At 51.2% G+C, this 57,671-nt stretch carries 55 protein-coding genes, 1 tRNA gene and 4 pseudogenes (2 of these 60 running past the window's edge); 50 read left to right on the top strand and 10 right to left on the bottom strand.

Annotation, left to right across the window (positions count from 1 at the left end; all coding sequences use genetic code 11):
* The 4 genes from ACYQ01_RS11635 to ACYQ01_RS11620 form a co-directional block, all read right to left on the bottom strand.
* Window positions 1-78 carry the beginning of a hypothetical protein gene (locus tag ACYQ01_RS11635; protein WP_459934029.1) on the bottom strand. It extends 468 nt beyond the left edge of the window, so the window shows 78 of its 546 coding nt (coding positions 1-78); it begins with the start codon at window positions 76-78; the stop codon falls past the left edge of the window.
* 403 nt (window positions 79-481) lie between these two features.
* The gene (locus ACYQ01_RS11630; protein ID WP_459934028.1) at window positions 482-2,107 is read right to left on the bottom strand and encodes a DNA repair protein RecN; all 1,626 of its coding nucleotides are present in this window, start codon (window positions 2,105-2,107) and stop codon (window positions 482-484) included.
* A gap of 22 nt (window positions 2,108-2,129) precedes the next feature.
* Window positions 2,130-2,963 carry an ABC transporter permease gene (locus ACYQ01_RS11625; protein ID WP_459934027.1) on the bottom strand — a complete coding sequence of 278 codons (834 nt, stop codon included), beginning with the start codon at window positions 2,961-2,963 and terminating at the stop codon, window positions 2,130-2,132.
* On the bottom strand, window positions 2,956-3,951 hold the full coding sequence (locus ACYQ01_RS11620) for an ABC transporter permease (RefSeq protein WP_459934026.1): 996 nt from the start codon (window positions 3,949-3,951) through the stop codon (window positions 2,956-2,958). Before ACYQ01_RS11620 ends, ACYQ01_RS11625 begins: the two co-directional genes overlap by 8 nt.
* A gap of 131 nt (window positions 3,952-4,082) precedes the next feature.
* Between ACYQ01_RS11620 and ACYQ01_RS11615 the strand changes: the two genes are divergently transcribed.
* Window positions 4,083-4,158, top strand: a tRNA-Ala gene (locus tag ACYQ01_RS11615).
* Window positions 4,159-5,445: 1,287 nt separating this feature from the next.
* Here ACYQ01_RS11615 and ACYQ01_RS11610 read toward each other — a convergent pair.
* Complete coding sequence (locus ACYQ01_RS11610) at window positions 5,446-5,742, bottom strand: RNA recognition motif domain-containing protein (protein WP_459934025.1); 297 nt, start codon at window positions 5,740-5,742, stop codon at window positions 5,446-5,448.
* A gap of 963 nt (window positions 5,743-6,705) precedes the next feature.
* Between ACYQ01_RS11610 and ACYQ01_RS11605 the strand changes: the two genes are divergently transcribed.
* The 4 genes from ACYQ01_RS11605 to ACYQ01_RS11590 all read left to right on the top strand — a co-directional run bounded on the left by ACYQ01_RS11605 (window position 6,706) and on the right by ACYQ01_RS11590 (window position 9,855).
* A complete protein-coding gene (locus ACYQ01_RS11605) occupies window positions 6,706-7,671 on the top strand; it encodes a sensor histidine kinase (protein ID WP_459934024.1) in 966 nt (321 codons plus the stop codon).
* Window positions 7,672-7,925: 254 nt separating this feature from the next.
* Complete coding sequence (locus tag ACYQ01_RS11600) at window positions 7,926-9,005, top strand: ATP-binding protein (protein WP_459934023.1); 1,080 nt, start codon at window positions 7,926-7,928, stop codon at window positions 9,003-9,005.
* A 212-nt stretch (window positions 9,006-9,217) separates the two neighbouring features.
* Complete coding sequence (locus tag ACYQ01_RS11595) at window positions 9,218-9,604, top strand: DUF6573 family protein (RefSeq protein WP_459934022.1); 387 nt, start codon at window positions 9,218-9,220, stop codon at window positions 9,602-9,604.
* A complete protein-coding gene (locus ACYQ01_RS11590) occupies window positions 9,604-9,855 on the top strand; it encodes a hypothetical protein (protein ID WP_459934021.1) in 252 nt (83 codons plus the stop codon). The genes ACYQ01_RS11595 and ACYQ01_RS11590 overlap by 1 nt, the downstream gene beginning before the upstream one ends.
* 28 nt (window positions 9,856-9,883) lie before the next feature.
* Here ACYQ01_RS11590 and ACYQ01_RS11585 read toward each other — a convergent pair whose 3' ends face one another.
* A complete protein-coding gene (locus ACYQ01_RS11585) occupies window positions 9,884-10,210 on the bottom strand; it encodes a helix-turn-helix domain-containing protein (RefSeq protein WP_459934020.1) in 327 nt (108 codons plus the stop codon).
* Between the two features lie 216 nt (window positions 10,211-10,426).
* Here ACYQ01_RS11585 and ACYQ01_RS11580 point away from each other — a divergent pair.
* The 20 genes and pseudogenes from ACYQ01_RS11580 to ACYQ01_RS11485 all read left to right on the top strand — a co-directional run.
* Window positions 10,427-10,855, top strand: a pseudogene (locus ACYQ01_RS11580) (flagellin N-terminal helical domain-containing protein); the annotation flags it as partial.
* Between the two features lie 33 nt (window positions 10,856-10,888).
* Window positions 10,889-11,488, top strand: a pseudogene (locus ACYQ01_RS11575) (LamG-like jellyroll fold domain-containing protein); the annotation flags it as partial.
* A 438-nt stretch (window positions 11,489-11,926) separates the two neighbouring features.
* A pseudogene (locus ACYQ01_RS11570) lies at window positions 11,927-12,226 on the top strand (flagellin); the annotation flags it as partial.
* A gap of 429 nt (window positions 12,227-12,655) precedes the next feature.
* Window positions 12,656-13,705, top strand: a complete 1,050-nt coding sequence (locus tag ACYQ01_RS11565; protein ID WP_459934019.1) for a hypothetical protein — start codon at window positions 12,656-12,658, stop codon at window positions 13,703-13,705.
* A 247-nt stretch (window positions 13,706-13,952) separates the two neighbouring features.
* Window positions 13,953-15,197, top strand: coding sequence for a hypothetical protein (locus tag ACYQ01_RS11560; RefSeq protein WP_459934018.1), 1,245 nt, complete (start codon window positions 13,953-13,955; stop codon window positions 15,195-15,197).
* A 61-nt stretch (window positions 15,198-15,258) separates the two neighbouring features.
* Window positions 15,259-16,179 carry a hypothetical protein gene (locus ACYQ01_RS11555; RefSeq protein WP_459934017.1) on the top strand — a complete coding sequence of 307 codons (921 nt, stop codon included), beginning with the start codon at window positions 15,259-15,261 and terminating at the stop codon, window positions 16,177-16,179.
* Between the two features lie 761 nt (window positions 16,180-16,940).
* A complete protein-coding gene (locus ACYQ01_RS11550) occupies window positions 16,941-17,708 on the top strand; it encodes a radical SAM family protein (RefSeq protein WP_459934016.1) in 768 nt (255 codons plus the stop codon).
* A 55-nt stretch (window positions 17,709-17,763) separates the two neighbouring features.
* Window positions 17,764-19,638 (top strand): DUF927 domain-containing protein, encoded by a 1,875-nt coding sequence (locus ACYQ01_RS11545; RefSeq protein ID WP_459934015.1) that lies wholly within the window; start codon window positions 17,764-17,766, stop codon window positions 19,636-19,638.
* A 264-nt stretch (window positions 19,639-19,902) separates the two neighbouring features.
* A complete protein-coding gene (locus tag ACYQ01_RS11540) occupies window positions 19,903-20,316 on the top strand; it encodes a hypothetical protein (protein WP_459934014.1) in 414 nt (137 codons plus the stop codon).
* A 1,292-nt stretch (window positions 20,317-21,608) separates the two neighbouring features.
* Window positions 21,609-21,992: a hypothetical protein gene (locus tag ACYQ01_RS11535; protein WP_459934013.1), complete on the top strand. Its 384-nt coding sequence runs from the start codon at window positions 21,609-21,611 to the stop codon at window positions 21,990-21,992.
* 355 nt (window positions 21,993-22,347) lie between these two features.
* Window positions 22,348-22,905, top strand: a complete 558-nt coding sequence (locus ACYQ01_RS11530; protein ID WP_459934012.1) for a tyrosine-type recombinase/integrase — start codon at window positions 22,348-22,350, stop codon at window positions 22,903-22,905.
* Window positions 22,906-22,959: 54 nt separating this feature from the next.
* Window positions 22,960-23,175 carry a hypothetical protein gene (locus ACYQ01_RS11525; RefSeq protein WP_459934011.1) on the top strand — a complete coding sequence of 72 codons (216 nt, stop codon included), beginning with the start codon at window positions 22,960-22,962 and terminating at the stop codon, window positions 23,173-23,175.
* A 90-nt stretch (window positions 23,176-23,265) separates the two neighbouring features.
* Window positions 23,266-24,441, top strand: coding sequence for a tyrosine-type recombinase/integrase (locus tag ACYQ01_RS11520; protein ID WP_459934010.1), 1,176 nt, complete (start codon window positions 23,266-23,268; stop codon window positions 24,439-24,441).
* Window positions 24,442-25,258: 817 nt separating this feature from the next.
* The gene (locus ACYQ01_RS11515; RefSeq protein ID WP_459934009.1) at window positions 25,259-27,400 is read left to right on the top strand and encodes a methyl-accepting chemotaxis protein; all 2,142 of its coding nucleotides are present in this window, start codon (window positions 25,259-25,261) and stop codon (window positions 27,398-27,400) included.
* 11 nt (window positions 27,401-27,411) lie between these two features.
* Complete coding sequence (locus ACYQ01_RS11510; protein WP_459934008.1) at window positions 27,412-27,888, top strand: chemotaxis protein CheW; 477 nt, start codon at window positions 27,412-27,414, stop codon at window positions 27,886-27,888.
* Between the two features lie 3 nt (window positions 27,889-27,891).
* Window positions 27,892-28,377 (top strand): type 2 periplasmic-binding domain-containing protein, encoded by a 486-nt coding sequence (locus ACYQ01_RS11505; protein ID WP_459934007.1) that lies wholly within the window; start codon window positions 27,892-27,894, stop codon window positions 28,375-28,377.
* Between the two features lie 29 nt (window positions 28,378-28,406).
* Entirely contained in the window at window positions 28,407-28,631 is a 225-nt protein-coding gene (locus ACYQ01_RS11500; protein ID WP_459934006.1) for a hypothetical protein, read from the top strand.
* Between the two features lie 426 nt (window positions 28,632-29,057).
* The gene (locus tag ACYQ01_RS11495; RefSeq protein ID WP_459934005.1) at window positions 29,058-29,957 is read left to right on the top strand and encodes a GGDEF domain-containing protein; all 900 of its coding nucleotides are present in this window, start codon (window positions 29,058-29,060) and stop codon (window positions 29,955-29,957) included.
* 108 nt (window positions 29,958-30,065) lie between these two features.
* Window positions 30,066-31,655 (top strand): diguanylate cyclase, encoded by a 1,590-nt coding sequence (locus ACYQ01_RS11490; RefSeq protein ID WP_459934004.1) that lies wholly within the window; start codon window positions 30,066-30,068, stop codon window positions 31,653-31,655.
* Window positions 31,656-31,727: 72 nt separating this feature from the next.
* Window positions 31,728-31,877 carry a hypothetical protein gene (locus tag ACYQ01_RS11485; RefSeq protein ID WP_459934003.1) on the top strand — a complete coding sequence of 50 codons (150 nt, stop codon included), beginning with the start codon at window positions 31,728-31,730 and terminating at the stop codon, window positions 31,875-31,877.
* A 33-nt stretch (window positions 31,878-31,910) separates the two neighbouring features.
* Here the strand turns inward: ACYQ01_RS11485 and hcp are convergent, their stop codons facing one another.
* Entirely contained in the window at window positions 31,911-33,572 is a 1,662-nt protein-coding gene (gene hcp / locus ACYQ01_RS11480) for a hydroxylamine reductase (RefSeq protein ID WP_160963887.1), read from the bottom strand.
* 343 nt (window positions 33,573-33,915) lie between these two features.
* Between hcp and ACYQ01_RS11475 the strand changes: the two genes are divergently transcribed.
* The 4 genes from ACYQ01_RS11475 (at window position 33,916) to ACYQ01_RS11460 (ending at window position 37,554) form a co-directional block, all read left to right on the top strand.
* On the top strand, window positions 33,916-34,515 hold the full coding sequence (locus ACYQ01_RS11475) for a TetR/AcrR family transcriptional regulator (protein WP_160963885.1): 600 nt from the start codon (window positions 33,916-33,918) through the stop codon (window positions 34,513-34,515).
* A 64-nt stretch (window positions 34,516-34,579) separates the two neighbouring features.
* Complete coding sequence (locus ACYQ01_RS11470) at window positions 34,580-35,695, top strand: efflux RND transporter periplasmic adaptor subunit (protein WP_160963883.1); 1,116 nt, start codon at window positions 34,580-34,582, stop codon at window positions 35,693-35,695.
* Window positions 35,692-36,825, top strand: a complete 1,134-nt coding sequence (locus tag ACYQ01_RS11465) for an ABC transporter permease (protein ID WP_160963881.1) — start codon at window positions 35,692-35,694, stop codon at window positions 36,823-36,825. Before ACYQ01_RS11470 ends, ACYQ01_RS11465 begins: the two co-directional genes overlap by 4 nt.
* 3 nt (window positions 36,826-36,828) lie before the next feature.
* Window positions 36,829-37,554 (top strand): ABC transporter ATP-binding protein, encoded by a 726-nt coding sequence (locus tag ACYQ01_RS11460; protein ID WP_160963879.1) that lies wholly within the window; start codon window positions 36,829-36,831, stop codon window positions 37,552-37,554.
* A gap of 509 nt (window positions 37,555-38,063) precedes the next feature.
* Here ACYQ01_RS11460 and ACYQ01_RS11455 read toward each other — a convergent pair.
* Window positions 38,064-38,387: a helix-turn-helix domain-containing protein gene (locus tag ACYQ01_RS11455; protein WP_459934002.1), complete on the bottom strand. Its 324-nt coding sequence runs from the start codon at window positions 38,385-38,387 to the stop codon at window positions 38,064-38,066.
* Window positions 38,384-38,839 carry a type II toxin-antitoxin system RelE/ParE family toxin gene (locus ACYQ01_RS11450; protein WP_459934001.1) on the bottom strand — a complete coding sequence of 152 codons (456 nt, stop codon included), beginning with the start codon at window positions 38,837-38,839 and terminating at the stop codon, window positions 38,384-38,386. Before ACYQ01_RS11450 ends, ACYQ01_RS11455 begins: the two co-directional genes overlap by 4 nt.
* A 1,253-nt stretch (window positions 38,840-40,092) precedes the next feature.
* On the opposite strand from ACYQ01_RS11450, the gene ACYQ01_RS11445 reads away from it, so the two are divergent.
* From ACYQ01_RS11445 to ACYQ01_RS11430, 4 genes are all read left to right on the top strand, one after another.
* Window positions 40,093-42,105 (top strand): GNAT family N-acetyltransferase, encoded by a 2,013-nt coding sequence (locus ACYQ01_RS11445; RefSeq protein WP_459934000.1) that lies wholly within the window; start codon window positions 40,093-40,095, stop codon window positions 42,103-42,105.
* Window positions 42,095-42,529, top strand: a complete 435-nt coding sequence (locus ACYQ01_RS11440) for an ASCH domain-containing protein (protein ID WP_459933999.1) — start codon at window positions 42,095-42,097, stop codon at window positions 42,527-42,529. Before ACYQ01_RS11445 ends, ACYQ01_RS11440 begins: the two co-directional genes overlap by 11 nt.
* 221 nt (window positions 42,530-42,750) lie before the next feature.
* Complete coding sequence (locus ACYQ01_RS11435) at window positions 42,751-43,137, top strand: DUF6573 family protein (protein WP_459933998.1); 387 nt, start codon at window positions 42,751-42,753, stop codon at window positions 43,135-43,137.
* A complete protein-coding gene (locus ACYQ01_RS11430; RefSeq protein WP_459933997.1) occupies window positions 43,134-43,391 on the top strand; it encodes a hypothetical protein in 258 nt (85 codons plus the stop codon). Before ACYQ01_RS11435 ends, ACYQ01_RS11430 begins: the two co-directional genes overlap by 4 nt.
* Window positions 43,392-43,419: 28 nt before the next feature.
* Here ACYQ01_RS11430 and ACYQ01_RS11425 read toward each other — a convergent pair whose 3' ends face one another.
* Window positions 43,420-43,581 (bottom strand): hypothetical protein, encoded by a 162-nt coding sequence (locus ACYQ01_RS11425; RefSeq protein WP_459933996.1) that lies wholly within the window; start codon window positions 43,579-43,581, stop codon window positions 43,420-43,422.
* Between the two features lie 29 nt (window positions 43,582-43,610).
* Here ACYQ01_RS11425 and ACYQ01_RS11420 point away from each other — a divergent pair, with 29 nt between their 5' ends.
* The 17 genes and pseudogenes from ACYQ01_RS11420 to ACYQ01_RS11340 all read left to right on the top strand — a co-directional run.
* On the top strand, window positions 43,611-43,856 hold the full coding sequence (locus tag ACYQ01_RS11420; protein WP_459934849.1) for a type II toxin-antitoxin system RelE/ParE family toxin: 246 nt from the start codon (window positions 43,611-43,613) through the stop codon (window positions 43,854-43,856).
* 62 nt (window positions 43,857-43,918) lie between these two features.
* Window positions 43,919-44,203 carry a helix-turn-helix domain-containing protein gene (locus ACYQ01_RS11415; RefSeq protein ID WP_459933973.1) on the top strand — a complete coding sequence of 95 codons (285 nt, stop codon included), beginning with the start codon at window positions 43,919-43,921 and terminating at the stop codon, window positions 44,201-44,203.
* A gap of 972 nt (window positions 44,204-45,175) precedes the next feature.
* Complete coding sequence (locus ACYQ01_RS11410) at window positions 45,176-46,240, top strand: replication initiation protein (protein WP_459933995.1); 1,065 nt, start codon at window positions 45,176-45,178, stop codon at window positions 46,238-46,240.
* Window positions 46,241-46,343: 103 nt separating this feature from the next.
* Window positions 46,344-46,595: a hypothetical protein gene (locus ACYQ01_RS11405; protein ID WP_459933994.1), complete on the top strand. Its 252-nt coding sequence runs from the start codon at window positions 46,344-46,346 to the stop codon at window positions 46,593-46,595.
* A gap of 99 nt (window positions 46,596-46,694) precedes the next feature.
* On the top strand, window positions 46,695-46,919 hold the full coding sequence (locus ACYQ01_RS11400; RefSeq protein ID WP_459933993.1) for a hypothetical protein: 225 nt from the start codon (window positions 46,695-46,697) through the stop codon (window positions 46,917-46,919).
* Between the two features lie 889 nt (window positions 46,920-47,808).
* The gene (locus tag ACYQ01_RS11395) at window positions 47,809-48,168 is read left to right on the top strand and encodes a hypothetical protein (RefSeq protein WP_459933992.1); all 360 of its coding nucleotides are present in this window, start codon (window positions 47,809-47,811) and stop codon (window positions 48,166-48,168) included.
* Window positions 48,165-48,356 carry a hypothetical protein gene (locus ACYQ01_RS11390; protein ID WP_459933991.1) on the top strand — a complete coding sequence of 64 codons (192 nt, stop codon included), beginning with the start codon at window positions 48,165-48,167 and terminating at the stop codon, window positions 48,354-48,356. Before ACYQ01_RS11395 ends, ACYQ01_RS11390 begins: the two co-directional genes overlap by 4 nt.
* 53 nt (window positions 48,357-48,409) lie before the next feature.
* A complete protein-coding gene (locus ACYQ01_RS11385) occupies window positions 48,410-48,967 on the top strand; it encodes a tyrosine-type recombinase/integrase (protein ID WP_459934848.1) in 558 nt (185 codons plus the stop codon).
* A gap of 46 nt (window positions 48,968-49,013) precedes the next feature.
* Window positions 49,014-49,286, top strand: a complete 273-nt coding sequence (locus ACYQ01_RS11380; RefSeq protein ID WP_459933990.1) for a hypothetical protein — start codon at window positions 49,014-49,016, stop codon at window positions 49,284-49,286.
* Between the two features lie 43 nt (window positions 49,287-49,329).
* Window positions 49,330-50,481 (top strand): tyrosine-type recombinase/integrase, encoded by a 1,152-nt coding sequence (locus ACYQ01_RS11375; protein ID WP_459933989.1) that lies wholly within the window; start codon window positions 49,330-49,332, stop codon window positions 50,479-50,481.
* A 52-nt stretch (window positions 50,482-50,533) separates the two neighbouring features.
* On the top strand, window positions 50,534-50,818 hold the full coding sequence (locus ACYQ01_RS11370; RefSeq protein ID WP_459933988.1) for a hypothetical protein: 285 nt from the start codon (window positions 50,534-50,536) through the stop codon (window positions 50,816-50,818).
* A gap of 486 nt (window positions 50,819-51,304) precedes the next feature.
* Window positions 51,305-51,988, top strand: a complete 684-nt coding sequence (locus tag ACYQ01_RS11365; protein ID WP_459933987.1) for a CerR family C-terminal domain-containing protein — start codon at window positions 51,305-51,307, stop codon at window positions 51,986-51,988.
* Window positions 51,989-52,092: 104 nt separating this feature from the next.
* Window positions 52,093-53,055, top strand: a complete 963-nt coding sequence (locus ACYQ01_RS11360; protein WP_459933986.1) for a thiamine pyrophosphate-dependent dehydrogenase E1 component subunit alpha — start codon at window positions 52,093-52,095, stop codon at window positions 53,053-53,055.
* Between the two features lie 20 nt (window positions 53,056-53,075).
* Entirely contained in the window at window positions 53,076-54,080 is a 1,005-nt protein-coding gene (locus tag ACYQ01_RS11355) for an alpha-ketoacid dehydrogenase subunit beta (RefSeq protein WP_459933985.1), read from the top strand.
* 333 nt (window positions 54,081-54,413) lie between these two features.
* Window positions 54,414-54,647: pseudogene (locus tag ACYQ01_RS11350) on the top strand (MarR family winged helix-turn-helix transcriptional regulator); the annotation flags it as partial.
* 61 nt (window positions 54,648-54,708) lie between these two features.
* Window positions 54,709-56,835: a molybdopterin-containing oxidoreductase family protein gene (locus ACYQ01_RS11345; RefSeq protein ID WP_459933984.1), complete on the top strand. Its 2,127-nt coding sequence runs from the start codon at window positions 54,709-54,711 to the stop codon at window positions 56,833-56,835.
* Window positions 56,836-56,958: 123 nt separating this feature from the next.
* On the top strand, window positions 56,959-57,671 hold the 5' end (the start) of the coding sequence (locus ACYQ01_RS11340) for a molybdopterin-containing oxidoreductase family protein (protein ID WP_459933983.1). Its footprint extends 1,495 nt past the window's final position; 713 of the gene's 2,208 nt are visible here — the first part of the coding sequence; it begins with the start codon at window positions 56,959-56,961; the stop codon falls past the right edge of the window.

Genomic DNA, 57,671 nt, shown 5'->3' with positions numbered 1-57,671 from the left:
CAGGGACCCGCCGGGTTTGGACGCGCCGGAGGCCGCTGGCCGGAACGAGCCTGACGCATGGCGGGATTGAGCTTTCATGGGACGTTTATTTTCGTGGCGCATGGTTTTCTTGGTTTGATTTGCGTCAACGGTGTGGAGAAGGCTGATTTTTACGATATTCATTTTTGTTTTGGTTCGCTCTTGCGACATGTATTCGTATAACAAGTATCCGTCAAGGCGGACGTTTCCGGGGGCGGAGAACATGCGCTGCGCCTCTCAGACGGGCGGCGCATTCAACATGTTTATTATGGGGAAGGGGAACGCACGCGGTCGCCGCGCCTGGACGGCGGGGCGGGGCGGGGCGGGGGAGGGGGAAGGCCCCCTTTGGTCAAGGCGGGTCGGGGCGACGGAAAAACAACCGGTGACCGGGCGCCGCGCGTGCGGCCGAGGCGGTCCGGTCACGAGGCGCGCCTGTCGCGCCGGTTCCTGGGAAGCGTCCGTTTTACTTCGCCGCGTTCGCCTTGCCGTCCAGCAGCTTGCCGGCCAGGGCCTCGCCCAGGTCCCGGCCGCCGGCCATGCGGGAAAGCTCCGCCCGCAGGGACTCGCCTTCCAGGCGGGAGCAGGTGGTTTCGGTCTGGCCGTCCTCCACATGCTTGTTCACCAGAAAGTGCCGACCGGCCAGGGCGGCCAGTTGGGGCCAGTGGGTGATGAGCAGCATCTGATGGTCCGCAGCCAGGGCGCGCAGCCGCTCGCCCACGCGGGTGAGCGTCAACCCGCCGATGCCCGCGTCCACTTCGTCGAAGATCAGGGTGGACCGGTCGGACTCGGCCCGCAGGCTGGTCAGAGCCAGGAGAAATCGGGACAGTTCGCCGCCCGAGGCGATGCGGTCCAGGGGCTGGGGCGGCTGGCCGGGATTGGGCGCGAAGAGCAGGCGCGCGCTCGACTCCACCACCGCGGGCAGACCGTCCTCGGCGGCAAAGAGCACTCCGGGCGTAAACTCGTAGAGCACCCGCACGTGCTCGGAAAAACCCAGGCCGCGAAGTTCCTCCTCAATGCGCCGGGCAAGCGCTTCGGCGGTTTCGCGCCGGCAGGCGTCCAGGCGTTCGAGCACCTGGGCCAGCTCTTCGCGGTGTTCCCGGCGGGCGCGCTCCAGGCGCTTGAGATCCAGGCCGGCGCTGTCGAGAAAACTCAAGTTTTCCTCGATCTCCCGGGATAGGCCCAGAATTTCGGGCAACGAGCGTTTGAGCTTGCGCTTGAGCTGGGAAAGTTCCCACAGACGGGCTTCGACAACTTCCGGGTCTCCCTCGGCCTCGGGCAGGCCCTGGCGCAGGCGCGACGCCAGATCGCCCAGGGTGTGGCGCATGTCGCGGACGCTTTCCAGGTCTTCGGCGAACCGGGCGTCCGCTTGGTCGAGCACGGCCAGTTCGTGCTCCAGTCGCCCCATGGCCCCCACCAGGCCGTCGTCGCCAAGCAGCAGGGACATGGCCGTATCCAGGGCCTCGCGGGCCTTGCGCGACTCGCGCAGGCTCTTTTCGCGCTCCATGAGTTCTTCTTCCTCGCCCTCGCGCGGGGCCACCTTGTCGATCTCGGTCCGCTGCATCTCCAACACTTCACGGCGGTCGTCCAGGTGGTGCAGGCGTTCGCGCAAGTCTTCAAGCTCGCGGCCCACGGCCGTGGTGCGGCGCACCAGGGCGTCGCGCCGGTCCAGAAGTCCGGGTTCGGGCAGGGCGTGGTCGAGCAGGCGGGCTTGAAACGTGGGGGACAAGAGCTTCTGCTGTCCGTTCTGGCTGGCGTGCAGAATGAGGCGGGGCTTGAGCTCGCGCACGGCCTCCTGGGTGGCCAGTTGGCCGTCCAGAAAGATACGCGCCCGGCCGGTCTCGGCCGAAAGCTCGCGGCGCACGATGAGTTCGCGTCCGTCCAGCACGAAGAGCGCCTCCACCAGGGCCTTGGACGCGCCCGCGCGCACCATGTCGGCGTTCAGGCGCTCGCCGGTGAGAAATTCCAGGGCCTTGAGAATGAAGGTTTTGCCCGCGCCGGTCTCGCCGGTGAGGACGTTCAGGCCCGGCGAGAATTCCAACTCCACGTCGGCTATGAGGGCCAGGTTCCTGATGCGCAAGAGTTCGATCACGGTGAAAGCCTCCGGGCCGTTCCTACCGTCTGAGACGGGGGTCCAGCAAGTCGCGCAGGGATTCCCCAAGCAGATTGTAGCCCAATACCGTGAGCAGGATGGCCAGCCCCGGAAAGACCGACAACCAGGGGGCGATTTCCAGCACTTCCTTGCCTTCCAGCAGCATGTTGCCCCACGACGGCGTGGGCGGCTGCACGCCCAGGCCCAGAAACGACAGCGACGATTCCACCAGGATGGCTCCGGCCACCCCGAGAGTGGCCGACACCAGCATCGGCGCGGCGGCGTTGGGCAGAATGTGCGTGGCCAGAATGCGCGCGTGGGAGCATCCGGCCAATCGGGCGGCCAGCACGAAGTCGCGCCCCTTGAGGGTGAGGGCTTCGGCCCGCACCAGCCGGGCCACGCCCATCCAGGAGGTCAGGCCGATGACGGCCATGATCTTGGTAAGGGAGGGCTCCAGGAAGGCGATGACCGCCAGGATCAGAAAAAACGACGGAAAACAGAGCATCACGTCCACGCCGCGCATGATGATCTCGTCGGCCGGTCCGCCGAAGTAGCCGGCCACCAGGCCGAAAAAAATGCCGACGGCCAGGGACAGGCCCACCGCCACCAGGCCCACCCACAAGGACACCCGCCCGCCGTACAACATGCGCGAGAACACGTCGCGTCCCAGGGCGTCCGTGCCGAAGGGATGGGCCAGGCACGGAGGCGTGAGCAGGGCGTCCACGTTCAAGGCCGTGGGGTCGTAGGGGGCTATCCAGGGGGCCAGAAGCGCGGCCAGCGACACCGCGCCCACCAGGAAAAAACCGGCCACGAACAGGGGATGGCGCAGAGCCCTGGCGAGAAATCCTTCAGGCATGGCGACCTCCCTGGCGTATGCGCGGATCGGCCAGGGCGTAGCCGGCGTCCGCCAGCAGGTTGCCAGCCAGGGTGAGCACGGCGCCCAGCACCAGGTTGGCCATGATGAGCGGATAGTCCCTGGATTGGATGGCCTGGTAAAAGAGCTGGCCGAGTCCGGGCAGTCCGAAGATCTGTTCGATGATGACCGATCCGCCGATGAGTCCGGGAATGGAAAGCCCCAGCAGGGTGATGACCGGAAGCAGGGCGTTGCGCAAGGCGTGGCGGTAGATGACCACGCGCTCCGAAAGGCCTTTGGCCCGGGCGGTGAGGATGTAGTCCTGGCGAAGCACTTCAAGCATGGAGGCCCGCATGTATCGGCTCATGCCGGCCAGCCCGCCGAAGATGTAGATGAACATGGGCATGGCCAGGTGGGCCAGCAGGTCCTTGGCCTGTCCCCAGGGGGAAAGCTGGGCGTGGTGGAGCGAGGTCAGGCCCGAAATGGGCAGTACGGGCCAGACGATGCCCAGGGCCAGCATGAGAAGAAGCGCCAGCCAGAAGCCGGGCATGGCAAAGCCGAGAAAGACGAACACCGTGGAGGCCCGGTCGAAGAGGCCGTTCTGTCTGGCAGCGGCGGTGACGCCTATGGGGATGGAAAGGGCCAGGGTGATGATGAGGGCCGCCATGTTCATGCCGAAGGTCAGGGGGAGGCGCTCCTTGATTTTGTCCCAGACGGGTCGTCGGTCTCCCGTAAGGGAGTTGCCGAAGTCGAAGCGGGCGATCTTTTCGATCCATCGGGCGTATTGAATGTATATGGGCTGGTCCAAGCCGTAGAGCTTTTCCAGCCGGGCGATGGCCTCGGGAGTGACCAGGGGGTTCATGTCCGTTTGCAGGTCGGTGGGTTTCCCCGGGGCGAGATGGATGACCCAAAAGCTGATCACCGTGATGCCCAGAAAGACCACGACGAGCCAGAGCGACTTGAGAAGCAGGCGTTGGATGAAGGAGCGCACAGATGACCTCCAGACCGGGCTTTCGTACCAGCAGGGGGCAAGGGGAGGGAAGAGGCGAAAAAGTTTTTTTCGCTTTTGAATTTTTTGTGTTGACAGCCAGGTGGTTTTGGTTCATTCCCTTTTTCCGCGACGGGGCTGTAGCTCAGTTGGGAGAGCGCTTGAATGGCATTCAAGAGGTCGTCGGTTCAATTCCGTCCAGCTCCACCAAAGACCTCAAGGGGTTATCCAAGAAATTGGGTAACCCCTCCTTTTTTTTACATTGGCTTCCTCCGCCAACACTTTTGTTGGCGCTCCCGGACACCGAAGTCTCGGTGAAGCAGCATTCCCCTGTATGAGCATCCAGAAGACGACCCCTTGAGGAAAATTCAAGCGGTCGTTTTTTTATTGTGTTTTTTCGCCGTGTTGGAAAAAGGTTTTCGCAACAAGCCGCAGCGAAGACTGAGCAAAAAGATGATGGCCTCTTGAGGGGTTTTCAAGGGGTGGTGGTTGGGGTGGTCTTCGACGTCACCAATCAGGGGAAAGGAAATGTGCTCCTGGTGAGGAGGCGGACTTGCCGGAGGGGAGCAGGAGCGATCCTGGAGACGACTTCTTGATGAAAAATCAAGGGGATGTGTGGTGGGTGGCCTTCATCTGCGCCTGATGTGCCTGCTGCGGTTTGGACTTTTGGACATTGCGAGTGCATCCCTGAGAAAAATTGCGGGCCGGTGCAGGACTGGGCAGGACTGGCGCTGACAAAGTGTATCGGATGCTGAAAGGGGTGACCGGATGCTCTACTGTTTTGCAGGGTCGGGTTCCTTCTCTCTGACCGCCCTGAATGAGCCCTGATGCGAGTGCTGACGGAAGGGTAGGTGGAGCGAGTCACAGGGGGATTGGATTTTGCCCTGCCCAGGTGGTCTGCTGGGCCTTCTCAGGTCCTCCCCTCGGCTTGTCCCGGACCTGCCCCAATTTCCCACAAAACAGGGCCTTCCTGGGCCTTTTCTGGGGTTCTGGGGATTGGTTCCCCGGTGCTGGGGAAGTTTCAGGAGGGGGTGTTTTTGGAGGAATGTACGTTTTTGCAGAGGGTTGGGCAGTGGTTGGTGGGGCGAAACAGCCGGTTTGGACACTTGGACATTTCCGGTGCATCCCTGGAGAAAATGAGGAGGACCATGCTGATCAAGGGCAGGGTTCGCTCACCGTTTTCTTCTTGTATGAGCACTGGTGAGGGCTTTGACGCGGGAGCAGCCGGAGCGAGTCACAGGGGCCTGTGAATTTACCCTGGCCCATCTTCCTCCTGGGACTTTCCTGTCCTCCCCCTCCCTGCCCACCCCGGACACCCCCCAAATTCTCGCGGGCTGGCCCCTTCCTGGGCCTTTCCACTGGGACTGGGGATAGTCAAGCCCTGGGGCTCTGGGGCCTCCAGGAGGAGTGGGATGAGGAATGGTCGCTTTAGGGTGAGATCTAATGCAAAAGGCCCCGTCCTTCAGGACGAGGCCTTAAAAAACAGTCTGGTCACTTCTACCAGGTGCGCCGCGCATGGCTATCAAAGCCATTGTTACGGGGAGCCCGGGCCCTTTCTTGAGCTTCGTTGACCGTTAGGCTGCGGCCCCCGAGGGTGGTGCCGTTCAGGGTCTGGATGGCGGCAAGGGCACCATCGTCTTGCATCTCCACGAATCCGAATCCGCGCAGGCGGCCCGTCTCACGGTCGGTAATGAGGCTGACGGACAGTACTTCGCCGTGGGCAGCAAACAGGGTACGGATTTCATCGTCATAAGTGGAAAAGGGCAAGTTTCCGACGTAAATTTTCTTGGACATGTGGATAGCTCCTAGAGGTAGTAGGCGGTAGTCTTCGTGAAGTGGAGCTTAGCGAAAGCAAAGGTCCAAGAATCAATAAGATGTCGGCCTGTTCAAATTGTTTATAATCAATATGCTCATTGAGAGGGCTTGGCAAGGAATATTATTTCAAAACGTTGAATAATCATTTCACAAGGCGCTGAGCGGCTGGTAACATCCCATGATCTTGCATAATAAATTTTAATATTCAGGCGTGGAAATGTGTCATTTATCATTATGAATGATCGCTAACCTGGGGCGCGGACTTCCTGAGCGAGTCACAGGGGGTGGGATTTTCACCCTGCCCTGGTGGTCTCCTGGGCCTTCTCCGGTCCTCCCCCCGGCCTGTCCAGGGCCTGCCCCAATTTTCCACAAAACAGGGCCTTCCTGGGACTTTCTTGGGGCGCTGGGGATTGGTCTCCCCGGTGCCGGGGAACTTTCAGGAGGGGGTATTTTTGGAGGAATGTACGTTTTTGCAGGGGTTGGGGAGAGGGTGGTGGATGCGTCTGAGGAAGTTTCACTTTCGCATCGTCGTGTCGGCTGGCCCAAATGTCACTTTAGGATTAAGCATGAATAAATTTCCAACATGATGAAAATATTATTTTTTTTCAGTATAAACTTGCGTTTTTTTTGTTCCAGCTTTTTTGCTGGACAATGCAAAGTAATGGTGAAATAGAATTAGTAGGAAAAAAAACGAGTTCTAGCCGTCATTCTCGGCCTGCATAGAATTGAGGCAAGTGTACTGCGCAAATAGCCTAAATGGGTAGTGTGTCTTATGATTTTTCTCTGTCCGTGTTGGCTCCTGGATTATCCCATGTGCTAGCTAAGGTGCTAATTATTATTGAGCGGGTTTTGTTGTGTGATCGACGGCATTATACAACGTCGAGGATTTAATTGTTTTTCGGGAGAGCTCCGCGGCGTCAACGGTAGACTGGGGGTCTTAAAATGTTTGATGTGATTGATGATAGCTTACTGATAACAAGGCTCCGTAGCCAGTTAGATGTTGTCAACGCGTCACTGAAAAAAATCAATCTTGATCTGTCGAAGCAGTTGATCAAGGTTGACGGATTGGAAGAAGCAAATAAAAGGTTGTTATTGGAAGGTGATTTAGCTCAATTAAAAGCTGATAATTGTGTGTCTCAAGTCAGCACGCTAAAAAAGCTGGTTGTAAGGTTGCAGTCAGAGATAAAATATCTGTCTGAAACCATTGAAAGAGCAAGAGAGAATAAAGTTGCTAGAGAAAATGTTGAGCACTTGATTAGTCACGATTTGCGGGGGGCTGCCGTAGCGTCTGTGAGCATTCCTAATCTATTAATGTCGGACGGCAATTTGACGTGCGACCAGGTAGAACTGCTTGATGGGTTAAGGGTGAGCGCGTTACGTATACTGAAAATGCTAGACATGAATAGGGATCTGTATAGAATTGAAACAAATGAATATGTTGTTGGCACTGATAAGCTGTCTTTGGAAAGCATAATCGACGAGGCTTTGAAAGAAACCCATGGCTCAATTGTAGGCAAAAAATTAATAATTGAAAAAAACTATGGCGAAGCAGCCTCTTTACCCTTGCTAGGGCCTTTAGTTGTAAATGGCGATATGACACTTCTTGTATCCGCTTTTTATAATGTTATTGTGAATGCTGTGCAGGCATCCCCTGTCGGCGGAGTTATTGCTATAACTGTCGTCAAGGGTGACATGCTTTCTGTCGCCATTATGAATTCTGGAGAGGTGCCGCCTAATATACGGGCTAATTTTTTTGACAAATTCGTAACATCTGGCAAGGAGTTTGGTACGGGGATAGGCACATATTCTGCCATGCTAATAGTGAACGCCCACTGTGGTGATATTTTGCTGGATACCTCGGTGCCAGGGCGAACGACTCTTACAGTGTTGTTGCCAATTACCGATTAAATGTTTGTCACGAGAAGGGTTGGCGGTCTTGTAATGAATATTTTTATCTTGGGGCCTATGTGAATAGGTGCTGACTTTTTTTGTTTTGCCACGCTGTTATTGTTTAACTTTGTGCATTTATCTCGCTCATTAAGCGAGGCGGATTTGATTGCTGTCGCGCTACACTGGTGCTAAGTGTTGTGGCCTAAAGGCATTGTCTATGTTTCTGTGTTGCGTATAAATGTGTCACACTAAATATGTCGCTGGAGGGTGTATTGATAAATAAAATATTCGAGTCTCCTTCAAAAGAAATATGCGTTGGAAAAATTTTTGAAGCAAGTGGCGCGAAGTTTGATGCTGATGTTGCAGTTGGGCTTTGGCAAAAGATTATGCGCCACAAATGGATTCTTTCAGAAAAGTTGAATCGTGATGTTGGGTTTAGGATAGCATGCAACGACTTTCTCGAAAATATTGGGACGGACGAAGAACTCGCCACGCACAATCAGGAAAAACTTCTTGTGCAAATGGGGGCGCGCACTATCAGCCGTGACGTTTGGGATACTATATCGGACACGCAACCGCCCAAGAGGTTGATCCAAAAAAGGATTATTCTTCCATTGGTTGAAAACGAGCTTTCAAGAAAGCATGGTGTCATGCCGCCAAAAACTATCATCTTTTTTGGACCGCCAGGCACTGGTAAAACCCACTTCGTCAAAGCGATGGCTGGACGGCTGGCATGGTGGTTCATAGAAATCGCTCCAAGTATGCTTATGATCGACGGCGTAGATAAAATAGGAGCTCATCTACGGGCAATAATGGAGAATGCCAGGAGACTTGACGAAGTAATTATTTTTATTGATGAATTTGAAGAGTTTGCAGGCAGTCGGGATAGCGCAAACCGTGTCGACAGATCGATTACCAATGAATTTCTTAAACAAGTGCCATTAATAAAAAGTCTACAGAATAAGATATTACTTGTTTGTGCGACAAATTACATTCGTCAACTAGATGTCGCTCTACTACGACCCGGGCGTTTTGATTGTATCGTTCCGGTCGGTACTTTGGATGACGATGGGAGACGAACCATATTAGAATACTACCTAGACAAGATGAATAGAGGGTGTGTTGATTTGGATCACATAGTTGCCTTGACGCAAAAGTTTACTCCAGCTGACATAGAATATCTTTTCCAGATAGTCGCTCAGCATGCTTTTGAAAGTGAATGCGAGGAAAGGAGCAATGTCTCTGTTACAACTGAAATGATAGCTGATGCAATAGAATCCTTTAGGCCATCCTTGACAGAAGCTATGATCGCGGAGTTTAAGGAGGATACAGCTATTTATTCGAGGGTTTGAAATACGTTCCTGACTGCAGGGAAACAACCCTAGCCAACTTTTTTAGTCCATAAGAACAGAATGTTGAACCACAAGCGCAGCCCCCTGCGCATACGGTTTCCCCCTCGCTCCTCCATTCATCCTCCCCAAAAACTCTCCCCCCGTCGTGACCTCCTCCCCGAGCTGAGGCTACCCTCCCTGGGAATCCCCATTCCCGACCTCTGGAGGAGCCTATGCCTGACAGCCCGACCCCCAATATCATTTTCAGCTACACGCGCGCCGACGCACTGGCTGACGGCGTCCTGATCGACATAACCCCAATTGCAAGAAATTACGGCTTCAAACTGCCCTTTGCCATCTCGGATGCGCTTTACCACGGGTATGTCGAGCCTCCTGCTGACCTGGAAGCGCTGGGGCAGTCCTTTGAGGGACGTCTCCATGACCTTCTGACCCTGGCAAATGTCGCCGCCAGAAGAAGTGTGGGAGAAGACAGGGTCTACTTCAAGGTCGCGTTTCTGATGCGTCCCGAGAAGACGGAGACGGTGCAGGTCGTCCTTCACGTCGGACCTGGTGATTCCGGTGAACCGGTGCTGACCCTTTGTCTGCCGGAGGACCTGTGATGGCTTCCTCCACTTCTGATGACGCGCATGACCTGGATCGGCTGGATCAACTGGATGCCCTGCTGGCCCGTTTTCGTCCCATCGAGCACCTCTTTCAGATGATGGGTGCTGTCGGGGATACCGGTGACGGGGTGGCACTGGTTCGAGGTTGCGCTGAGATCGGACTGAACCTGACTGGCCAGTTTCGAGAGGAACTGGGGCGGGTATTCGGAAGAGACGGTGGAGGTGTAGAAGCGGAGCGATTGGGGTAGCTCCAGTGGTGCTTGTTCGCCGCCTCCATCACTTCGCGAGCAAGACCCTGGCCATGGTCAGGATGGCCCGCGCCTGCTCCTCTGACGCGCCGGCAAGAAGCGTCTCCAGTTCCTTACGGGCCTGCTCCTTCGTCAAACCGACGTCGCCCAGGTCGAAAAGGACGGTCAACTTCTCTTCCAGTGCAGCGGATAGCCGCTCGATGTTCACCAAGGTGGGATTCCCCCTGCCGCGCTCGATTTCTCCGACACTTTGCAGGGACAGGCCTGCCCGGTCAGCAAGTTGTTCCTGGGTCAAGTCCTTGGCCCGACGCAATGTCCTGATGCGTTTTCCGAAATCCTTGAGAATGTCGCCCATGGCACCGTCCTTTTGGGACAGTTTAGGGCAAGTGCTTTTTCGCCTTAAGCAGGTATGGCCTATATCTTGCTTATAAATCAAAAGTAAACATTATATTTTGACGCATATAGCGAGTAAACTGAAGGGTTAAGCCAGTTCGAGCGCTGGCAGCCAGGAAAAAACGTTCCATCAGCTCAGGCGCAAACCCGTAGCCCGAGCGGAAGGAGTTGCCTGATTATGTCCCTGATAATCAATCACAATATGATGGCGATGAATGCCGCCAGAAATTTGAACTCCACGTATGGAGCGTTGTCCACATCGACACGAAGGCTGTCATCAGGCTTGCGAGTCGGGATTGCTGCTGACGATGCGGCAGGGCTGGCCATCCGGGAGATGATGCGGGCTGACATCGCTTCGACCAACCAGGGAGTAAGGAACGCCAATGACGCCATCTCTATGATCCAAGTGGCTGATGGAGCTTTGCAAGTTGTAGACGAGAAGCTGATCCGCATGAAGGAGCTTGCTACCCAGGCGGCCACCGGCACCTACTCGTCCGACCAGCGGTTGATTATTGATAGTGAATTCCAGGCAATGGCCCTGGAGATCGAACGGATCGCCAAGGCGACAGATTTCAACGGGATCAAGCTGCTGCAAGGAGCAGTGACCACTGTTTCGTATACGCCTGCATATCTTGAGGACATGACGGCGCATTACACCTTCGACGGGACATTCGCCGACGCCGAGGGTGGTGCAAACGTGATCCCCTATAACAACGTCACCCTGAACGCGAACAGCGTCAGAATCGTAGGGCAGTCTGGTGATTTCACACTCCCTGCGACACCCGCTGGAGGATACCTGGAAGTGCCTCAGGTCGACTGGTCCGCATATTCCGACCTCACCATCTCCATCAACGTCCAGGAAGACAACATCACCCAGGTCCAGAACCAAGTCTCATACTTGACATACTCAAACCTTTTCGTGGGCATTCACCGGGACAACAACAATATTCAATTCAGGGCAGGCCCGAACGTTTTGAACGTTGCTTTCGACAGCGCGACGGATCGGGGGCATCTTATAAACTGGACGATGACCCTCGACAGTGACCGCTTCGCAGTATTCAAGGATGGGGCGTTGGTCGCAGAGGATACCTCCCCGGCAGCCCTTAACACCCCGAACCCGGCATATGCGGACGAACACAATATTGGGATCGTTTATTGGACGGATGGTGGCAGGCGAAACGCAGCCAGGTTCGTCGGCAGCGTCGAGGACTACCGGATTTACAACAAATCCATGTCCAATGATGACGTCCAGAGTTTAGTGTCCAAGCAGGAGGCAGGAGAATACACGGTCCCGATCGACCAGAACAGCCTCAAGGTCCACTTCGGGACAGGCAACAGCAGCGCAGAGGACTACTATTACGTCAACATGAGCAGCGTCACTGCCCAGTCTCTAGGAGTCGGCGGCATGGCAGCGTACAACTCAGTACCTTCCTGGTATTCGACCCGGCAGGATGTTTCGTTCAGCTCCATCGCGAGCCAGTATTCGACGCCGCAGTCCGTCATCGACATGATGGGGAGTTCCGTGGGCACGTGGCACACGGACCCTGCCCAGCTCGACAGCGCCACGAAACTGTTCGTCGGCAAGGACAAGGACGGTATCACTCGCGTCTTGATGTACACAAAGGACAGCGCCGGGGTCACTTCGTACAATGGCCCTGTGAGTGTTCCCGATGGGACGGACATCACCACCCAGGACTTGGCTCAAAAGGCGCTTGGCGCTATCGACAAGGCTATCGTCAAAAAGGACAATGTCCGAGCTGCGCTGGGGGCTTCACAGAACCGCCTTTCCAACACGATTCAGAACTTGCAAATCCAGGCGGAAAACCTTCAGTCCTCCGAGTCGCGTATCTCCGACACGGACGTGGCCCAGGAGATGACGGAGTTCACCAAGGAGCAAATCCTGACCCAGTCAGCGACCGCAATGCTGGCCCAGGCGAACTCGTTGCCCAAGATGGCGCTTCAACTGATCCAGGGGTAGCCCCATCAAACGACCGATTCGCCGCCTCTGGCCAGTGGGTGTCTTGGCTGACGCCAGCCCAAGAAAAGATATAGCCCCTGCCTGAAAGAGAACGAAGGGGGTGGGGATCAACACCGCCCCCTTTGTCTCCTTGGGTTTCCTGACCCGCCTCCCCGTACCCGTCTTCCCCTTGGCCCCCGGATTCGCGCGGGACACCCCCTTCCTGGGATTAGGGGCTGGTCCTGGGGTTTGGGTGTCCCCCCTTGGGCAAAATCACAGGAAATCGCAGATATGGCCCAATGTCCGTTTTCAGCCTCCCCCGTCTGGTCAACGATCCGAGAGAGGTCATGACCGCATGCGCAGTATCCTGCGCGTCCGGTTTCAGTTGGCGGCAACTCCCCTGAGCCAGCCTGGATTGTCGCTCAAAAGGAGATTTGCTACTTCTGGACAATGGCCAAGAAGTCCGACGAAAAGAAAGTCCTCCGCTTCGACTCCCACAGGCTCAAGAGCGTCGCCTTCTGGTTCTGGGAGTACCAGAGGAGAAATCCTGCCTATCGAAAATTCTCATATGCCATTGAATATTATAGGTTTTATTTCGAGGAGCTTGGCGAGCTAGAGGCTATTGAGTCTAAAGAGGGCTGCAAGAAATTCGAATCCGACGCCTTTGACATGGAGGACCCCAACCCGAAGAACCATCCCTATGCCCTGTACCTTGAGGAAAAATATGGGGAGGAAGCTCGCCTTGCTTTTTACAGGCTGTCCTTCTTGATTGAAGCAGTGCGAAGGCGCTTTCATAGAATGTATCGAAGCTGCGACATAGGTCTGCAAACAGATCGAGCTTTAAATATAATCCTCGACAACAAGCATTACCAGCAGAGAGGCACTCGGTGCTCAGACATTGAATTGTTACGAAAAAATGGAATCACACTAGAAAGCAAAAACCACGCCGACATCAATGCATTGCTTCGATCTTACTACAAATGGGCCATGAGCATTGATGAAGACACTCCCAATCATTATTTGGCTGATCTGAATAAGACCTCAGGCATCCTTCTGAACCATAATCAAGCTCTGAAGGACCCCGAGCAGGTTATGCTCGAGCTTCATGCCGTCAAAATATTCAATGCAACCATCGACAGTATATTTACTAACAAACGGATTGGCGACGAAACACTGGAAGCAGTCTATAAGCTGTGCCTCGCTGGAGGCAACATCGTAAGCTCTGACATGACTAGGCTAATCATTCTATGGATGTGGGACAAAGCCCACGACGCCGATGGGTCAACAATAATCCGTTTTGATGAAGTCCATGCCATGTTACGTAGTGTATTTTCCTTGGATAAGAGAGCAAAATACAAGATACACACCTTGTTTATCAAGAAACATAGGCTTTTCGAATACTATGAAAATCTCTGCGCTAAGATCAACACCATGAACCCTCTCTGTACTAAGCAAAATGGGAAGCAACTCCCCTCGATAAAAGACGTCCTCAGCCTTTGAGGCTTCTCCTCCCGCCCCAAGCCCCTCTTTCGATCCGCCTGAAAACTACTTTTGGGTTTTCTTAGTTATCTGCCTGATCTTTATGGTTTTATGAGAGACAAAAGGTGTTTGGACCTCTTGTCCCCAGCCATGATTGCACCTGGATTAGACCGCTCTCCAAGAACAACGGCGCAATGGGATTCGGTCGCAGGGACCGCCTCCCCAAAGAGCCACTTCCCCCTACAGGGGGGCAGTCATGGAGGATACCATGAGCAACGACAACAAGCCGAACATCTCTGTCACCGGCGGTCCTGGCAAACCCCACAACTCGGATGGCAACAGCTCCACCAGTTCTACCGGCGGCATTGGTGGCATGGGCTTTAGCGGTGGTACTGGCGGTTCCGGTTTTGGCGGCGGGCTTGGCAGGGAAATTAACTCGATCATGGACGAAGAAGAAAGCGTTGAAGACTTTGCAAGGAAGGTTGTTGGAACCGGACTCTACGGTGCCACTGGCGGGGAAGGACAACACGGTCCGATTGACAAAGTCCAGATGAACAGCAGTTCGCTGGCGGCGATGGGTAAATTGTTCTCGGACAAGATCAACAAGATGGATAGCATCGACGCAATCCTTCAGGATTTCAACACGTGCCAGACTAACCTTGACCTTGTCCTGCAGAAGACCAGCGCTGTCAATGCCTTCTATGCGTTCATGCAGGGCAAACGTCTCCTTCGCATCAAGGCTCTATTTATTCAGGACAACAATAAGGATTGGCAAAAGTGGATTCCTACCAAGGTTCTTCTTGAGAAGCGGACACGGCAGAAATACATGAGTCTTGCTTCTGTCCCCATGGTGGAAACGCACCTTGAATACGGCGTCGAGCGTTTGGCTGAGTTCGGCTCCTTCTTTGGCTCAAAGAATAGAGACGAGAAGGATGCGATGGGTCTCGACCCCTTCAGCTGGTACATGAAGAAGTTCAACTTCCGCATAGACTCCAGCTATGACGAGCGCAAAGAGCATGTCAACGGTGCCCTTGAAGTGAGCAAGCTGGAGCGTCTGGGCATGGAGTTTCCCCTGGATGTGATGCTCAGCTTCCTTAGGAAGCATGACGCGCTGACAGGTGACGAGCGTAAGCATCTGATTAAGCTGTATAAGCAAGACCCGCAGAAGCCGGTCGATCTGCTCAACAGGATTATCGCCAAGGAGCTGGAACGCAAGAACCTCATCGCTGGCACGAACCCTCCTCCTGCTGAGGAGAACTCTGACGCTAGCAATGCCCAGGGCACTCCTAGTTCTGGTGCTGGTGACGCTACGGCTGTGACGGGACCGAACATCGAAAAGCAGGTCTTTACCCTGTGCAAGTCGCTGGAATCCGCCACCACTCCAGAGGGAATCAAGCTCGACAACTCGATCGACCGTAATGTCTTGATGAGGCTCAAGAGCTTCATCGATCAGCTCTTGGAGATGGATCAGGCAACCCAGAGCGCCCAGGACACACAGAACGCCGCTGCCTAACCAGCAACAACCTACAAGGCCCTTCTGGGATCACCCGGAGGGGCTACCAAGGAGACACTCCATGAAAATATACTTGTCTTCCCTGAACATCTCCGTGATCAAGGAGTTGAACAGGATCAACCCTGCCCTGAAGCCCAACGTTTTGATCACCTTCTACGGGCTTGACCGCCCCGCAGACTACACCAAGACTTACAGGAGCATGATCAACGGTTTGATTCTGGACTGCGGGGCGTTTAGCCTGAACAGGAAAAAGCTCCGCCCCGAAGCTCATGCCATCGAATGTGACAACCTCTTCCGGCAGTACAGGGACTACACGCAGCGGACACAAAACGATTACGACTTCCTGTTCAGTTTCGACGACGACTTCACTCCCAACGGGTTTGACCACAATCTTGAAAGGTTGATGAACCTGGAGGAGGCGGGGATCAACGTTGTGCCAGTAATCCATAACCTGCACAATCACGAGATCAAATACTTCATCGACGCCAAGCCCAAGTACCCGCTTGTTGCCATTGGTCAGTGCAAGGATGATGACCGGGAGAATCTCGAAGTCCTTTTCGAGGCTGTTGACCAGTTCTACCGCAATGGCATCAGAGTCCACCTGTTCGGAATGACGACCCCCAAACTGATAAGCCATGTCCCCGCCTACTCATGTGACTCGAAGACATGGGTGGATTACGCAACTCGGGGAAAGGCGCTGTATCACAACCCCGCAAGTGGCTTCCTCGACAAGGAGGATCTGATTTACTTCCCTGATAAGCAGAACTTCAGCGATCCAGGGAATGCTGTCTACTACAAAAAGTACAAGCACATGGATGCTTTTCTGGACCACATCAAGTCCAAGCTGGACTTGGAACTGCACGACCTCATTGCGGCACAGACCCAGGCCATGTCCTTAAGCTTGGTCAACGTCCTCTACTTCATGGAACTGGAGGAGCGGATCACAAAGCAGAATGAGGACAGGGGCATCACGTTCCCGTAAAGGGGGGCGGACAAATCCACCTTGGAAGGACCGGTGACAGACGAGCCGGTCCTTTTTCTTTGCTCCACGAAAACCGCATGCGCAGGATCCTGCGCAAAGGGTTCAGTTGGCGGCAATTCCCTTGAGCCAGCCTGGGTTGTCGCTCAAAAGGAGAGTTGCTACTTCTGGCCATCCTCGACCGAGACCGATTCGCCGCTTCTGGTCAGTGGGTGTCTTGGCTGACGCCAGTCCAAGGAAAGACGTAGCCCCTGCCTGAAAGAGAACGAAGGGGGTGGGGATCAACACCGCCCCCTTTGTCTCCTTGGGTTTTCTGACCCGCCTTCGCCCTGATCTCTGTATTTCGCACCGTCCCGTCAGTTTCAGGGCCGGGTGGTAAATCATGTCTGAATGAGTCTGTGGTGTCAGGGTTGTCCCTGGTCCGCTCCCCCAGGCTCTTTCAGGCACCGAGCACCTCCCCGGCCTCACCCCTTGCTGATGTTCTAGCGGAGCAAAGCAATAAAGATATATCACCAATAGAGTGGTGAATTCTGGTTGCAAGGATCAATCGCGTCTACCAGTGTTAGAAACAATAACCAATGGGGGTGTAGATGAGCAACGTTTTAACATGTCAGAGGAACATAGGAGTCACGCTGTCAAATGAGTTTGCAAAAAAGCAATTGGCCACACATGCTGTAAATTGCGGACTGATTTGTGGACACGCATGCAAGTATTGTTCAACGCCGTCGCTTATAAGAACGCATAGATTCTTCAAGGAAAACAATATGACATCATTTGCAGCTCTTGAAAGTGGGACGGCCGTTGTAGATTTGTGGACACATTTGCGTATTCAACGTCAAAGTATTAAACTTGATAGTAGCGATGTTGTGATGATGAGCACGCTGACGGATTGTTGGGCTCCAGAGGCGCAAGAACGTAACCTGGGACGTCATCTGCTGTCGACGATTTTGTCCAAAAGCACATGCTCCGTACGGATTCTCACCAAGAATGCGTCAATCGCAAACGATTTTGACCTTATATCGAAATATCGCAATAGGGTGATTGTTGGATTGAGCATCACCGCACCTGTTCACAATGAATACCTCGTAAAAGTCATCGAGCCGAACGCCTCATGCATCAGCGAGCGTTTGGAAGCCCTGTATATGGCTCGTGACATGGGCCTTCGAACCTACGGAATGATTTGCCCCGTCTTGCCAGGCATTGGCACTTCGCAATCTGACTATGAAAGCATGCTCGATTCTGTTTTGGCTGCAAACCCTGAAATGATCTGGACTGAACCGCTGAATGCTCGGGGACCTGGGATTGTCAACTGCGCCAATGCGCTTCAACGGAAAGGGTATGGGTTGCATGCTCACGCATTCGAGATGATCCGGTCGTCGCAATTTCATCAATTGTACGTTGAAGGCTTGATCAACACGGCTACGAATGCCGCTCTCTCCAGAGCATGCTTAGATAAACTCAGAATTTTGGTCTACTCTGACGGTGACGGGTACAATGTCAATGATGCGGCAGTGATTTGGTTGAAGCGGTAGTCACGGTTGGCCATCAAGCGAAAACTTGGTGGCCATTCTTCAAAGGAAATACGAAATGAATACGAATCAAACTATCACCACAAGAAGTAAGAGCGCCGTCGCTCAAGATGCAGTTACTAAGACAATTAACATTCAACAGCACATTCCAGACGCGCCGGTATCGAGTCCCTCTGAATTACCACATAGGTATCTGTTTGCGAAAGACTTGAGCCTTGTGAAATCGACTGACGCAGGCGGCATACGGGTTTCACCGTGCCCAATCGTGATCAGCGAATGTTCAGAGAACAGGTCCACAGGTGTGCATTATGTCACACTGGCTTGGATGCGCGACGGCAGGTGGAATCAGCATCAAGTTGAACGTGGAGTCATCGCGAGCAAAACCAGTATAGTCGGGTTGGCAAATTACAACTTCCCAGTCACGAGCATCAACGCAAACGGGATCATCGAGTATCTACTGGAATACGAGCAGGTTAACAGTAGGAACATCGCGAAGGCGTTCGTGGAAAGCAGACTGGGTTGGACCGAAGACATGTCGGGGTTTCTCTGGGGGCACTCGTACTTGAGTGAGCCTCCAGCCGGGAAACTTCCCGGACAGGCCGTGGCGGTTCGTTTCAAAGGAGCGGACCAGGGAGATGAACAATTCGCCAGCGGCTTCGCCCAGAAGGGGAACTTCACCGCCTGGGCCTCCATTGTCAATGAAGTTTTGGGATATCACGATGTCGCCTTTGCCCTGTACACGTCGTTGGCCGCTCCTCTTCTTCCGATCTTTGGAGTGGACAACTTCACCCTCGAACTCTGCGCTCCAAGCTCTTCAGGGAAAACCACCGCGCTGATGCTGGCGGCATCGGCATGGGGAAATCCTGCTCCGTATGCGGGCTCGTTCATCAACACTTGGAATGGGACTGACAATCGGATCGGCAGGATGGCGGCCCTGCTCAATGGGTTGCCGCTTTTCCTGGATGAAACCAAGCTGGCTAGATTGCAGAACAAAAAGAACAAGTACGGCAGCGACCTCGTCACCGACACCATCTACATGATCGCATCTGGCCGGGACAAGGGCCGCGCGACTCTCCATGGCTCTGATCGGGTGCAACCGTTCAGGACCATCCTCTTCTCAACTGGAGAGACGCCAAGCCTGGACCTGAGTACAGACGGCGGAGCCAGGGGCCGGGTCATCGACCTTTGGGGCAACCCATTCCTCAAAACTGACGCTGAAAGCAAAGCAGTCGTCACCAGAACCAAGGGCATGGCCAATGATCACTTCGGCCATGCTGGACCTCGGGTGGTTCAGTTCATTCTGGACCACCGGGATCAATGGCCCCTCTGGAAGGAAGCGTATGCCGAAGCGAATGAGCTTCTTACCAAGTCGCCTGATTTGACGCCCATTGAAATGCGCCTTGGAGAATACTTTGCCGCTGTCGCCACTGCGATTGCAATCATCCATGCGGCTCTACCTGAACTGGAACGGAACGCGCCTGTTCGAAGCCTTCTCAATTCAGTGTGGACCAGGGCCATGAATGAAGCAAAGTCGGGCGATGTTGCTTCGCAGGCATTTGAACACGTCGAAGACTGGATAAACAGTCATCAGAATCGAGTGTATTCGCCTGCCGAGGCGCGTCAGAATATCCCTTGGTCTGGTGACATGCATGGAGCGTATTGCGATGTGACAGACAATGGTGACTGGTCATTCGTAGGTTTAACGAAAACAATTCTGGATGATATTCTTCGAAAGAATGGATTTAAAACTTCAGAGATGGTCCGTCTCTGGAAGGACAAGGGCTGGCTCATCACCGATGACTGGTCAAAAGGATACCAGCGACAGGTCGTCATCCCTAAAACTGCTGGCGAGTCAAAGAACGCGAAAGTGCCAATGTACTGTTTCAGTCCTAAATCCTTTTGGGACGGACGGGGAAGGACCAGTCCTAAATAGCTCGTACGTCCGAAATTTTTGCATCCCCGTCACCCTGCTCCTGTGACTGATCACATGAGACTTGTAATTCTTACTCTTATTGTACGTCCTAAAAAACTAAAAATAAATTTATTATATATAATTATTATTATGATATCATTATAATATAAATAGTGACGGGGGAGGCAAATTTTTGTTGGGTTTTTGGGACGTCGAAGCCGCTGGCGATACAAATTCTATGGAGATGGAGCTTTTGAATAATAACCATGCGAAGGAGATAGCGACATGGTCTTCTTGGACTTCATAAAAGGTTTAGGACTTGATACAGAGACGTTCTGCCCATTCGACATTGAAGTGGTAAATGGTGAGCTAGATGCGCCTGGAGATGAGAACATAGAAAGTGATGTTTCATTTCATAAAAAGCTTTATACAGACGATTTAGCTTCTGTAGGTGGTGATGAACGTCAATTGGGTCGTGTATGTGTTGATGATTCAAGTTGCGTCCAGTCTGCTGGGACAAGTGTGATTCAGGATGACAGGTCCTGTTCGAACTGTGATTTCTGGCGGCCTATCGAAGACTTTGAACTTGGGTCAGGTGAAAATCGCTGCTCTGTCAGGGGAGTTGTGATTGATGACATGAAACAATCCGCGTCAACATGTTCGAGCTATTACTGCTCTGAATTAGATGAGGATATGTAACGCGTTATCAGGTGTCCTTCAGCTGGGTTGAAAAAATCTTGGTATGCGAGATTTGAGGGGTCTCACGGGGATAAAGAAAAAGCTGGCCCTCATGGTCGCCTCTATATGAGTCGTCGTCATCGTCGACAGCTTTGTATTGCTGAACGAAGCAACGATTAAAAGTATTTGATCCGTCAGAACTCGTATATCTATTTTGAATTGCGACTACTATGATGACAAAGCTGATGTCATTTTAGATGGAGTTCATAGAGATATTAGAGAATATCGTACGGTGGCTTGGCAAAGTCCTTGGCTTTTAGGAGCCAGGGGCTTTGTTCTTTATGGAGGGTCGACGACGAGCGCAGTAACTTGCGGAAAGGAGGCGCTATGGTTTTGAGAGTCGTCAGGGTTCTCATTGAATCAAAAACTGCAAGGGAGATTCTGAAGCAAGCCCTAATCGTTGTTATAAAAAGATCAATCTGAACCCGTTCCAGCACGGAGGGGTTCGTCCTCTCCGTCTTTTTGCTTCTTTGATTTGTGAATTCCTGTCTTTGGCAACGTTCTAACGGCATTCGCTGAAAATCGTATCTGTCACTCAACCTGGAGATTTTATCTCCAGGATAAACGTTGGAGAAGCGTGGCATAGCATGATTGTTGAAATAGTCAAAGGTAGCGCGATTATTTAGTTCAGTTGAAAACAATCGATTCATGATGCGTCAATTCGCTCAGTACATTTTAATAGCCTTCGTAATTTTTGTGTTTGCAGATAGTTTCAGATGTGAAGAGCCAACCTTGTTGATAGCGGAGTGCATGACGCAGAAATAGTAGAGGAAGATTGATTCAAAGCTAAAACGGAATAAAGCAAGACAAGAGCGATTGCCATTGAGATCTGTCTGGTGAGATTTTATCGGCCTTGTTCATTGCTGACCAGCCAGTCTAGTCAATATGTAAAATATATAAATTACGCGATGGCGTATCTAAAGGCAAGATGTCACAGCAATGATATTCAAATAACACTAACGAGTCAAAAATGGCAAAGAGTCTCTTGTCCAGATGAGCTCAGCGCAGTTGCTTCAATCTCCGCCCACATCGCCCGCTTCCCGCCCCTCCAAATCATCCGCCTCCTGCGTTTTCTGAGGCTCCTCTAGGGTTGACCCTGCTTCGGACCTAAAAACCCCGTAGGAGCGGTCCTCGGACCAATGAATGTTTTTGCCTGTTGCAACGAGAATCCTCCTGGCGCGCTATGACATTATTCGAGTCATATCATATAGATATTAGATTCTTATATCACCGCCTAAAACAAGGGAGGCAATATGTCAGCGAAGAAGGTTCAGCCCATTGAGGGTGAAGAGCTCGATAGCGTGAGCGAGAAGAAGCGCCCTGAGTCGAAGTACAATGCTTCGCTTCTCAGGGAGTGCATCAAGGAAGGCTTCGACGCGAAGTTTATCATGGAAAAGATGAACATTACGCATAAGCCGACATTGAAGCACTTCGTCCTCAAGCTCATCAGCCAGGACAGGCAGTTCTACGACGTCAAGGGACTCTATCTCAAGAGTTCTGCACGTCCCTACGTCAACAAGAAGGGCGAGGTTCGGATCAACGTCAACAAGCTCGATCTGGGCAGCCTCGACGTCAATGAAGGCGACGAGTTCGCCGTCACTGTCGAAGACAATCGCATCATCCTGACGGTGATCTGAATCAACCATCTACGAATGCCATGCTCCAGAGAGGTGGCATTTTCTTTTGTTTGAATCCTGCTTTCTATCCTCCATGCAACATAACTTCTGATTCGCAGACTCCGAAACGGTCACTCCAATTTTCTGGCAGAATGCACAAAGTAATACAGATATCATTGGTATAATGCTGCAATTCTACAACGAAGGAAAGAACGATAATAGATAGAATCGTACATTGGAGGCGCGTTGCTGTATAAGGTGTTGTATTACAACGGGATACTCCAGCCCTAGCTGGACGGTCCCAGCCAGCCCCGGTTTTGAATCTACGATTTGGTTGGGTTTGAAAGCGAAAAACAACGTTGCAAAGGAGGTGCTCATGAAAGTCGAGCCCATTATCGACCTCAAGAACATCAAGAGCATCAAGAAGCTCTTGGCGGATCAGCCGCGTAACCGGCTACTGTTTACCATGGGGGTGAACTCTGGGCTCAGGGTCCAAGATATATTGGCCTTGAAGGTGTCAGACGTGAAGTATTGCAAGATTGGCGACCGCGTCTGCCTCAAAGAAAAGAAAACTGGCAAAGAGAACATCTTCATAATGAACAAGGAAATCAAGTCTGCTCTAACAGAGCACCTTGCAACTTCGAAACTCGAAGATGAGCATTTCCTGTTCAAGAGCCGCAAGGGGAAGAATTATCCGCTGACCACGTATGCTGTCACCATGATGGTGCAGCGCTGGTGCGACGAGATCAATCTTCAAGGCAACTTTGGAGCACATACACTCCGAAAGACGTGGTGCTACCATCAACGCAAAACATTTGGCGTTTCATGGGAGTTGTTGGCCAAGAGGCTCAATCACAGTAGCCCCTCGATAACACGAAGGTATCTTGGGGTTCAGGACGAGGAGGTGGAAGAAATCCTCCTCAACGCATTGTGATCAAACACTTTAGCAGGGCCAGAAATGGCCCTTTTCATTATCAGGAGAATCTCCATGAGTGATAGCCGCTATACGTCTTTGGAAACTTTGCAGCACGCCTCTAATATTGAGAACATGTTGCGTTTGTTGTGCATGATTCCGAATCTTCAGATTCTGGTTAAGATGGATGAAGAACATGATTATCCGTTCGAACATGTTGAAGATGGCCATTATTCTAAACTGCTTCTTGGAGGCAATAGTCTGACGATCGAGTTCTGTCTGGATGTGTAAGGTCTAGTTATTCGATTCCGGGGCGATCGATCTGGTCGCCCCATTCTCTTCATAAATCATCTGCAATCACCACCAACGGAGGGTGCTCAAATGGGCGTCTATCAACGCGATGGACGGTTCATGGTCTATTGGCACGAAGAAGGTAAGAGGCGGGACAAGTCCTTCGGTAGGGGCGAAGTGGCCCGTCTCCAGGCTGAGGCGTTTGATCTTGCGATCCAGCAAGCGAAAGCGAATCTGAATGTGCCTGTTCAGGAGGTGCAGGTCACTGAGCCGGGGGCGGAACCGGTTGCGCACCAGGAAGAGCCAGGGGTTGGGGCTGAAGAGGTCCAGGCTGAAATGCCGCTGGCGACGTCGGTAGCGACGGTGGCTTCTGTCGCCGTACCTGCCAAGAGGGTCACCTTTGGTCAACTGTCGATGATGTACCTGGATCACCTTCGGGTGTCGGGTCGGACGCCGAAGCACATTGCTAACCTCGAGAACCTGCTCAAGAGCATGTTCTTCGACATCCTTGGTCGGGACACCCTGGTCGAGGGCATGACGTACCTGAAAGACATCGTCCCGTTCATCAAGGAGATGCAAGGGGTCAGTCCTCAGACGAAGAAGCCACGGTCCCAGTCCTGTGTCAATCGCTACTGCGACTACCTCGACGCGATCTTCAACTTCGGCATCGAGATGGAACTCATTTCCAGGAACCCAATGAAGGGGCGGAAGAAAGCCAAGGAGAAACCTCGGGACGTCCAGGTCGGCGTTGATGACCTGCGCCGGATCATGGAGTGTGCTGAGCCTCATGTCCGGTGGGCCATGGAGGTCTGCTTTAACCTCGGGACTCGGCCTGGTCCTTCGGAACTGTTCGCATTGCGCTATGAAAATGTGGATTTCAGCGCTGGCACGGTGCGAATTTTCGCTACCAAAACGCAGACCTATCGGACTGTCCCGGTGACTTCGGCATTCCTGGATCGCCTGAAGGAGATGCGGGGGCATTCAAGGTCTGGGTACATCGTCGAATACGACGGGAAGCCGGTGACAACGATTCGCAAGAGCTTCAACAAGGCCTGCGTGAAGGCTGGTATCACCGTGGATGTCAGGATGTATGACCTGCGCCATCTCTTCGCAACGACGATGCTGGCGAACGGAGCCGACTTGGCGGCGGTATCTAAACTCATGGGCCATTCCACGGTAAAGATGACCGCAGACGTGTACTATCACTATCTGGAAGGTGAGAAAGAACGGGCTGTTAGCAAGTTGCCCAGCTTGATTGCCGTTTAACATGAACCGGGGGCAGGAGTCTTGTGAAGAGAGTCCTGCTCCAATTTTTGATGAGGAGAACTGCCATGAGGGGATATGGGGAGAGTGTGCAATGTATGGATTGTCCACGAGAGTTCACGGGACACTTTGACAATGATAGCGAAATTATTCTTTGCCCTAAGTGCAGCGTGGAATTTGAGGACTATGTTGCAGGAGATGAGTCGCGTAGCTATGGCCTCAGGTGGTGGAAAGAGTTCATTGATGTTCATGGTCGCCGTCTCGAAAGGGAGAGGCGTGAACGATTCCGTTTAGTCGACGAGGTGCTTGCTAGTTGCGTTTGAGTGTTTTGGGGATCAGGCCGGTTGCGCGGTCTGGTCCCTTATTTTGCCTGATTAGGGCTTTCACGGTGTGCCTGATAGGGTTAGTTACGAAGGCCAAGAGCACCGAAACCAAAAGCGCAGTCTCCTGCGCATTTGGAAATGGTAGGGGCTGTCTCCCTGTGCAGCCCAGTCGAAAGGCTGCCGACGATACTTTTTCAGGTCAGACAAGCGGTTGTGACCTAGACATCGTCAATGGGATTGGCCTATTGTTTCATAATCTTGGGCATCCAGTCCTCCCGCCGGAGGGTGACGAGTTTGATGGCGTTGGCAGGATTGTATTTGTAAGCAATTTAAGGTGTTGAGCAATATTTGGCTATGTGAGGGTGCGAGGAAATCGCTCAAGTTAGGCTTCATATTCTCCACTTGCTGCTCCTTGCGCGAAGGGGTGCCGTAAGTTAAGATCGTTTCTGAGTAACTTTTCCTCATGAGCGACTTCAGCTCTAACAAGGGGCATTTCGGTGAAAATTTCGCAAAAATTAGTTATATTGACGGCAATTCCGCTGGTCGCGTTCTTTATCGTAAGCTTGGTATTTATTAAAAACAACATCGATGAATCTAATATTGTCAGTGATATGGCTAATAATACGAAGTTATTGATGGCCATATCTGATCTTATACATGAATTACAGAGAGAAAGAGGGCGGACTTCCATTTACTTGTCAGGAGGTTCTCGCGAGGATATGGAAGGTCAAAGAAAGTCAACTGACTCAAAAATACCCTCAGTAACTAGCGCGCTAAATACATCAACAATTTCATCTCAAATCAAAACAAACACGGCAGAAGCAATATCTGAAATTGAAAAGGTTCGAAGCACTGCCAATCAAAAAGGACCAGCTAAAGACGTTGTCGACACTTATGGGAAGATTATTTCTGCTTTTATGTCAACTGAGACAACAATAGCCAATTCAAAGACGACAAGAGGATTTGGGAAGGCTCTGACAACTATCATAATTCTGGAAACTGCAAAAGAAAATGCTGGAAAATTAAGAGCGACCGTATCCGGTGTTTTGACGGCTGACAAGCCATTCGACGAAGAGCTTTTCACTCGGCTGATTACTTTTAAAGCTAATATTGATGCGAACCTAGATTCGAAAGCGATTGTACTGAGCTCAACTGCCAAAACACTCCTTGAAGATAGTAGGAAGTCTGAAGCATGGGCCGGTGTCAATAAAGTATTCAATGTTGTACTGACAAAGTCTAAAGACGGAGAATTTGGCATTAGCGGCAAAGACTTTTTTGCTACAATAACAAAAGTTATTGATGACATGTACTCAGTCCGCAACAAAGAGGTCGAGTCGATAGTTAATAACTTGTCAATAATTCAAGACGAAATTGCCAGCACCCTTTTAAAGGTTTACTTTTCATTAGGGTTAATCTTGCTGTTAGCTTTGATCTCTGCTTTCTTTCTGGCGCGTTCAATTACTGATCCTATCAATCATATAATTTCGTATTCGAAAGATGTTGCGAGTGGAAATCTAAATGCAACACTTGTTGAACGGTTCAGCCATGACCTTGGGGTGCTTCAAGCGTCTTTGGAGGCTATGGTTGAAAACTTAAAATCCAAGATTCTAGAAACAGAGCGAAACAGTTCTATTGCCTCTGAGCAAACTGAAAAAGCTTTACTGGCCATGAAAGAAGCCGATGTTGCAAGACAGAAGGCCGAAAGTGCCAAGGCCGAAGGCATGCTTCAAGCAGCTCATCAACTTGAAGGCGTAGTAGAAATTGTTTCATCAGCTTCTGAGCAACTTTCAGCCCAGGTAGAGCAGTCGAGCCGTGGTTCCGAGGAGCAGTCTCACCGGGTGAGTGAAACCGCCACCGCTATGGAAGAGATGAACGCCACGGTCCTTGAAGTTGCAAAGAACGCTTCGCAGGCTGCTGAAACTGCTGGCAAAGCCAAGGATAAAGCAGAAGATGGTTCACAAGTTGTTGCTTTAGTGGTCAAGGGGATCGGCGAAGTTCAATCATATGCTCTTGATCTCAAAATGGACATGACCTCTCTTGGTAAACAGGCAGAAGGCATAGGACAAATCCTCAACGTTATCTCTGACATTGCAGACCAGACTAACTTGCTGGCCTTGAACGCAGCCATTGAAGCAGCTCGGGCTGGTGATGCCGGAAGGGGTTTCGCAGTCGTCGCTGATGAAGTCCGTAAGCTCGCAGAAAAGACCATGACCGCCACCAAGGAAGTCGGTGACGCCATTCGAGGGATTCAAGAAGGGGCACGAAAGAATATCGCGAATGTTGAACACGCGGTTTCAAGGATTGACGCAGCTACTGGCTTGGCGGGTAAGTCGGGTGACGCCTTGAACGAGATCGTATCTTTGGTTGATCTGACCACCGACCAAGTGCGGTCGATAGCAACAGCATCCGAACAGCAATCAGCAGCCAGTGAGGAGATCAATCAGAGCATTGAGGCCATTAATCGCATCTCTTCCGAAACCTCTGATGCCATGCGGCAGTCTGCCCAGGCTGTGGGTGAACTTGCTCACCAAGCGCAGGTGCTCAAGAGCTTGATCGACCAGATGAAGGACGAGGGCGGTGCAGGGGCTGGTTCTGCGAAGTCACTTGGTACGCGCAAGCTGGCACTGGCCCAGCGGTAAGGAGGCTTGTGATGGATGCTGATCACCTATCTGTGCAGGAGAATGAGCTTCTTCAACTCGTGACGTTCGCCATTTCTGAAGAAGAATTCGGAATCGATATTCTTCGTGTACAAGAGATCATCCGCATGATGCCAATCACCAAGGTTCCTAACTCTCCTCATTCGGTGGAAGGGGTAATTAACCTTCGTGGCAAAGTTATTCCTGTGATTGACTTGCGAAAGCGGTTTAGCATGGAGTTTCATGCACACGATAGCCAAACTCGAATAGTAGTGATTGAGATTCATGGAATGATCGTTGGGTTTGTCGTCGATCAAGTATCTGAAGTTTTGCGAATTCAGTCAAATACGGTAGAACCTCCTCCACCAGTTGTTTCTGGGGTTGAGTCTGAATACATAAAGGGAGTTGGAAAACTGGATGGACGGCTGTTAATTCTTCTTGATTTAGAAAAGCTGTTTTCTCGTGAAGAGATTCAACGTGCTGCCAACTAATATATGAAGACAAAGCACGTTTTATTTGTTGTCGCACTGATCGCATTTCCCCTGTCTAATGCAATGGGACAGGCAAAGTTCAATGTGATATACATTGAGTACCCTCCCTATTATTTCACAAACACCGGGAATCCAGATGGGTATTTGTTGACGCGCGCGTCATCTGTTTTGCGCTGTGCAAAATTAGACTTTCGCCTGGTGGGGTGTCCGTCAAACCGCGCTATGCACGAGGTAAAAACTGCTTCAAACACAATTTCTATTGGATGGTTCAAAACCCAGGAGCGCGAGCAATTTGCAAAATACTCTATTCCTCTTTGTCAAGCTCGACCACAGATGGCAGTCTTTTTGAAAAAAAATGAAGATGGGGTCGCAGGGTTTAATAGTTTAAAAGACTTGCTTTCTAATTCAAATTTTAAGATCGGCGTAATAAAAGGGCACTCTGAAGGAGAAATTGTTGACTCAATAATGAGCAATAGCAGGACAATGTAATTCTCGTGAGTGCCGAACAGGTGAATTTAATGTCCATGCTCAAGGCAGGGCGTTTTGACTACATATTATTGCCACCGGAAGAAATTCAGCACCTCCTGCGCACATCGGGAATGAATCCTCGTGACTTCGAGAAGAAACAACTTGAAGATATACCGCTAGGAAATAAAAGGTACATAATTTTTTCTAAAGATATAGATGATGAAACAATTCATGTCATAAATACGTGTATTGCAAAATCACTTTTCGAAAGGTGATGCTCTTGGGATGTTATTTCTGTTTTGCGCTTTATTGCTGCAGCTTGCCGGGTGAAGGGTTACTTCATCCTGGGAAAGTTGTCTGGCCTGAGGCTGTCCCGGTCAGTCATAATAGTATTTTATGTATTCCGTTACAGTCCCGTCCTTTACCATGCACCTCCCTTGGCTCCCATCTGTTCCTATGCTCATCTAGAAGAATCTGCCATCAAATTGAAGCATGACAGGAATGGTTGTGTGAATCGAAGGCTATAAGGAATGAGAATGGCTGCCAGTACGATGTGTTATTGAACGTTTGCAGAATTTGCTTCCCAAGAGAAAATCGCTGGAATATACAATCTTCGTCATGAATGGCGAATTAGGTTTGCCGCTAGTTTCTGGGCGAGAACCCTGTAAGCATCGCCAATATAATTCAATTGAGGGTGTGGCATGTCATCTTGCTTGATGAATAAGACGGGTCATGAATGTTTTAAAAACATATTAGATCAGTTTCCTGTGCCGGTAGTCATAGCCGGGTTTGGAATTGGAAAAATATTTTATATGAACGAGCATGCACAGAAACTGTTAAGGACAACAGGAGAAACGCCTGAATTCGTGAATACAACGGATTTTTATGTTGATCCGGGCAGACGAAAGCATTTTTTAAGCTTAGTAACTTCCGCAGGGTTTTTGAAAGAATATGAAATTGAATTCATAGACAGTCTCGGTGTTCGTTTTTGGGGTATGGTGTCGTCAAAGCGAATTGTTTACAATAATGAGGATGCAATCCTGTCAACAATAATTGACATATCTTTGCGTAAAAAACTTGAAGAGAAATTGGTGTATAGCTCGTCGCATGACTTTCTGGCTGGTGTCTTTAATAGGAGGCATTTTTCATCGGTGATGACGTCAGAAGTGGTCCGATCTAAAAGATATTCTACAAGCCTGTCTCTGGTAATGATTGATTTGGACAACTTTAAAATAGTTAATGATGTTCATGGGCATATTGTTGGCGATGAAATTCTCAAGCACTTTTGCACAATCGTACGAGAAAATTTACGGCAGACTGATACGCTAGGCAGGGTTGGTGGTGAAGAATTTGCAGTATTGTTGCCCGAAACTGATTTGATTGGTGCAGAAAAATTTGCAGAGAGGGTTCGGAGTACAGTGAGTTTGGCCGAGTTTTTGTATGAGAATAAAAGTATTTCTTTCAGCATCAGTAGTGGAGTAGCATCGTTGGCTGTAGATGAAGATGCTGAAAGACTGTTGAAGCGATGTGATGATGCATTGCTTGTTGCAAAAATGACTGGTAAAAACAAGGTTGTTGTTTGTAGTTCGCAAATATTGTGAAAATTACTCACAAGCCGTTTGTGCTTGTCTCGTTTTTGCTAGTTGTGTTTGGTGATAAATCTCCTTGTGCAGATTTGCGCAGGGTATTCCGCCGCTAGAGGTGTGCAAGTGCTTACTACTGTGCGAGCAAAGTTTTATTTTCTTTATATATGCATGGCGTTGTTTATGGCTGCTGTTGCAGTGGCTGTAGCTAGTTTTAGTTGGGGCAAATATTCAGAAAGACAAACACTGCTTGAAGAGTACAATGTTTTCAGGCTGTCGACTAAAGCTATTCACATGCTACAAAAAGAGCGCGGGCTCACTGTAAAAAGTCTCTTTCGCCCTACGCCGAGCAATATTAATGAACTCCAATTATGGCGTGCTGAAACTAACGCTGCCATTCTTAAGTTGTCGAATACTTCATTGTCCCGAGAAATCTCAGGAAGGCAGATCATGCTTCGCGGCTTAAGTGATTCTAATGCGATTTCTCTAGAAGATTGTTTTCTAGAGTACTCTGACATAATATACGAAATTATTGCAACTTACAGTTCGGATAAATCTTACGAGCATATTCAACATGATCATTTGTTTTTGTCGTTAATGAATTTGTTGATGGCAAGGGAACACCTTGGGAAAATTCGGGCCCGAATTTCTATGTCGGCGATGAATAATTTTTTAGATGGGGAGAGTCAATTTTATGTAAAAGAAAAGTTTGGATTTTACAAGATATCGAAGGAAGAGTTTTTGAAAAGCCTTAAAGGAAAATATCCAGGTTATGTCGGCATTGTCGCAGATGACGAGAAAGTCAAAAAAACGGAAGCTGCAATTTCTTTGTATTTAGACGGTAGACAGCAAGAGTTTGATTACGATAGTTGGTTCGGAATGTCTACGGGGGCAATGGATGTGTACTATTCGGTCGAAGGTACACTTGCAGACACGTATGGTCAGTATTTGAAATACGAAAAAAGAAAAGCTCAATTAACTGGATTATTGATATTATGCGTTACAGCCCTCGTCCTTCTCGTTTCGGGGCTTTTCGTTGGGCGGTTTATTAAGTCATTTTCGGCGAGGGTCGAAAACATTGATGATAAAATGCGGTTTATTTTGAGAACCAACGATTATAAAATCGAAATTACCGACCAAAGTCATGATGAGATTTCAGGTATTTCGAATTCTCTGAATTCTCTGCTGAAGTTTACTAATCAATTGCTTGAAGAAAAAGAAAAGATGGCTTCAACGGATAGGCTCACTGGGGTTCATAACCGAACCAAGTTTGTAGATATTTTTAATTCAGAGTTTCAACGGTTTTCCCGTTACAAAACGCCTTTTAGTGTGATAATGATGGATATTGATCACTTCAAAATTGTCAATGATACATACGGTCACAATGTCGGAGATGATGTTCTAGTTGAAGTCACGTCCATGGCATCTAAAATAATCAGGGCGACAGACATATTGGTGAGATGGGGGGGGGAAGAGTTTGTGGTTCTGGCCCCGTCAAGCGAGTTACATTCTGCCGTAGCACTCGCTGAGAAACTTCGGTCAGTTATAGCTGAGCATTCTTTCCCGTCCGGTTTGAAAGTAACCATGAGCTTTGGCGTTGCAGAAATTGACGAGAGTGATTCTCTCAAAACAATTATGGCTCGGGCTGATGCAGCTCTTTATGAATCGAAGCGCACTGGTAGAAATAAGGTTTGCACGTTTAGCGCGATAAAATGAATTGGTTTGCCTTAAACATATCGAGGTAAATTATCTGGCTCATCATTTTTGCAGGCGGGAAGTAAACTACGATTGTTCGTCACCAAAGCCTTTGCCAAAGGCAGCTTCGAGGAGGGGCTCCGCGTCAGCAAGGTCTTTCAGGTGCTTTATGGCTTCAGGCGGAACCAAGCAGATAAGCTCGGTGAAGCTCAACAAGAGCTGAAGACACTCGATACATTTTAATGACAAAGGGGAGCCGAAGCTCCCCCTTCGATTTTACTGGCCTGTCATCATGGCCGCGATGTCGTCCTGTACAGTGCCTATGGGCTTCAGGCCGAACTTCTCGATAACGACCTTAGCCACGTTCGGGGACAAGAAGCCCGGCAACGTGGGGCCGAGTCGGATACCCTTTACGCCGAGGAACAGGAGGGCAAGGAGCACGGCCACGGCTTTCTGTTCGTACCAAGCGATGTCGTAGGACACGGGCAGTTTGTTGATGTCGTCGAGACCGAAGACCTCTTTGAGCTTCAGTGCGATGACGGCCAGGGAATAGGAGTCATTGCACTGGCCGGCGTCCAGCACGCGCGGGATGCCGCCGATATCGCCGAGGTTTAGCTTGTTGTAACGGTACTTGGCGCAGCCCGCCGTGAGTATGATGGTGTCCTCTGGCAGAGCTTCGGCCACTTGAGTGTAGTATTCGCGTGACTTCTGACGGCCGTCGCAACCGGCCATTACCACGAAGCGCTTGACAGCACCGGACTTGACGGCTTCCACAACCTTGTCAGCAAGAGCCATGACCTGGTGGTGGGCAAAACCTCCGACAATGGCTCCCTTTTCTAGCTCCGTGGGCGGCGCACACTTCTTGGCTTGGGCGATTATGGCCGAGAAATCCTTGGCCCCGCCGGTCGGACGGTCCGTGATGTGCGTGGCACCCTCGTAGCCGACTACCCCTGTGGTGTAGAGGCGGTCGAGGTACGTGTTATCCTTCTTGAGCGGTACCAGACAGTTGGTGGTCAGCAGGATAGGGCCGTTGAAGGATTCGAACTCGGGATTTTGGTGCCACCAGGAGCCGCCGTAATTGCCGATCAAGTGTTTGTATTTTTTGAAGGCTGGGTAGTAATTGGCCGGGAGCATTTCGCCGTGAGTGTAGACATCCACGCCCGTACCCTCGGTCTGCTTGAGCAGCTCGTCCATGTCTTTGAGATCATGACCGCTGATAAGGATGCCCGGGTTCGTGCCTACGCCAATATTGACATGGGTGATCTCTGGGTGCCCATAGGTGCTCGTGTTGGCCTCGTCCAGCAGGGCCATGGTCGTCACGGCCACTTCACCTGCTTTCATCACCATGCCGACCATATCGTCCACAGACAGGTCTTTAGTTGTTGATGCCAGAGCCTCAAGCATGAATTCGTCGATTTCCGGTTTACGGAATCCAAGAATGGCGGCGTGTTCGGCATAAGCGGCTACGCCTTTGAGGCCGATGATAAGGAATTCCCGCAAGGAACGTACATCCTCGTTCTCCGATGCTAAAATACCCACGGTCTTCGCTTTTTCGGTGAAAGATGAGGATGGGCCGCTCCAGGTGGCGGCGTCTGGCAGCTGATCGCTGAATTCCTTCCCATGCTTTGCTTTGTAGGCTTCATGAAACTTCGTTTTGAGCGCATCGCGACGCTTCAGACCATCTTCAATCATGCCTTCGAAACGAACATCGTTCCAGTTGGCGTTGGTGATCGTGGCGAACAGACCCTGAAGCACGAAGTCATCGTTCGAGCGGTCAGGCTGTCCCAGGTCCTTGAGTCCTTCACCATACACGGCAATGCCCCGCAATACGAAGATCAAGAGGTCTTGAAGATTGGCAGTCTCCTCGGGTTTTCCACACATGCCCTTGACAGTGCAGCCGGTGTTTTTTGCGGTCTCCTGACATTGAAAGCAGTACATTACGCCTCCTTGAGGTTGATTGTTCTGTGATTCAAGCATGTTCTGGTTTAGTCCCGGCAGGTACGGCGACGCATGGCGTCCGTTTCTCACCTTGTTATCAATAGTCCTCCATTCATCTTAGACAGCATACCTGACATGGGTCAAAAGAAGCAATCGAGGCTTTCCGGGGGCGAGCGAGTGGTCATTTCCCGTGCCTTGCCTAACCATCCTCATATCATTCTGAATGATGAACCCACTGTCGCGTTGAATGTGATCTCGAGGCTAAGGGGTCAATCGAAATCCCGGATTGACAAGCGCTTCAACGCTTGTTAGTTGTTAATAACTAACCAAATGGGGAATGTCTATGGGGACGCGCAAGAAAAGTGCCGACAGAAAGGCCGAAATCGTGGCAGCCATGCTTACACTGGTTGCCGAAATGGGGCCTGGATGTGCGACCACCCAAGCGGTAGCCGATCGGGTAGGCGTTACACAGGCTGGCGTGTTTCGGCACTTTCCGGCGAAGAAAGACCTTTGGATTGCCGTTGCGGACTGGTTGATTAAAGAAGCCCAAGAACGCTGGGCGAAAGCACGCAATTGCGAGAAAAGTCCTCTTGATGGAATAAAGTGCGTCATAGAGGCGCAGCTTGAATTTATTCAGCACACTCCGGCGGTCCACTCTCTGATATTTTCACGCGAACTCCACGCACAAAACGACGAATTGCGTCGATCTTTTTACTCTATGAGCACGGACTTTCATATCATGTTAACCGATTTGGCTAAACAAGCCCAGGTCGATGGCGAGTTGTCAAGTGACTTTGCCCCTCATGAAATTGCCAGCGTACTGTTGACGTTGCCGTCAGGCCTAGCCACACGCTGGTCACTCAGCGGGCGCAGTTTCAACCTCGCGAAAGAAGGTGCACGGCTTTTGGAAGTCATGCTGTATGGCATGAGCAAGGTTCATTGACGCTCAAGGGGTATCGTTCATGTCCAGATACAGAAAGAGAGTGATATTGGCAGTAGCAGGGGGTATGGTCGTTGCCTTCATGCTGATTCACCTGAATTTTCGCCCAATTTCAGTCCGAGTCATGGAGCCGGTCGCACAGGGGGCGCTCCAGGTATTCGGCCTGGGCACTGTGGAAGCGAGAGTACTTTCCAAGGTAGGCTTCAAGGTAAATGGATTACTTCGTGAATTGAAGGTTGACCATGCTGACGAGGTAAAAGCGGGGCAGCTTCTGGCGTTAATGGACAGCGGCGAGCAAGAAAGTCAAGTGGCCAAAGCCTTGGCCAACCATGAAAAGGCTCAAGCTAACCTCAATCTGGCAAAGGCAAGTCTAAAGAAGTCCCGCACCAGCCTTGCCCTGAAGCAACAGCAAAGCCATCGTCGCCAAGCGCTTAAAAGTAAAGATGTTCTGGCTGAGGAAGAGGCCGAAGTTTCATTGGCTGCAGCGCAAACGGCAGAGGCAGAAGTGCTTTTGTCAGAGGCAGAGATGGCTGCTGCTGCGGCAACCGTGAAGGATGCTGAAGCTCAACTCAGCTTATCACGTGTAGTCTTGTCCCAACATCTTCTGGTGGCTCCATACGATGCCGTGATTATTGGTCGCCACAAGGAGGTGGGCACGATAATGCAAGCAGGGGAGCCGGTCTTCACATTGGTGGATCCCTGCTCGGTCTGGGTACGGGCTTTCGTGGACGAGGCCAAGGCCGGTTATATAGAAGTTGGGCAGCCGGTTGAGGTGCGACTCCGCTCCCTTCCTGGAAAAAGATTCCCTGGAAAAGTCGCGCGTATTGACCTGGAGAGCGATCGGGTCGGAGAGGAACGACGTATTTACGTAACCTGGGGAGATTGTCCCCGCGATTTCCATCTCGGCGAACAGGCAGAGGTGGTGATCAATAGTGGCTGGTTAGATAAAGTCGTGCTGGTTCCAGAAGCGCTTGTTTTCGAACGAGATGGTAACAGTGGGCAGATATGGATTTTGGAAAAGGGCCAACTCAATCGGTGCCAGGTGGTTTTCGGGCAAAGCACCCTGGATGGACGTCTTCCGGTGATCCAGGGGGTGCCTGAAGGAGCCCAGGTTCTGTCAGCCTTACCGTCCGGCCTACGCCAAGGAAGGAAGGCCACGGTGCAATCCGGAGGCGGTCTATGAACCTGGCGGTGCGCGATATCCGGCATAACCTCGGTCGGTTCCTACTGACGTGTCTGGGATTAAGCCTGCTGTTAGGTCTCGTGTTGTCTATGATCGGCATCTACCGTGGATTGGTTGAAGAAGCCCTGTCCTTGTCCAGGACACCGGGAGCCGACCTTTGGGTCGTGGAGGCAGGAAAAAGGGGACCTTTTGCGGAGTCGTCGCGGATACCTGGTGACACCCGCGAAGTAATCGCCAGTCTGTCACAGGTGGTGGAAACGGGATCAGTGACGTATCAATCAGTGGAAGCTATGCATAACGGATACAAATTGAGGCTTTACGTGGTTGGATATGAATCTGGAAGGCTAGGAGGACCTGCAAGTATACTTGCTGGCCGCTACATGACCCGTAGCCACTATGAAATGCTGGTCGACTCGAAGAGCGGGCTCATGTTGGGTGAACAGTTGCGTCTTGGTCGCAATGTCTTTACTGTAGTTGGATTGACCCGAAATCAAGTTTCTTCGGGTGGCGATCCTGTGGCCTATATTACGTTACGAGACGCGCAGCGCCTCCAATTTGAATTGGAACCCCCGGTAGCCCGACGGGAGGCCGAACGCGGCACTCCACAGGTCGGCACGGACATCGTCAACGCTGTGGTTGCCAAAGTCGCGCCAGGAACGACCCCGGATCGGGTGGTCGAGGCTGTCGGACGTTGGAAGCACCTCGCCGGATTGAGCCAGTCCGCTCAAGAGAATATTCTGACCAAGTCGGTGGTGGACAAATCTCGACGCCAAATCGGACTTTTTACAGTAATACTTCTTGTTGTTTCGGCAGTTATCATCTCGCTCATACTCTATACTATGACAATGGATAAAGTGAGGGAGATCGCCACGCTCAAACTAATAGGTGCACCGGACAAGACCATTATCGGACTTATCATTCAGGAAGCCGTCGCCATGGCCGTAATCGGCTTCTCTGTGGGAGCTCTGCTCATCAACTTGACCAGAGATTTCTTTCCTCGGCGAGTGATACTTTTGCCTCAGGACGGATTCGCTTTGGCTGTTGTGGTGCTCGTCTTATGCGTGCTTGCCAGTGGGATGGGGGTGCGTCTTGCACTCAAGATCGAACCTGCCGTGGCTTTGGGAGGATAGGGCATGAATATGTCCACCCCAGGGACCCCTTTGGTAACCATCAGCAATCTTAACAAATCCTTCGGGCAGGGAGACGCGCGAGTCGATGCACTGAAGCAGGTCACGCTGCAAGTGTATGCCGGGCAGGTGGTGGGGTTGCTTGGCCCGAGTGGTTCCGGGAAAAGCACCCTGCTCAACATTATTGGTTGCATCCTGGAGCCAAGCAGCGGGCGCATGGAACTTGATGGGCAAGTGGTCTATGATGGCAAATGGCTACAGAGTGATTTGCGTCGCCTGCGTTTGGACCGAATCGGGTTCATCTTCCAGTTTCACAACCTGCTTCCTTTCCTGAATGCCATTGAAAATGTTGCCGTAGTTTTGGAAATCGCCAACAAAAGTGCTATGTCAGCCCGCCAGCGTGCTCTAGAGTTGCTTAGTTACCTCCAGGTAGAGCATCGTTGCGAAACAATGCCGTCAAGACTTTCTGGAGGCGAAGCACAGCGAGTGGCTATTGCCCGTGCGTTGGCTAACCATCCTCATATCATTCTGGCTGATGAACCCACTGCCGCTTTGGATTCAGAACGTGCTGGTGTCGTGATGGACCTGCTGCGTAAGGTAGCAGCTGAACAGGGAGCTGCGGTATTGGTCGTCACCCATGATGAAAAAATTTTCGACCGGTTTGATCAGATATTTTACCTTCGCGATGGGATGCTGACAGATATAGGTGGTGCGCAAAACAAATCGGAATAGCGAGGCCTTCTCACAAAGCGTCATCATCATGTGCAGGTGACGGTTACTGGTTCGCAAAAGTCACAGGAGTCTGTGAATCTGGACGTGCCACTGCCGCGTTGTCATCTCTGTGGCTGTCTAACCACTGTCTCACCAACTGCGCAACCACTTCTACTAAAGCCCTGTTGGCGGCACGTTGGCTCCACCGCCACTGAGAGCCACAAAACTGTTGGTAGGAGCCAAAATGTTACGTTGGCAACTGTTGGCTGGCTCGCCAAAGCTTAATAATTTCAAAATGCTGCTGGTATGGCATTCAAGAGCGCTCAAAAGGACAATCTGAAAACTAATGAGTTATTCTAGGCAGTTGCTGAGAACCCCCCGAAGGCCGCTTGAATGAGTATTCAAGCGGTCGCACGCACCAAAAAAGCATAATTCGCTGCAAAATAGCTTTTTGACGGAATTCTCATCAAATTGATAATTGCTTGTCGCGTGGAATCGAGCCTCAAGCAGCTTGAGGGTCGAGGGTATCTTCAAGCATAAGCACCGCTCTGCATAACGGGCGGACGCTTCCTGAAGGTGACGTTCACCTCGACATCATTGTCAAGCTTGCCAAGAATAGTAATCATGCGGTCCAGTGAGAACCGGGACAGCCGAGCATTACGGATTCGGGAAAACTCGGAGTGGGCTATCCCCGTCAGACGTTCAGCTTCACGGGTAGAAATGCCGCGCTCATCCAATGTGCGGACAATCCTGGCGGCAAGCAACGCTCGCGCTTGTTCCAGTCCGGCGTTTTCACGTCCGAAATCCTGGAAGGCATTGCCGCTTCCCCGGACAAGTTCCATGTCTTCGGTCATCGCAGCACCTCCTGCAACCGTTTCAAGCGTTCCCGGATGAGGTCGATCTCCGCCTGAGGCGTTTTGATCCCACGCTTCGATTTTTTCTGGAAAGCGTGTATCACCCATATGTCCGAGTCGATCTTCAAAGCATACACAGCTCGGAAGGCGTCACCCCGGTGGCGGAGAGCCAACTCGAAGACACCTCCCTCGAAGGACTTGAGCGGCTTGGCCACTCCCGGAGTTACTCCTTCGGCAACCATGGTCAAAGCGCTCAGGATGTCAGCCTGGACAGCCAAGGGAAATAGCTCGAACTCTTTCCGAGCCGCTTTGATCCAGGATATCGGCCTTGTCTTTTGCATATAAGACTTGGTGGCATATTTGTCACCATCTTGCAAGTCGACATTTTGAATCCATAGGTTTAATGTATAAAAGCAATATGTTATCTTGCGACGAAGAGGGGCAAACAGCACAGCCAAAGCACCTTTGGCAACCCGTTGGCTGCCTCACCACTGCTTCACCACCAGCGCAACCCCAGTCGCCAACTCACCGTTGGCAGCCCCATCCCTGAAAGCCACAATTCCTTTGGCGGAAGCCAAAAAGATACGTTGGCAACCGTTGGCTGGCTCGCCAAAGCTTAATAATTTCACAATGCTGCTGGTATGGCATTCAAGAGGTCGTCGGTTCAATTCCGTCCAGCTCCACCAAAGACCTCAAGGGGTTATCCAAGAAATTGGGTAACCCCTCCTTTTTTTTACATTGGCTGCCTCCGCCAACACTTTTGTTGGCGCTCCCGGACACCGAAGTCTCGGTGAAGCAGCATTCCCCTGTATGAGCATCCAGAAGACGACCCCTTGAGGAAAATTCAAGCGGTCGTTTTTTGTTGTGTTTTTTCGCTGTGTTGGAAAAAGTAATTCGCAACAAGCCGCAGCGAAGACGGAGCAAAAAGATGATGGCCTCTTGAGGGATTTTCAAGGGGTGGTGGTTGGGGTGCTCTTCGACGTCCCCTCCAGGGGAAAGGAAATGTGCTCCTGGTGAGGAGACGGACTTGCCGGAGGGGAAGCAGAAGCGGTCTTGGAGACGGCTTCTTGTTGAAAAATCAAGGGGATGTGTGGTGGGTGGGCTTCGCCTTCGTCTGATGTGCCTGCTGCGGTTTGGACATTTGGACATTCTGAGTGCATCCCTGAAAAAAACGGGCCGGGTCAGGACAGGGCAGGTGCTGACGGAGTGTATCCTCGGGTGCTGAAGTGAGGGGGGGGGCGGATGCTCTGCTGTCGCAGGGTCGGGTTCCTTTTCCCTGACCGCCCTGAATGAGCCCTGACGCGAGGGTTAATGGAAGGGCAGGTGGAGCGAGTCACAGGGGGATGGGATTTTGCCCTGCCTTGGTGCCTGCTGCGGCTTCCCCGGTCCTCCCCCTGACCCTGTCCCGGACCTGCCCCAATTTTCCACAAAACAGGGCCTTCCTGGGACTTTTCTGGGGTGCTGGGCATTGGTCTCCCCGGTGCTGGGGAAGTTTCAGGAGGGGGTGTTTTTGGAGGAATGTATGTTTTTGCAGGGGGTTGGGGAGGGGGTGGTGGGTGCGTCTGGGTAGGCTTTAAGTTCGCATCAATCTGTCGGCTGGCTTAAATGTCACTCTGGAATGAAGTATTTTGCTGTTATTATGCTGAAATTAAAAGACTTTTGTAAGGGTGACGTTTGTGACTTTGCCAAGATAACAGTCTGACACATGGCGGGTGACGAAAATATGAACTGCAAAATTGTTAATATAAAAGATCATCCTGAATTAATTGAAAGTGTTATAGGCCTCGGAGACAGCCAAAGGCAAACGCTTGGTTTTTTACCTGCACAAGCATTTTTGGAGTATGCAGAACGTGGTTCAATTCTAGTTGCCGTGTCGGATCAGCTGGAAGTTATAGGCTACGCATTGTTTGCACATAAACAAAATCGGGTATGTCGGTTAGCTCATGTGTGTGTCGATCCAAAATGGCGTAAAAGTCGTGTTGGAAATTTGCTTGTGTCCAGTTTAAAGAAAGAAGCCTCGCAAATGGATCGGATTATAGTGAAATGCCGCAGGGATTATGGGATAGATAGTTTTTGGGAGAAAAATGGATTTATTGCAAGGGGTGAAGTGTCTGGTCGTGGGCTTGGAGATACAACATTGACGTCGTGGGAGTATAGATTCAGGCCTTCCCTTCTTTCTCTTCCTGCTGAAAAGTCGAAGCAAATGGCCGTTCTTGATCTTAATGTGGTGATTGATGTGAGCTTAAACGGCGAAAACGAGTGTAAAGCACTTTTAACGTTTACGTATGCAGATGAAATTGATTTTAGGGTTTCGATGCATTCGTTCTTAGAAGCCAACAGAAATAATGATAAAAATAGCCGGGATATTACTCGAGGCCAACTCAATGCGCTGCAGCAGGTTGGCCCCTGTCAAGATGCGAGTATTGTTGGCTCTGTTCTTGATATAATTGGGAGTGAAAACAATGACGATGCGGAACAAATAGCCTCTGCTATTTACAATGATGCTGAATTTTTCATTACGCTGGATGCTAAATTGACAAATCATTTTGAAGACATTCAAAAAAAATTTGGACTTAGCGTGTACACGCCCACAGAGTTTATCGTAAACTACTGTAATGGGAGTGGCAGAGACTTATATTTTCCTGGATATCTGAATAGCTCAAATATAGTGTTTAAACCGATGGATGGGTTCAAGATCTCCGAGCTGTTTCAGCGGTACAAGGGTGTTGACGAAAAGAAACACTCTTTTGAAGAAAACATGCGTATTGTTGCCCCTGATATCAAGGGGCATTCGATTTTTAAAATATTTTTAAATGATGATGAGGTGGGCGTTTGTGTTCAAAATAAAATTGGATATGATTTAGCTATACGGGCATTACGTTTAGGGCGGTCGGTGAAGCATTTACATACAATTAGTGTGCATGTTGTTGAAAGCATTTTGTGTAATGCTATATCGCTTGGAGTTAAAGGGGTTTGTGTTGATGACAAGTCGGCTGGACGGTTTGTCGAACAGGCTCTGGTTAGTGCAGGTTTTCAGCATACAAACTCCGGTTATATTAGGTCAATAGGGACTGGATTCCTTTCATTACATGAGGCGTTGGGGAAAATTGGTATACAAGGAGAAGTAGCATCAGAAGCTGATATAGACCTTGTAGAGATTGAAAATTCATTATGGCCAGCCAAGCTAACCAGTTTAAATATTCCGATATACATTGTCCCGATCAGGCCAAGGTGGGCAAAGTGCCTCATTTCTTCTCGCGGACATCAGTTGTCATTAATGGGTGCTTCGAATGTTATGCTTCAAACAAGAAGGGTTTACTATCGTTCGTGCAGGGGTGTTAATATACAGTCTCCAGGAAGGATCGTCTGGTATGTAACAGGAGACGACAAGCACTGCCTGTGTAAAAGTTGTATTGGTGTGTCGAGAATAGACAGTGTTGAAACTGGCCCAGCGAAAATGCTATTTAAAAAGTATGAGCGGTTTGGTGTTTATGGTTGGCGGGACATAATGGTCGCGGCGAAGCAAAATCATGACCATCATTTGATGGCATTGGTCTTTTCTAAAACAGAAATATTTGTCCGTGCATTAGGCTTTCATTTGTTGTCAAAAATTGTTAAGAATGCTGAAGGCAAGTCTTTTAATCCGGTTTCACCGTTTAAGATCAGTCAAGAATCCTTTGTGGAAATATATAGTCATGGAATAAGTTGTGGAAACTAGGAACATTCTTATCTCGGTCAAAGAGATATATGTAGAAAAAATTAGACAAGGCGAAAAGCGCGCTGAGTTAAGAAAGTCTTTTCCTGTGGGGATAGAGGGCGCGCGCGTTTATATTTACGCAACGTCCCCTCGGAAGCGTATTGTTGGATATTTTTGTATTGACAAAGTCTTTCGGTTGCCAGTCAATATGCTTTGGACTGTTGCTGGAAGTCTCTCGTCTCTTTCCAGGGAAGATTTTTTTTCATACTTTTCAGGAAGGGGAAATGGTGTTTCGATACATTTTGATAGATTTGTGCCGCTTTCGGTTGAAGTTACTTTAGAGTACATAAAAAAAATATACCCTAAATTCCATCCGCCACAATCATATGTTTACTTGAGCAGGGATTTTGAGCGAACGATTTGTAATGGTGAAGATGCTACTTGATGTTGTCAAGTCTATGCCTAGTGACATGTTTTTATGCGCCGCCGCAATTAACATTTTAGCATTAGTGAAACTATTGTATTGTAGATGTACAAATTTGCCTAGTGCTTTTTGTCTGTCGCTCCTCCTCCATCCCCCCCCAATCTCTCCCCCCGTCGTGACCTCCTCCCCGAGCTGAGGCTACCCTCCCCGGGAATCCCCATTCCCTACCCCTGGAGGAGCCTATGCCTGACAGCCCGACCCCCAATATCATCTTCAGCTACACGCGCGCCGACGCACTGGCTGACGGCGTCCTGATCGACATCACCCCAATTGCAAGAAATTACGGCTTCAAACTGCCCTTCGCCATCTCGGATGCGCTCTACCACGGGTATGTCCAGCCTCCTGATGACCTGGAAGCGCAGGGGCAGTCCCTGGAGGGACGTCTCCATGATCTTCTGACCCTGGCAAACATTTCCGCCAGAAGGAGCATGGGGGACGACAGGGTCTACTTCAAGGTCGCGTTTCAGATGCGTCCAGCGAAGATGGAGACGGTCCAGGTCGTCCTTCACGTCGGTCCTGGTGATTCCGGTGAACCGGTGTTGACCCTCTGCCTGCCGGAGGACCTGTGATGGCACCCTCCGTCCCTGATGACGCGCATGACCTGGATCGCCTGGATCAACTGGATGCCCTGCTGGCCCGCTTTCGTCCCATCGAGCACCTCTTTCAGGTGATGGGGGCTGTCGGGGATACCGGTGACGGTGCCGAACTGGTTCGGGGATGCTCTGAAATCGGCCTGAATTTGACTGGCCAGTTTCGAGACGAACTGGAGCGGGTTTTCGGAAGAGGAGACGGTGGAGGTGGAAGGGCGGAGCGATTGGAGTAGCTCCAGTGGTGCTTGTTCGCCGTCTCCATCATTTCGCGAGCAAGACCCTGGCCATGGTCAGGATGGCCCGCACCTGCTCCTCTGACGCGCCGGCAAGCAACTGCTCCAGTTCCTTCCGGGCCTGCTCCTTCGTCAAACCGACGTCGCCCAGGTCGAAAAGGACGGTCTTCCCCTTGACTGACAATAACATATTTGTTATCTAAGGCCGTGGAATGAGCAATATTCTATTATAGTGATTCGTTACAGGAGGAGATTCTGGCGATGCCAGTCACCCTCCAGGCTCGTTATCTGCATCTTACGGCACGGATGCGAGTATTCGGCGCTGATCTAGGGTTACCGCATACCATGGCGATGGGAGACGGTCTTTTCGAACTTCGTTTGAAGGGTGCTGAAGGAATTGCCAGAGTTTTCTATTGCACCCTTGTCGGGAAGAAAATTGTTATGCTGCACCACTTTATTAAATAGTCCGAGAAGACTCCCAAGCGCGAGCTTCTGGTCGCAATGAAACGAATGCAGGAGGTCAAAGCATGCTAACACATGAGGAACTTGCAAAAAAAATGCTTGCAAACCCTGCGGTCAAGGAAGCCTACGATGCCATGGCTCCAGAGTTTGCTCTCTTGGATGAGCTTCTGCGGGCAAGAAAAGAAGCTGGCCTCAGTCAGGCCCAGGTGGCTGCCTTGATGGGAACGAAAGCCCCGTCCATTGCCCGTTTGGAATCTTCTTTGTCCAGTGGCAAGCATTCACCCTCCGTGTCGACATTGAGGAAGTATGCGAAGGCGGTGGGCAAGGAACTTGTTATTCAATTAAAATAATGAGTTACCTGTTTGGATCGGTTCAAATACGCGGGAAACCGCGCTTTTGGACCCCCTTTTCGAGGTCATACCCTATTGATAGGCTGCTTGCGTACCTCCTGCCGAGTCGCGACCACCGAATGCGGGAGATTGAGCGAAAGAGAGCTCTTGTCCGTTTCATCGGGATAAACAATATAATTAACAATGTTAATGAGTTGTTGATGCAGGTTCCTGCACAATTTCGCCACCTGAGCACCACATGCTGTCGGAGATGACAAAGGGCGGCCACTTTCCACCCGAAAGGGAGTGTCTGCCCCAGTCATCCTCCTCCTGAAATCCAGTCAGGTTCCCCGCCTGCTCCGTTCTTGATGAAGGACCGGTGGTTTCCCTGACCCTTCCCAACACACGCCTGCCCTCGATCCTGTCGTTTCCATCTGCCGCATCACAACCAACGAAATTCATTCGGTAAAAAAGAAGGGCCGTCAAAAGACGACCCTTCTCCTCTATATGAGACAGCACTGCCTGTGCGGATGACAGCAGCCGCTGAGTATCCAGCAAAGGGAACACCGCCAACGGTGATGCTGACGGTGTTCGATTTCGTTGCGGGTGGTGTTTTGGAGGGCAGGCCTACAAATAAGCATACCCCAAGGACAGTCAAGAGGCTGAAAGAAGGAGAGCTTTCTCCTTTTCCCTTCACCCAAACCATATGCGCAGGAGCCTGCGTTCTTGGAAAACCCAGAACATGATTGAATCAGTATGCAATTTGGCTGACTCCTCTTCTGCTCCTGTTGGGTAACAAACGCCACAACACTGCGCCAAAAGAAGCTCTAATCTCTAGAGCAGCCACTTGAAAATAGATATATGAAGAAAATAGAGCCACAATCTTGTTGGTGAACAACTTGGAACGGAACATCGAACAAAAGTGAGTGAGGTGACTGTGTGGATTCAAGGAATGCAAAACGACGATTTATAGAGTATCTTGGAAACAAAGTAATGTACTCAACCCGTGGACATGAAAACTACCAGTGGGGTGATGTCAACTCCGAAGTTCTTGCGAATGCGCAGTTCATCCACATGCCGAAACAGAGATTTCAGTATCTTGGGATTGACCTCGACTGGGAAGGATCAGCAAGTCTGTGGATGGATGAAGGATTCCCTGAACCGACCATAACAATTATTACTCCAACATCGAATCATTCGAAATTCTTCTACGAACTGGAGCATCCCGTGACGATTCCCAGGTACTGGGGTTCGCAACACATCAATTTCAAACCATATTTGTACTTCAAGGATGTGAAATTGGGATTGACCCTGGCGATGGAAGGTGACCTGTCTTATTCTGGAACATCCATGAACAATCCATTCTATAGGAATCTTGAACAGAATACTATAAAAACGGAAAACGGCGAAGTTTCGAGCAAGTGGAAAGTTCACTGGGCTGACAAGAGGTATGCCCTTGAGTATCTTGCCGAATTCGCCGTCTTTCCAACAAGAAAACGGTATCAGACTTCCTTCGAAGACAGCGACAGCAGAGAGGTCACCCTGTTCAATTCCACGAGAGCATATGCATATGAATATGTTCATCAATTTGATGAATATAACTCGTTTCACGAGGCCGTTGCCTCCAATGCTCTGGAAAACTGGTTGAAGCTCAGTCAGATTGAGAAAGATCATCCTCTTATGGAGAAAGAAGCGCATGCTGTCGCGAAGGCTGTCTCCAGATGGGTCTGGATGCGTCGTAAAGATAGATGGATGAAGCGATTCACCTGGGATATTGGAGCTCTCGGTTTTGAAGCACTGGACAAAAGCACCTTGTCTGAAGAAGAATTGAAATTTGAAATTCATAATCGTAAATCGATGGGTGCAAGATATGCTAATGAAAAACGTAGAAGAAATACTGAATCTAAAATCCACAGTGCATGTGAAGAACTTGTTAGAAACAATCAAAAGGTAACACGTAAAAACATCTCTGAAATGACTCAACTCAGTCTCAAGACATTAAACAATTACAAAGAGACAATTAAACATTTTAAACATAAAAGTATACAAACTCAATAACTATATAATATTACTTTATTACATTGATTTCCAATGCCAAGTAACCTTAATATAGCTAACTACCTTTTTTGGGGGGGGTGGGGTGGTGTCCAGAACGAGACAGATGAATCGAGAAAAATTGAAACTGGAAAAACTGGAGACACAAGCCCCCGCCAGGGATGAACGTTCATCTCCTGAACACATGCAACGCATCCAAAGGATTGCACAAGCAGTCCACATGAGCTCTTTGCACGTTTATCTGAAAGTATTTTATGGAATTCGAACAGTTGGTGTCAATGAGATATCTATGGAAAAATGGAACATCCTGTCTGAACCATGGTTACTGCATGAACAATCGCATTTTCAAGGTGATTGATAGAGATATTAATCCATACTGTTAGCAATGCTAAAGAATCGACGATTCAGGTCATGGGCGCCTTGAACGTCAACCGATCCAAGTCTCGCTGGTGTGCGAGTGTCGCTGTATTTTGGTGACAAGGACAAAAAATTCAATCTTCTCAAGGAAAACCATGTTCATCGCCCTCATCGAATGAACATGCTTGAGAAGAACCAGCCGGGTAGGAGTGATCCGCATGGTGAAGTGGTTGAGTCCGAGGAGGCGGCCAGTATTTCCATGGTGATGGAATCAAGCCGTGGTGGCGCGACGATTGAGCGAGGAGCATGGCCCTCTGAAGCTTGAAGATGCAAATCCTCTCAATTGTGAAGTCGTCGTATGCGATTAGGCGCTGGACGTCACTGAACGGATCGGTTTTCGAACCAAGGGAAACCTGATGGGAGTTCGCTCAAGAGCGTGAGGACTCCAGACTCCATCAGGCGGCTGCGTTTCCATAAGGGAAGCACCGGGAACATTCTTTCCAATCGGCAAGGAAGACAAGTCATTTCTGTTATTACAGGGGGACTTGGCCTTCAATCCATTCAATATACATCTCTCTTGCGGACTCTCTGTCCGCCAGAACAACACAAACACACGTTCCCGGTATCGCCGGATGCGGGAAAACCGCATGTCCGGTGGTGATACGGGGCTTGGGTCGGTGACGATCCTCTCTACCGTCGGCTGTCCGACTCCGCATTCTTGCCGGTGCGGGGTTCAGCAGTCTCGATTTGTCGATTCACATTGCGAAACAGGATGTTTTACATGGTAAAGTCCTGTTTTTTTGCAGATATTCATGATAAATCATGAAAAATAGCTGAAAATTGCGCATTTTCACGCGATTTTTGCGCATATTTATGCGGTTTTGAGCATTCTGCGAACGCCTGGTTCCAATTCCTCCCTGTCGTCGTCAACTGCTCCTCCGTCTCCGGTTCAGCCCCAAATCCCTGCCCCATATTTCAATTCTCCTGCAAGTTCTCCCCTTGGGCCAAGGGTCTGGTCCTGAAACTGCTCAAACATCCAGGAAGGGGCCTTTTTGTCCCAAAGAACGTTTTTCGTTGCTTCTTCGCCACAGAATGCGTGCTGAACAACGCCACATAACAGCCAAATCACGTGGTTGAGCACAGCGTATGTCACTATGTGGCAGAAAAATACAGATATACACCACCATAATCTTTTCAAAACGAGGAGAAATGGCATGGCTAAGAAGCAAACCTCAGACGGTGAAGCTCCCAAGCGGTTCGAATCGAAGTACAACCCAACGGTGCTCAAGCAACTCATCAACGAGAAGCTGAACGCCAATCAGATCATGGAACGCATGAACATCAAGCATAAGCAGGTGCTCAAGCAGTACATTCTGCGGTTGTGCAGCGAGGAGAAGATCTACCATGACGTGGAAGGACTGTATACGAAGTCCACATCCCGTCCGCGAGTGAACTCCAAGGGACAGCTGGTGCTGAACATGGAAAATTTGCTCCCGGAGCACATGGAAGTGCTGCCCGGAGACGAATTCTCCGTCGCCTTCGAAGATGACAGGCTCATCTTGACGAAGGTGTGAAGGCCAATGCCGGAAAAGCCAATCCTGATCAAGGAATGGCTTTTTCGTTTCAGATCATGCGCAAAGCGAGTCAAGAAGGAAAGTACGGTATTGCCCAAGATCGTACATTGGGATTTTTAAAAAAGGCAAAGAAGTTCAATGGGATAACCATGTTTTCATGGAAATCCCGACGTCGAGGCCTGTTTTGAATGAACGATTCCAAGGTGTTTTGGAGCAAAAGCCGGATTCCGGAGGTGTTGCGATGAAGGTCGGACCTTTCATCGAGATGAAGCACGTGAAGGCCATCAAGAAGGTTCTTGCGGATCGTCCGCGTGACCGATTGCTGTTCATCATGGGCATAAACACTGGACTCAGGGTGCAGGACATCCTGGCCTTGAAGGTCAGGGACGTTGCCTCTGTCAGAGTCGGTGATCGGATTCCGATCATTGAGAAGAAGACGGGAAAGGAAAACGTCCTGATGATGAACTCTGAAATCAAGGCCGCGCTGGACATCTATTTGTCCACCGCAAAGCCGAAGGAGGAACATTACCTGTTCAAGTCTCGCAAGGGCAAGAACTATCCGCTCACCACCTATGCGGTGACCATGATGGTAAAAAGGTGGGCCGCCGAGATCAACGTCAAGGGCAACTATGGAGCGCATTCGTTGCGCAAGACATGGTGTTATTTCCAACGCAAGCAATATGGCGTGAGTTGGGAGTTGATCGCCAAGCGGCTCAATCACAGTAGTCCTGGAGTGACCAGACGTTACCTCGGTGTGCAGGCCGAGGAAGTCGAGGAAATCCTGCTCAACTCGGTATAACCTGTAACAGGGGCGGAAGCCCCTTTTGTTCGATCAGGAGCGTGTGGTGAACACAAAGAGTAAAAGAAGCAAAATGCGGTCGCCTTTCTGTAATGTTGGGGATGGAGTTCATGTCTCCATAGAAGTCAAGCAACTGGTGCATCTCATGATTGAGATGGACAAACTCGGTTTCTTCTCACACTTGAAACAGTCCGGCGAGAACATGTTTGACCCGGAGTCTCTGGGAAAGTTCATGGAGACGTTTCTCAATGGTGACAAGTTCTCTGTGAACGTCGAACTGAACACCAACGTTGATACTCCTTCCGATAATCTCCAGTAGACTACGTTTCAATATTCCAAACAATTAACCATGGGAGGTTCCAATGGGCGTCTATCAACGCGATGGGCGGTGGATGGTGTATTACAACGAGAACGGAAAGCGCCGGGACAAGAGCTTCGGTCGCGGTGACGAGGCCAAGGTCAAGGCGGAAGCATTTGACCGGATGATGAAGCCTGTCCCTGCTGGTGAAGTCAATGACTCTGCACAAAGCCAGGCAACTCTGGAAGTTTCGTCAGAGGTCAGTGCTACCGAAGAAGACGAATCGCCTCCTGATGAAGAGCCGGAGCCTGCACAGGTTCCAGTGAAGGACAAGCGAGGCGGGATTTCATTTGGCCGTCTGTCCAAGATGTATCTGGACCATTTGCGTGTATCAGGACGAACTGAGAAGCACATTTTCACCCTAGCTACATTGTTGAAGAATGTGTTCTTCCTGTTGCTTGGCAAGAACACTCCGGTCGAAAGCATGACCTACCTGGACGACATGGTTCCCTTCATCCGGTCCATACAAGGGGTCAGCGATCAGACTGGACGGCCACGTTCGCAGAGTACTGTGAACCGTTACTGCGATTATGTGGACGCCATCTTCAACTTCGGAGTGGAGATGGGCCTGACCACGGTGAACCCCATGAAGGGGCGCAAGAAGGCCAGGGAGCAGCCCAGAGACGTCAGGATCGGCATCACGGATGTGAAGCGGATCATGGAGGCAGCCGAACCCCATGTGCGCTGGGCCATGGAGGTCTGTTTCAACCTGGGGACCAGGCCGGGCAGGTCGGAGCTCCTGTCGCTTCGTTGGGATCACGTGGACTTCACGAAGAGCGTGGTCCGAATCTATGCGACCAAGACGAAGACGTTTCGGACGGTTCCGGTGACGGCCGCCTTCCTGGATCGGTTGCGGGAGATGAAAACGCAGAGCCAGTCTTCCTACCTGATCGAGTACCGAGGCAAGCCGGTGACCTCGATTCGGAAGAGTTTCAATACCGCCTGTGATCTGGCCGGCATCAAGGTGCCGGTGCGTATGTATGACCTCAGACATCTCTTCGCGACGACCATGCTCAGTAATGGTGCTGACCTGGCGGCGGTGTCGAAGCTGATGGGACACTCGACCGTGAAGATGACGGCTGACGTCTACTACCACTACCTCGAAGGCGAGAAGGAACGGGCCGTGAGCAAGCTGCCGAGTTTGGTGGCTGTGTGAACCTATAACAGGGGCGGGTAACACCGCCCCTTACCATTTGAGGATGATGATCATGTATCAACAAAATAGAAGCTTTCGTTGTGATATTTGCAATTCGTTGTTTCTAGATGATGACTTGTATGATGGAAAGGCAATTTACTCTGAAGAAGGAAAACACGTGTGCAAGGAATGCGTTGATGATTACAAAAAGAAATCAGACTGTCCTGAAGATCTGTTCGTTGACAACATTGAAGCGTTTGCGTCTGAACATGGAAACAGGATGAAAAGAAAGAAGAACGAAACATGTGTGCTGGATGAATTGTTGGAGGAAGCTGACAAGAAACGCAAGTTGGAATAGTAGAGACGGATTTGGGGGACCAGGCCGGTGGTGCGGTCTGGTTCCCGTTTTTACTGAAGAGGGGGGGGAGGAAGTCCCAGGATGTGTTTGAAATCGCTTGCGCAGGCTCTTGCTCAGATTAACCTGAAATTCTATTTCAAATAATTTCAAGCTGTTGGTTAAATGGTCGAGAAGCCGCGTTTTGAGCCCAACTTTGCGCTATCCTTTCAGAGGGTTACTGATCGTCGAGGTCAATCCCCCCCACCTTCAATCAACAGACGCGGGGGTGATGTGGCGGCGAGGTGCCCCCCCTTATTATTTTGCCTGATCACGTAGCATCCCTACAAAACTTAACCTGCTTAAAATCAAGGGGTTCGTGGGGGCCTGGGATTCTCTGCCCGGTTCATTGGCGCTTGCCGTCGAGCAAGGTGGAAATACATGTTGACGAAGTTGAACAAATGTTCAAAACAAATGTTCAATACATTTGTCCTACACCGGAAGGCTGTGATGGAAGACGAGCTGAAGAAGAGCGATGACACCAAGTCCAAGTTGATCGAGGCGGCTGGAGAAGTATTTGCTGAGCGCGGCTTTCGAGCGGCAACGGTTCGGGAGATCAGCCGCCGAGCAGTGATTCCTCTGGGTGCTATGAATTACCATTTTCGGGATAAGCAAGGTCTCTATGCGGCGGTGCTCGAACACTCGCATCAGGCCGCCATAAAAAAGTATCCTCCAGAGCTTGGCCTACGGGATGGATCGACACCTGCGGAGAGACTTCGAGCGTTCATACATGCTTTTCTTCTGCGTCTTTCGGATAAAGGCGTGCCCGCCTGGCACATGAAGCTCATACTTCAGGAGATGTCGGAGATTTCTGACCCTAGTGGGGCGATGGATCAGGTGATGGAAAGCTCTGTACGCCCTCTCTACAGACACCTTGTGCGCATTTTAAGTGAATTGTTCGATGAGGATAATCCGTCAGATGCGGAAGCAAGCAACGAGATATTCCTCTGCGCCATGAGTGTCGTGGGACAGTGTTGTCATTATTTCACTGGGAGACGGGTCATTGGGGCCTTGCATCCGAAGAGCTTTAATCCAGCCGATATTGACCGTATCGCAGGCCACATCACGCGGTTCTCGCTGGCGGGCATTAGGGCCGCCCGGGAGGATTTTTCTGGGGATGAAGGACAACGTTGAAGGGAGTCCATCAAGATATATAATTTGCGATCTACAGGACTCGCAGTTGTGAGCGTACTCTTACTGAAACGTCTGATTCTTAAACTCTAGCGACAGGAGAACATATGCAGGTGTCAAAAGAGAAGAAAGTTGAGATGCTTCGGTCCATGCTCCTCTCCCGACGATTCGAAGAGAAGCTGGCGGAGATTTGTAAAACACAGGGTAGAATCCCGGGGATGATGATTCTATGTACGGGACAAGAGGCTGTGGGCTCAGGCGTCTGCGCAGCCCTTTCTCATCAAGATGTCATTATCTCCAACCACAGGAGCCATAATCATCTCCTTGCCAAGGGAGCCGATCCAAGAGCTCTCATGGCGGAGATTTACGGAAAGCGCACCGGCTGCAACAAGGGAAAGAGCGGCACGTTGCACCTTGCCGTGCCTGAGGTCAACGCTCCCTGCACTACAACCGTGGTGGGTGGAGGGCTTCCCATTGCCGTTGGAGTGGCCTTCGCCCAGCAGTACAGGAAGGAAGATAGCGTGACAGTCTGCCTTTTTGGAGACGGAGCCGCCGATGAAGGCTCATTCCATGAGGCTTTGAACCTGGCAAGTCTCTGGAGGCTTCCGGTCATATTTGTCTGCGAGAATAACCTCTATGCGGCGGCCCAGCGCTATGAGGAGCACACCAGGGTTGAAAATATGGCTGAAAGGGCTGTGGCCTATGCCATGCCGGGTGAGATCGTCGACGGCAATGACGTAGTGGCAGTCTATCAAGCTACCTGCAAAGCAAGGGAACTCGCCATTTCCGGGGGAGGCCCCACTCTCATTGAATGCAAAACATACCGCTGCCGTGGACATGGAGAAAACGACAATCAGCTGTATCAACCCAAAGACGAAATTGCTGAATGGAAGCGGAAATGTCCCATCCCAAAGCTTCGCGAAGTGGTGCTCGCTGAGGGGCTGATCAGCATCGAAGAGTTTCAAGCGATGAATGCAAAGATAGAAGAAATTGTGGAAGATGCTGTTCACTTTGCTGAAGAGAGCCCCTATCCCGACCCGGAAGAGGCCCTGGAAGACGTTTTCGCTTAGTTGAGAATCTCCGAAAACCCATGATCATCAGAGAGGATCATAACGCCATGCAACAATTAGGAATGGGACAGGCAGTGAATCAGGCCCTTAGAGAAGAAATGATCCGAGACGCCAGCGTATTCATTGCCGGCGAAGGCGTCGGAGTGGGGATAATGAACAATCCAATGCTTCCCACATTTGGTTTACTGAGGGATTTCGGCCCTGACAGGATAAAAGACACTCCGGTCTCAGAAGCGGCCATTGCTGGGCTCGCCGTCGGCGCTGCGGCGGTGGGGTTGAGACCGGTGGTCGAGATCATGTACAACCCTTTCTTTACCCTTGCCTCTGACATGATCGTAAATCATGCCGCTAAACTGAGGTATCTCTCCGGAGGGAAAACCTCTTTTCCTCTTGTCGTGCGCATGAAAAGTGGAGCGGGCTTTGGGGCTGGATGTCAGCACTCGCACAATCTTGAAGCCTGGGTAGCGCACTGTCCGGGACTCAAAGTTGTGATGCCCTCGACTCCGGCCGACGCCAAGGGGCTCCTCAAATCAGCCATTCGAGACGAGAACCCCGTCATTTTCATTGAAAATATGATGCTCTACTTCCAGCCCGGACCTGTCCCCGACGAAGAGTATCTTATCCCCATCGGGAAAGCGGATGTAAAACGGCAGGGAAGAGATGTCACCGTCGTCACATGGTCCAAGATGCTTGGTGTGGCCTTGAACGTTGCGACACAGCTTTCGCAGGAAGGGGTGGAGGTCGAAGTGGTGGATTTGCGCACCCTGACTCCTCTCGACAAAGAGACCATCCTTAATTCGGTACGAAAGACCGGCCGCCTCGTGGTGCTCCATGAAGCCACACGCACAGGAGGGTTCGCCGGTGAGATCTCCGCAATCGTTATGGAAGAAGCATTGTCGGATCTGAAATCTCCCTTGAGGCGGGTTACGGGACCGGATATTCCCGTTCCCTCCAGTCCGCCCCTGGAAGCCTTCTACATTCCAAATGAGGCAAGGTTGATATCCGCAATACGAGAGATCATTTAAGCCTTAACAAACTCTGTTCAAGTCAAGATGCATAAAGTCAGTTGGCTTCAAAATGAGGGTGTTGAACTTGAACACATCAGAAAAGCCAGATTGATTCATATGATTTTGAGTTGAACATTTAGTATATTTATGGGAACCATCTACCAACGAAAAAAGTCGGTTGGACACTTGACCGCATTGGCCAACAGGTTAAGCAACAATTTGCTGAGTAAACGGTTTCAGGAAGCTGGCGTCAACATGACGCCCGAGCAATGGGGAGCTCTCCTTGTTCTTTTCAATGGTGACGCCTTAACGCAGCAACAGCTCGGTGAGCAGCTTTAGCTTGAAAAATCCAGCGTGAGCCGTCTGGTGGGCGGACTTGAAAGACGCGGCTGGGTTGCCCGGACGAAGAACCCTGACGACGGCCGAAATAAACTTGTCACGTTGACGCCAAAGGCGCAGTCCGTGGCTGATCGTTGTGCGGACATCGCACGGGGTGTCCTTGAAATCGCGGAATGCGGCCTAAGCGATGAGGAACGCCTGGCCTGTCAGTCACTACTCATGCGAATTATCGCGAATCTGGAGTAACCCGTTGTGAACGGAAAAACGCGCAAAATAGTTGCATACGCAACTAGCGAGGAATAGAAACATGGAAGCTCCTCGTCCCATCCGCACCTCCTGTCGTGGTTGTCACGGCGTCTGTCAGGTCCTTGTCCACCTCGATGACGACGGCCGCCCCGTGAAGATTACGGGCGATCCCGACAGTCCGACCAGCAAGGGGTATATCTGCCCCAAAGGAGCTGCCGGCATCGAAATCGCCACCCACCCGGACAGGCTTCTCCAGCCGTTGCGTCGTGTCGGTCCGCGCGGCGGCGGGCGCTTCGAACGGATTTCGTGGGAGGAAGCGCTTGCGGTCATCGCCCGAAAGTTCGAGGCCGTACGCCGGGAATCGGGGCCGGAATACGTCGCCCTGTGCCAGGGAACGGGGAGACCCTATACGGAATTCACCGGACGTTTCGCCCACGCCTTCGGCTCGCCCAATTTCATTAGCCCCGGGCACAACTGCTTTTTGCCGCGCGTGATTTCCTCAGCCATCACCGTGGGCTGGATGCCCGTGGCCGACGTATACGGCCGGGGCGGCGTCTCGCCGCACTGCATGATGTTGTTCGGCTGCAACTCGCCGGAAACCGGTGCGAGCGACGGCATGTGCGGGGCGATGGTCAAACGCGCCTTGCATCGGGCGGAGCATGTCATCGTGGCCGACCCCAGGCGCACCGGAAGCGCCGCGAGGGCTACGATCCACCTACAGCTGCGTCCCGGTTCGGAATGCGCCCTGGCCCTGTCCATGCTGCATGTGATCATTGGCGAAAACCTGCACGACGCCGCCTTTGTCAAGGATTGGTGCGTCGGTTTCGAGGAACTGGCCGCGCATGTGCGCGCCTTTTCGCCGGAATGGGCCGCCCCCATCACACGCGTTTCGGCTGATTCCATTCGGAAGGCGGCCAGGACCTTGGCCCGGTCAAAGCCCGCCTGTATCCTCTGGGGCAACGGCATCGACACGAGCGTCAACGCCTTTCAGACGGGCCGGACAGTGCTTTTGCTCCTCGCCGTAACCGGCAATCTCGACGTACCGGGCGGCATGGTGCATTGGGTCGCTCCCGAGGGACTGCGCAGCAAATCGCCTCTTGAAAACCACGATGTCCTGGGGGAGCAGTTCCTCAGCCCGGAGCAGAAGGCGCGTATGATCGGGGCCGGACGCTTTCCGTTCGCCCCGGGCTGCCACCAACCGACCTTCTGGGATGCCTGTCACTCGGGAGCGCCCTATCGGCCGCGCGTCGTGTGGCTTATCGGCGCCAACCCCATGCTCACCGCCACCAGGGGGGACATCATCGAGGAGGCCCTGCGCGATCACATCGAGTTCACAATCGTCTCGGACTTCTTCATGACGCCTGCCGCCGAGTTGGCGGACATCATTCTGCCTGCCGCGCATTGGCTGGAACAGGATGATGTCGTCAACTTCCACAAAATATGGTGTGTCCTGCCTCGGCGGAAAGTTATGCAGATGGGCGAGACTCGCGACGACAGGGTTGTGCTGCTCGATCTCGCCCATCGACTGGGGCTGTCAGAGGCGTTTCCTTGGTCTGACTGGATGACCTACTTGAATTGGCTGCTTGAGCCCTCGGGCATGTCTTTCCCGGAATTTGCTGAAAGAGGCATCGTTCTTGGCGACATGCGCTACCGCAAGTATGAAACCGAGGGTTTTCACACGCCCAGCGGGCGGGTGGAGCTGGTGAGCTCCATCATGGCCAAGGCCGGGCGGCCGCCCTTGCCCGTGTATGTCGAGCCGCCGCTTTCGCCCGTCTCCACCCCGGAGCTGGCCGCGACCTATCCGCTTATCCTCATGACCGGATGCAAGACGTTGCCCTATTTTCATTCCGAAGGGCATCAGATCAAGAGCCTGAAAAAGTTGCGAGCCCGGCCCCGCGTGGCCGTGCATCCAGATACGCTCGCCGCGCTAGGCCTTGCCGACGGCGCACACGTCAGGGTCGTCACGCCCCACGGTCAGGCAACATTTTTTACAAAAGCCGATACCGGTATGTTGCCGGACGTGGTCAATGCGGACCATGCTTGGTGGTATCCGGAGCGCCCAGGGCCGGGACACGGCTGGCGGGAGAGTTGCGCCAACCTTCTGTTTAGCCATGAGCACTTCGATCCGGATTGCGGCGCAGAACCGCTCAAATGCGCCCTTTGCCGTATCGAGGAGGTTGCGTCATAGTGACCGTCATCTTCCCGTGAGCCTTGGCGGGTTTCGAAACGCAAAGTATGCGTTCGCCACGGGTGGAGGACGTCCGGGGGCGTGGCTGTCGCCGTATGGACGCAATGAAACAGAGGTCGTTGTATGAAGTTTGAACAAGCGCTTGAAATCGCTCGAGCCAGGGGAGAAGAAGTCACCCCCACCGTATGCGGCATGTGTGGTCCCGGCGGTCCCGGGGGCGGCTGCGGTGTTTATGCGTTCAGTAAAAACGGCCGGTTTGTTCGAGTGGCTGGGATGGATGAATCTCCTAATAACCGTGGAGCGTTGTGTGCAAAGGCGCATGCCGCGCCGCAGTGGGTTCACTCGCCTGATCGACTCATCACACCGTTGCGGCGTACCGGTAATAAAGGTGAAGGAAAATTCGAAGTCATCTCTTGGAATACTGCCATAGAGTGCATTGCTGAAAAGCTGCTTCAACAAAAAGTGCGGTTTGGACCAGAGTCTTTGGCGATATTGGCCCCGGCCAAGCGATCTTACAACGAGTATCTTCAGCGTTTCCTTGTTGCGCATGGGAGTCCGAACTACGGGCATAGTGGCATCTGCGCCTTGCAACGGGCCTTTTCTTTCATGCACACTGTCGCCGATTGGCCGACTTCTGACTACAAAAATAGTGACTATATAATATACTGGGGGCGTCAGCCGATTTATTCTGGGCCGGTTGGACCTGCCGCACGGGAGTTGATCGCCGCCAAGAAGCGGGGCGCACGCATCGTAAGCATCAAGCCGTCCATGGAGCCTGATGCTGGCATGGCGGATGTCTGGCTGCCGATCCGGCCGGGAACGGATGCGGCTTTGGC

The organism is Fundidesulfovibrio butyratiphilus (assembly GCF_054657235.1).
This window is presented reverse-complemented; position numbering and strand designations above follow the sequence as displayed.

Excerpts from the sequence above, each read along its gene's own strand:
- ACYQ01_RS11625 (WP_459934027.1), bottom strand. The coding sequence starts at position 2,963 with ATGCCTGAAGGATTTCTCGCCAGGGCTCTGCGCCATCCCCTGTTCGTG.
- ACYQ01_RS11610 (WP_459934025.1), bottom strand. The coding sequence starts at position 5,742 with ATGTCCAAGAAAATTTACGTCGGAAACTTGCCCTTTTCCACTTATGAC.
- ACYQ01_RS11605 (WP_459934024.1), top strand. The coding sequence starts at position 6,706 with ATGTTTGATGTGATTGATGATAGCTTACTGATAACAAGGCTCCGTAGC.
- ACYQ01_RS11595 (WP_459934022.1), top strand. The coding sequence starts at position 9,218 with ATGCCTGACAGCCCGACCCCCAATATCATTTTCAGCTACACGCGCGCC.
- ACYQ01_RS11590 (WP_459934021.1), top strand. The coding sequence starts at position 9,604 with ATGGCTTCCTCCACTTCTGATGACGCGCATGACCTGGATCGGCTGGAT.
- ACYQ01_RS11585 (WP_459934020.1), bottom strand. The coding sequence starts at position 10,210 with ATGGGCGACATTCTCAAGGATTTCGGAAAACGCATCAGGACATTGCGT.
- ACYQ01_RS11565 (WP_459934019.1), top strand. The coding sequence starts at position 12,656 with ATGGCCAAGAAGTCCGACGAAAAGAAAGTCCTCCGCTTCGACTCCCAC.
- ACYQ01_RS11560 (WP_459934018.1), top strand. The coding sequence starts at position 13,953 with ATGAGCAACGACAACAAGCCGAACATCTCTGTCACCGGCGGTCCTGGC.
- ACYQ01_RS11555 (WP_459934017.1), top strand. The coding sequence starts at position 15,259 with ATGAAAATATACTTGTCTTCCCTGAACATCTCCGTGATCAAGGAGTTG.
- ACYQ01_RS11550 (WP_459934016.1), top strand. The coding sequence starts at position 16,941 with ATGACATCATTTGCAGCTCTTGAAAGTGGGACGGCCGTTGTAGATTTG.
- ACYQ01_RS11545 (WP_459934015.1), top strand. The coding sequence starts at position 17,764 with ATGAATACGAATCAAACTATCACCACAAGAAGTAAGAGCGCCGTCGCT.
- ACYQ01_RS11540 (WP_459934014.1), top strand. The coding sequence starts at position 19,903 with ATGGTCTTCTTGGACTTCATAAAAGGTTTAGGACTTGATACAGAGACG.
- ACYQ01_RS11535 (WP_459934013.1), top strand. The coding sequence starts at position 21,609 with ATGTCAGCGAAGAAGGTTCAGCCCATTGAGGGTGAAGAGCTCGATAGC.
- ACYQ01_RS11530 (WP_459934012.1), top strand. The coding sequence starts at position 22,348 with ATGAAAGTCGAGCCCATTATCGACCTCAAGAACATCAAGAGCATCAAG.
- ACYQ01_RS11525 (WP_459934011.1), top strand. The coding sequence starts at position 22,960 with ATGAGTGATAGCCGCTATACGTCTTTGGAAACTTTGCAGCACGCCTCT.
- ACYQ01_RS11520 (WP_459934010.1), top strand. The coding sequence starts at position 23,266 with ATGGGCGTCTATCAACGCGATGGACGGTTCATGGTCTATTGGCACGAA.
- ACYQ01_RS11510 (WP_459934008.1), top strand. The coding sequence starts at position 27,412 with ATGGATGCTGATCACCTATCTGTGCAGGAGAATGAGCTTCTTCAACTC.
- ACYQ01_RS11505 (WP_459934007.1), top strand. The coding sequence starts at position 27,892 with ATGAAGACAAAGCACGTTTTATTTGTTGTCGCACTGATCGCATTTCCC.
- ACYQ01_RS11500 (WP_459934006.1), top strand. The coding sequence starts at position 28,407 with ATGTCCATGCTCAAGGCAGGGCGTTTTGACTACATATTATTGCCACCG.
- ACYQ01_RS11495 (WP_459934005.1), top strand. The coding sequence starts at position 29,058 with ATGTCATCTTGCTTGATGAATAAGACGGGTCATGAATGTTTTAAAAAC.
- hcp (WP_160963887.1), bottom strand. The coding sequence starts at position 33,572 with ATGTACTGCTTTCAATGTCAGGAGACCGCAAAAAACACCGGCTGCACT.
- ACYQ01_RS11475 (WP_160963885.1), top strand. The coding sequence starts at position 33,916 with ATGGGGACGCGCAAGAAAAGTGCCGACAGAAAGGCCGAAATCGTGGCA.
- ACYQ01_RS11470 (WP_160963883.1), top strand. The coding sequence starts at position 34,580 with ATGGTCGTTGCCTTCATGCTGATTCACCTGAATTTTCGCCCAATTTCA.
- ACYQ01_RS11465 (WP_160963881.1), top strand. The coding sequence starts at position 35,692 with ATGAACCTGGCGGTGCGCGATATCCGGCATAACCTCGGTCGGTTCCTA.
- ACYQ01_RS11460 (WP_160963879.1), top strand. The coding sequence starts at position 36,829 with ATGAATATGTCCACCCCAGGGACCCCTTTGGTAACCATCAGCAATCTT.
- ACYQ01_RS11455 (WP_459934002.1), bottom strand. The coding sequence starts at position 38,387 with ATGACCGAAGACATGGAACTTGTCCGGGGAAGCGGCAATGCCTTCCAG.
- ACYQ01_RS11445 (WP_459934000.1), top strand. The coding sequence starts at position 40,093 with ATGGCGGGTGACGAAAATATGAACTGCAAAATTGTTAATATAAAAGAT.
- ACYQ01_RS11435 (WP_459933998.1), top strand. The coding sequence starts at position 42,751 with ATGCCTGACAGCCCGACCCCCAATATCATCTTCAGCTACACGCGCGCC.
- ACYQ01_RS11425 (WP_459933996.1), bottom strand. The coding sequence starts at position 43,581 with ATGTTATTGTCAGTCAAGGGGAAGACCGTCCTTTTCGACCTGGGCGAC.
- ACYQ01_RS11415 (WP_459933973.1), top strand. The coding sequence starts at position 43,919 with ATGCTAACACATGAGGAACTTGCAAAAAAAATGCTTGCAAACCCTGCG.
- ACYQ01_RS11410 (WP_459933995.1), top strand. The coding sequence starts at position 45,176 with ATGTACTCAACCCGTGGACATGAAAACTACCAGTGGGGTGATGTCAAC.
- ACYQ01_RS11405 (WP_459933994.1), top strand. The coding sequence starts at position 46,344 with ATGAATCGAGAAAAATTGAAACTGGAAAAACTGGAGACACAAGCCCCC.
- ACYQ01_RS11395 (WP_459933992.1), top strand. The coding sequence starts at position 47,809 with ATGGCTAAGAAGCAAACCTCAGACGGTGAAGCTCCCAAGCGGTTCGAA.
- ACYQ01_RS11385 (WP_459934848.1), top strand. The coding sequence starts at position 48,410 with ATGAAGGTCGGACCTTTCATCGAGATGAAGCACGTGAAGGCCATCAAG.
- ACYQ01_RS11375 (WP_459933989.1), top strand. The coding sequence starts at position 49,330 with ATGGGCGTCTATCAACGCGATGGGCGGTGGATGGTGTATTACAACGAG.
- ACYQ01_RS11370 (WP_459933988.1), top strand. The coding sequence starts at position 50,534 with ATGTATCAACAAAATAGAAGCTTTCGTTGTGATATTTGCAATTCGTTG.
- ACYQ01_RS11365 (WP_459933987.1), top strand. The coding sequence starts at position 51,305 with ATGGAAGACGAGCTGAAGAAGAGCGATGACACCAAGTCCAAGTTGATC.
- ACYQ01_RS11360 (WP_459933986.1), top strand. The coding sequence starts at position 52,093 with ATGCAGGTGTCAAAAGAGAAGAAAGTTGAGATGCTTCGGTCCATGCTC.
- ACYQ01_RS11355 (WP_459933985.1), top strand. The coding sequence starts at position 53,076 with ATGATCATCAGAGAGGATCATAACGCCATGCAACAATTAGGAATGGGA.
- ACYQ01_RS11345 (WP_459933984.1), top strand. The coding sequence starts at position 54,709 with ATGGAAGCTCCTCGTCCCATCCGCACCTCCTGTCGTGGTTGTCACGGC.